57 protein-coding genes (1 of these 57 running past the window's edge) are annotated in these 57671 nt (G+C 42.0%); 11 read left to right on the top strand and 46 right to left on the bottom strand.

Annotated elements, in window-relative coordinates:
• The 20 genes from ftsA to E7T07_RS08910 all read right to left on the bottom strand — a co-directional run.
• A protein-coding gene (ftsA, locus tag E7T07_RS09000; RefSeq protein ID WP_135710819.1) for a cell division protein FtsA crosses the window boundary here: on the bottom strand, positions 1-1005 show its 5' portion. It extends 288 nt beyond the left edge of the window; only the first 1005 of its 1293 coding nucleotides appear in the window; the start codon lies at positions 1003-1005; the stop codon falls past the left edge of the window.
• A gap of 31 nt (positions 1006-1036) precedes the next feature.
• A complete protein-coding gene (locus E7T07_RS08995) occupies positions 1037-1804 on the bottom strand; it encodes a cell division protein FtsQ/DivIB (protein ID WP_135710818.1) in 768 nt (255 codons plus the stop codon).
• Positions 1804-2727 carry a D-alanine--D-alanine ligase gene (locus tag E7T07_RS08990; RefSeq protein ID WP_135710817.1) on the bottom strand — a complete coding sequence of 308 codons (924 nt, stop codon included), beginning with the start codon at positions 2725-2727 and terminating at the stop codon, positions 1804-1806. Before E7T07_RS08990 ends, E7T07_RS08995 begins: the two co-directional genes overlap by 1 nt.
• A gap of 27 nt (positions 2728-2754) precedes the next feature.
• The gene (gene murC / locus E7T07_RS08985; RefSeq protein ID WP_135710816.1) at positions 2755-4185 is read right to left on the bottom strand and encodes a UDP-N-acetylmuramate--L-alanine ligase; all 1431 of its coding nucleotides are present in this window, start codon (positions 4183-4185) and stop codon (positions 2755-2757) included.
• 48 nt (positions 4186-4233) lie between these two features.
• Positions 4234-5298 (bottom strand): undecaprenyldiphospho-muramoylpentapeptide beta-N-acetylglucosaminyltransferase, encoded by a 1065-nt coding sequence (gene murG / locus E7T07_RS08980; RefSeq protein WP_135710815.1) that lies wholly within the window; start codon positions 5296-5298, stop codon positions 4234-4236.
• Between the two features lie 25 nt (positions 5299-5323).
• Entirely contained in the window at positions 5324-6514 is a 1191-nt protein-coding gene (ftsW, locus tag E7T07_RS08975) for a putative lipid II flippase FtsW (protein ID WP_135710814.1), read from the bottom strand.
• A 3-nt stretch (positions 6515-6517) separates the two neighbouring features.
• On the bottom strand, positions 6518-7837 hold the full coding sequence (gene murD / locus E7T07_RS08970) for a UDP-N-acetylmuramoyl-L-alanine--D-glutamate ligase (RefSeq protein ID WP_135710813.1): 1320 nt from the start codon (positions 7835-7837) through the stop codon (positions 6518-6520).
• 50 nt (positions 7838-7887) lie between these two features.
• A complete protein-coding gene (gene mraY, locus E7T07_RS08965) occupies positions 7888-8970 on the bottom strand; it encodes a phospho-N-acetylmuramoyl-pentapeptide-transferase (RefSeq protein ID WP_135710812.1) in 1083 nt (360 codons plus the stop codon).
• Between the two features lie 6 nt (positions 8971-8976).
• Positions 8977-10347, bottom strand: a complete 1371-nt coding sequence (murF, locus tag E7T07_RS08960) for a UDP-N-acetylmuramoyl-tripeptide--D-alanyl-D-alanine ligase (RefSeq protein WP_135710811.1) — start codon at positions 10345-10347, stop codon at positions 8977-8979.
• Complete coding sequence (gene murE / locus E7T07_RS08955; RefSeq protein WP_135710810.1) at positions 10344-11813, bottom strand: UDP-N-acetylmuramoyl-L-alanyl-D-glutamate--2,6-diaminopimelate ligase; 1470 nt, start codon at positions 11811-11813, stop codon at positions 10344-10346. Before murE ends, murF begins: the two co-directional genes overlap by 4 nt.
• Positions 11814-11841: 28 nt before the next feature.
• Complete coding sequence (locus E7T07_RS08950) at positions 11842-13677, bottom strand: penicillin-binding transpeptidase domain-containing protein (RefSeq protein ID WP_135710809.1); 1836 nt, start codon at positions 13675-13677, stop codon at positions 11842-11844.
• Between the two features lie 6 nt (positions 13678-13683).
• A complete protein-coding gene (gene ftsL / locus E7T07_RS08945) occupies positions 13684-14013 on the bottom strand; it encodes a cell division protein FtsL (RefSeq protein ID WP_135710808.1) in 330 nt (109 codons plus the stop codon).
• Complete coding sequence (gene rsmH / locus E7T07_RS08940; RefSeq protein WP_135710807.1) at positions 14013-14987, bottom strand: 16S rRNA (cytosine(1402)-N(4))-methyltransferase RsmH; 975 nt, start codon at positions 14985-14987, stop codon at positions 14013-14015. Before rsmH ends, ftsL begins: the two co-directional genes overlap by 1 nt.
• Before the next feature lie 138 nt (positions 14988-15125).
• Positions 15126-15584 (bottom strand): division/cell wall cluster transcriptional repressor MraZ, encoded by a 459-nt coding sequence (mraZ, locus tag E7T07_RS08935; RefSeq protein ID WP_135710806.1) that lies wholly within the window; start codon positions 15582-15584, stop codon positions 15126-15128.
• 261 nt (positions 15585-15845) lie between these two features.
• On the bottom strand, positions 15846-17366 hold the full coding sequence (locus E7T07_RS08930; protein ID WP_135710805.1) for a carbon starvation CstA family protein: 1521 nt from the start codon (positions 17364-17366) through the stop codon (positions 15846-15848).
• A 116-nt stretch (positions 17367-17482) separates the two neighbouring features.
• The gene (locus tag E7T07_RS10990) at positions 17483-17653 is read right to left on the bottom strand and encodes a DUF5363 domain-containing protein (RefSeq protein WP_167874951.1); all 171 of its coding nucleotides are present in this window, start codon (positions 17651-17653) and stop codon (positions 17483-17485) included.
• 6 nt (positions 17654-17659) lie between these two features.
• Positions 17660-19606, bottom strand: a complete 1947-nt coding sequence (locus E7T07_RS08925; RefSeq protein ID WP_512698609.1) for a tRNA(Met) cytidine acetyltransferase TmcA — start codon at positions 19604-19606, stop codon at positions 17660-17662.
• Positions 19607-19790: 184 nt separating this feature from the next.
• Positions 19791-20258 (bottom strand): rRNA maturation RNase YbeY, encoded by a 468-nt coding sequence (gene ybeY / locus E7T07_RS08920; RefSeq protein ID WP_135710804.1) that lies wholly within the window; start codon positions 20256-20258, stop codon positions 19791-19793.
• A gap of 3 nt (positions 20259-20261) precedes the next feature.
• On the bottom strand, positions 20262-20885 hold the full coding sequence (locus tag E7T07_RS08915) for a thiamine diphosphokinase (RefSeq protein WP_135710803.1): 624 nt from the start codon (positions 20883-20885) through the stop codon (positions 20262-20264).
• 58 nt (positions 20886-20943) lie between these two features.
• The gene (locus tag E7T07_RS08910; protein ID WP_135710802.1) at positions 20944-21279 is read right to left on the bottom strand and encodes a helix-turn-helix domain-containing protein; all 336 of its coding nucleotides are present in this window, start codon (positions 21277-21279) and stop codon (positions 20944-20946) included.
• 138 nt (positions 21280-21417) lie between these two features.
• Between E7T07_RS08910 and E7T07_RS08905 the strand changes: the two genes are divergently transcribed.
• Genes E7T07_RS08905 through E7T07_RS08890 form a run of 4 tightly spaced genes read left to right on the top strand, consistent with a single transcriptional unit; the run spans position 21418 to position 23077 of the window.
• Positions 21418-21999 (top strand): hypothetical protein, encoded by a 582-nt coding sequence (locus E7T07_RS08905; protein WP_135710801.1) that lies wholly within the window; start codon positions 21418-21420, stop codon positions 21997-21999.
• A 48-nt stretch (positions 22000-22047) separates the two neighbouring features.
• A complete protein-coding gene (locus E7T07_RS08900; protein ID WP_135710800.1) occupies positions 22048-22473 on the top strand; it encodes a hypothetical protein in 426 nt (141 codons plus the stop codon).
• A gap of 58 nt (positions 22474-22531) precedes the next feature.
• A complete protein-coding gene (locus E7T07_RS08895; RefSeq protein WP_135710799.1) occupies positions 22532-22765 on the top strand; it encodes a hypothetical protein in 234 nt (77 codons plus the stop codon).
• A gap of 12 nt (positions 22766-22777) precedes the next feature.
• A complete protein-coding gene (locus tag E7T07_RS08890) occupies positions 22778-23077 on the top strand; it encodes a hypothetical protein (protein ID WP_135710798.1) in 300 nt (99 codons plus the stop codon).
• Between the two features lie 82 nt (positions 23078-23159).
• On the opposite strand, the gene E7T07_RS08885 is transcribed toward E7T07_RS08890, so the two are convergent.
• The 18 genes from E7T07_RS08885 to uppS all read right to left on the bottom strand — a co-directional run bounded on the left by E7T07_RS08885 (position 23160) and on the right by uppS (position 41538).
• Positions 23160-24284, bottom strand: a complete 1125-nt coding sequence (locus tag E7T07_RS08885) for a Fic family protein (protein ID WP_135710797.1) — start codon at positions 24282-24284, stop codon at positions 23160-23162.
• 105 nt (positions 24285-24389) lie between these two features.
• The gene (locus tag E7T07_RS08880; RefSeq protein ID WP_135710796.1) at positions 24390-25478 is read right to left on the bottom strand and encodes a PhoH family protein; all 1089 of its coding nucleotides are present in this window, start codon (positions 25476-25478) and stop codon (positions 24390-24392) included.
• A 5-nt stretch (positions 25479-25483) separates the two neighbouring features.
• The gene (locus tag E7T07_RS08875) at positions 25484-25789 is read right to left on the bottom strand and encodes a nucleotidyltransferase family protein (protein WP_135710795.1); all 306 of its coding nucleotides are present in this window, start codon (positions 25787-25789) and stop codon (positions 25484-25486) included.
• 2 nt (positions 25790-25791) lie between these two features.
• Positions 25792-26196 (bottom strand): nucleotidyltransferase substrate binding protein, encoded by a 405-nt coding sequence (locus E7T07_RS08870; protein WP_135710794.1) that lies wholly within the window; start codon positions 26194-26196, stop codon positions 25792-25794.
• A 13-nt stretch (positions 26197-26209) separates the two neighbouring features.
• A complete protein-coding gene (gene gshAB / locus E7T07_RS08865; RefSeq protein ID WP_135710793.1) occupies positions 26210-28486 on the bottom strand; it encodes a bifunctional glutamate--cysteine ligase GshA/glutathione synthetase GshB in 2277 nt (758 codons plus the stop codon).
• A 252-nt stretch (positions 28487-28738) separates the two neighbouring features.
• On the bottom strand, positions 28739-29596 hold the full coding sequence (locus tag E7T07_RS08860) for a cysteine ABC transporter substrate-binding protein (RefSeq protein WP_135710792.1): 858 nt from the start codon (positions 29594-29596) through the stop codon (positions 28739-28741).
• Between the two features lie 278 nt (positions 29597-29874).
• Complete coding sequence (locus E7T07_RS08855; protein WP_135710791.1) at positions 29875-30639, bottom strand: amino acid ABC transporter ATP-binding protein; 765 nt, start codon at positions 30637-30639, stop codon at positions 29875-29877.
• Positions 30640-30642: 3 nt separating this feature from the next.
• A complete protein-coding gene (locus tag E7T07_RS08850) occupies positions 30643-31311 on the bottom strand; it encodes an amino acid ABC transporter permease (protein ID WP_135710790.1) in 669 nt (222 codons plus the stop codon).
• 1 nt (position 31312) lies between these two features.
• On the bottom strand, positions 31313-31972 hold the full coding sequence (locus E7T07_RS08845) for an amino acid ABC transporter permease (RefSeq protein ID WP_135710789.1): 660 nt from the start codon (positions 31970-31972) through the stop codon (positions 31313-31315).
• 155 nt (positions 31973-32127) lie between these two features.
• Positions 32128-32538, bottom strand: coding sequence for a hypothetical protein (locus tag E7T07_RS08840; protein ID WP_135710788.1), 411 nt, complete (start codon positions 32536-32538; stop codon positions 32128-32130).
• Positions 32538-32714, bottom strand: a complete 177-nt coding sequence (locus E7T07_RS08835) for a hypothetical protein (protein ID WP_246046210.1) — start codon at positions 32712-32714, stop codon at positions 32538-32540. Before E7T07_RS08835 ends, E7T07_RS08840 begins: the two co-directional genes overlap by 1 nt.
• 175 nt (positions 32715-32889) lie before the next feature.
• Positions 32890-34314: a tRNA (N6-isopentenyl adenosine(37)-C2)-methylthiotransferase MiaB gene (gene miaB, locus E7T07_RS08830; RefSeq protein WP_135710786.1), complete on the bottom strand. Its 1425-nt coding sequence runs from the start codon at positions 34312-34314 to the stop codon at positions 32890-32892.
• 188 nt (positions 34315-34502) lie between these two features.
• A complete protein-coding gene (gene lpxD, locus E7T07_RS08825; RefSeq protein WP_135710785.1) occupies positions 34503-35525 on the bottom strand; it encodes a UDP-3-O-(3-hydroxymyristoyl)glucosamine N-acyltransferase in 1023 nt (340 codons plus the stop codon).
• 19 nt (positions 35526-35544) lie between these two features.
• Entirely contained in the window at positions 35545-36090 is a 546-nt protein-coding gene (locus E7T07_RS08820) for an OmpH/Skp family outer membrane protein (protein ID WP_135710784.1), read from the bottom strand.
• A 98-nt stretch (positions 36091-36188) separates the two neighbouring features.
• Positions 36189-38561 carry an outer membrane protein assembly factor BamA gene (gene bamA, locus E7T07_RS08815; RefSeq protein WP_135710783.1) on the bottom strand — a complete coding sequence of 791 codons (2373 nt, stop codon included), beginning with the start codon at positions 38559-38561 and terminating at the stop codon, positions 36189-36191.
• Between the two features lie 42 nt (positions 38562-38603).
• A complete protein-coding gene (rseP, locus tag E7T07_RS08810; RefSeq protein ID WP_135710782.1) occupies positions 38604-39932 on the bottom strand; it encodes a sigma E protease regulator RseP in 1329 nt (442 codons plus the stop codon).
• A 9-nt stretch (positions 39933-39941) separates the two neighbouring features.
• The gene (locus E7T07_RS08805) at positions 39942-40808 is read right to left on the bottom strand and encodes a phosphatidate cytidylyltransferase (protein ID WP_135710781.1); all 867 of its coding nucleotides are present in this window, start codon (positions 40806-40808) and stop codon (positions 39942-39944) included.
• Between the two features lie 10 nt (positions 40809-40818).
• Positions 40819-41538 carry a polyprenyl diphosphate synthase gene (gene uppS, locus E7T07_RS08800; RefSeq protein ID WP_135710780.1) on the bottom strand — a complete coding sequence of 240 codons (720 nt, stop codon included), beginning with the start codon at positions 41536-41538 and terminating at the stop codon, positions 40819-40821.
• 172 nt (positions 41539-41710) lie between these two features.
• On the opposite strand from uppS, the gene dapF reads away from it, so the two are divergent.
• Genes dapF through E7T07_RS08780 form a run of 4 tightly spaced genes read left to right on the top strand, consistent with a single transcriptional unit; the run spans position 41711 to position 45217 of the window.
• Entirely contained in the window at positions 41711-42535 is an 825-nt protein-coding gene (gene dapF / locus E7T07_RS08795) for a diaminopimelate epimerase (RefSeq protein WP_135710779.1), read from the top strand.
• A gap of 34 nt (positions 42536-42569) precedes the next feature.
• Positions 42570-43457 (top strand): tyrosine recombinase XerC, encoded by an 888-nt coding sequence (gene xerC, locus E7T07_RS08790; protein ID WP_135710778.1) that lies wholly within the window; start codon positions 42570-42572, stop codon positions 43455-43457.
• A gap of 17 nt (positions 43458-43474) precedes the next feature.
• Positions 43475-44182 carry an HAD-IA family hydrolase gene (locus tag E7T07_RS08785; RefSeq protein ID WP_135710777.1) on the top strand — a complete coding sequence of 236 codons (708 nt, stop codon included), beginning with the start codon at positions 43475-43477 and terminating at the stop codon, positions 44180-44182.
• A gap of 45 nt (positions 44183-44227) precedes the next feature.
• Entirely contained in the window at positions 44228-45217 is a 990-nt protein-coding gene (locus E7T07_RS08780) for a bile acid:sodium symporter family protein (RefSeq protein ID WP_135710776.1), read from the top strand.
• Positions 45218-45269: 52 nt separating this feature from the next.
• Here E7T07_RS08780 and ffh read toward each other — a convergent pair whose 3' ends face one another.
• Positions 45270-46670 carry a signal recognition particle protein gene (gene ffh, locus E7T07_RS08775; protein WP_135710775.1) on the bottom strand — a complete coding sequence of 467 codons (1401 nt, stop codon included), beginning with the start codon at positions 46668-46670 and terminating at the stop codon, positions 45270-45272.
• Between the two features lie 110 nt (positions 46671-46780).
• On the opposite strand from ffh, the gene E7T07_RS08770 reads away from it, so the two are divergent.
• Positions 46781-47554: a cytochrome C assembly family protein gene (locus E7T07_RS08770; RefSeq protein WP_135710774.1), complete on the top strand. Its 774-nt coding sequence runs from the start codon at positions 46781-46783 to the stop codon at positions 47552-47554.
• Between the two features lie 68 nt (positions 47555-47622).
• Positions 47623-48882: an HlyC/CorC family transporter gene (locus E7T07_RS08765; RefSeq protein ID WP_135710773.1), complete on the top strand. Its 1260-nt coding sequence runs from the start codon at positions 47623-47625 to the stop codon at positions 48880-48882.
• 39 nt (positions 48883-48921) lie between these two features.
• Here the strand turns inward: E7T07_RS08765 and E7T07_RS08760 are convergent, their stop codons facing one another.
• The 7 genes from E7T07_RS08760 to nudC all read right to left on the bottom strand — a co-directional run bounded on the left by E7T07_RS08760 (position 48922) and on the right by nudC (position 56108).
• Positions 48922-50127: an MFS transporter gene (locus E7T07_RS08760; RefSeq protein WP_135710772.1), complete on the bottom strand. Its 1206-nt coding sequence runs from the start codon at positions 50125-50127 to the stop codon at positions 48922-48924.
• Positions 50128-50330: 203 nt separating this feature from the next.
• Complete coding sequence (gene glmS / locus E7T07_RS08755) at positions 50331-52163, bottom strand: glutamine--fructose-6-phosphate transaminase (isomerizing) (protein ID WP_135710771.1); 1833 nt, start codon at positions 52161-52163, stop codon at positions 50331-50333.
• 32 nt (positions 52164-52195) lie between these two features.
• Positions 52196-52969 carry a DeoR/GlpR family DNA-binding transcription regulator gene (locus tag E7T07_RS08750; RefSeq protein ID WP_135710770.1) on the bottom strand — a complete coding sequence of 258 codons (774 nt, stop codon included), beginning with the start codon at positions 52967-52969 and terminating at the stop codon, positions 52196-52198.
• Between the two features lie 138 nt (positions 52970-53107).
• Positions 53108-53383, bottom strand: coding sequence for a non-specific DNA-binding protein Hbs (gene hbs / locus E7T07_RS08745; RefSeq protein ID WP_135710769.1), 276 nt, complete (start codon positions 53381-53383; stop codon positions 53108-53110).
• A gap of 165 nt (positions 53384-53548) precedes the next feature.
• Complete coding sequence (locus tag E7T07_RS08740; protein ID WP_135710768.1) at positions 53549-54136, bottom strand: YjaG family protein; 588 nt, start codon at positions 54134-54136, stop codon at positions 53549-53551.
• A 54-nt stretch (positions 54137-54190) separates the two neighbouring features.
• The gene (gene hemE / locus E7T07_RS08735; protein WP_135710767.1) at positions 54191-55255 is read right to left on the bottom strand and encodes a uroporphyrinogen decarboxylase; all 1065 of its coding nucleotides are present in this window, start codon (positions 55253-55255) and stop codon (positions 54191-54193) included.
• A gap of 64 nt (positions 55256-55319) precedes the next feature.
• Entirely contained in the window at positions 55320-56108 is a 789-nt protein-coding gene (gene nudC / locus E7T07_RS08730; protein WP_135710766.1) for an NAD(+) diphosphatase, read from the bottom strand.
• A gap of 162 nt (positions 56109-56270) precedes the next feature.
• Between nudC and E7T07_RS08725 the strand changes: the two genes are divergently transcribed.
• Positions 56271-57602, top strand: coding sequence for an NAD(P)/FAD-dependent oxidoreductase (locus tag E7T07_RS08725; protein ID WP_135710765.1), 1332 nt, complete (start codon positions 56271-56273; stop codon positions 57600-57602).
• Positions 57603-57671: the final 69 nt, after the last annotated feature.

Below are 57671 nucleotides of genomic sequence, written 5' to 3'. Positions count from 1 at the left end.
CGCAATTAAATCATTCTTAATGCCTTTCGAGGCTAATTCCGTACGTAAGCCGGTTAACTCATTTTGAACCACACGTAACAAATCAGAATAACATTGGGATGTCACTTCCATAATTTGTTTTTTAGTGAATGTGCGCGGCGATGTACCACCTAATCCAGTGACTTCGACCTTTTTCTTCGCGAAATGTTCCGCTAATTCTTCACTTGGACTCACCGCACTTCCATAATTAATTTTAATGCTTTCCGCTTCATTACGTGATGTGGTTAAACTTTGTGCCACAAAATCGGTAATATCGTTCCCGCCATAAGGAATGACTTTGCTGTAACGCAAAGCACCATTGGTATAAACCATGATATCCATTGAGCCACCGCCAAAATCAATCATGCAAACACCCAATTCTTTTTCATCTTCGGTTAATACTGAATAGGTTGAAGCCAAGCCGGAGAACACCACCTGATCCACTTTTAAGCCACAGCTTTCCACCGCTTTTTGTAAATTATTTAGCCAAGACTGATGACAACCGATTAAATGCACCTGCGCTTTCAAGCGAACGCCTTGAAGCCCTAATGGGCTTTTGATATTTTGCTGCTTATCCACGGCATATTCTTGTGGAATCACGTGTTGTAAGTTTAAACCTTCCGGCAATTTCACGGATTTTGCCGTATTCATGGCATTATCAATATCATCTTGTGTGACTTCGCCACTGACAATCGGCACAAACCCACTTTCATTAATACTATGGATATGTTCCCCTGTAATAGCCAAAGTCACTGAAACAATTTGGCAATCCGCAATCGCTTCAGCGTTATCAATAGCACGTTGAATAGAGTTCACTACTGCTGCAAGGTCAGTAATATTCCCTTTATCAATTCCTTTAGACGGGCTACTTCCTACGCCCATAACATTGACCACCCCATCAGGTAAGACTTCACCTACCACAGCAACGACTTTTGATGTGCCAACTTCTAACCCAACAATCGTTTTTGATTCCACCATTTTTGCCATTTTGCTCACTTCACCGTTAATTTAATTATTGTTATTGATCAACAAAACCCACTGAAGCCCCGACCTTATAACGTAGATCTACATAAGAAATACGTTTATTTTCAGGAATTTCAATTTGAGGATAAATCGTCACAAAATGATCGATTTTGGTTTTCCATTCCCCACGCCCCAATTTCAATAGAATATCATTATCTAATGTAATTTCCCACGCACCACGTTCATCAATCGAGACTGATTTTAAAACTAACTTTCTAGATTCCAGTTCTTTGTAAATTTTATGCCATGCTTCGAGCACTTCTGCACTTTTGTAATCCGGCCCGAATAAACGCGGCATATTCGTTTCTTTCAGTTTATCGCTGGGTAATTTAAATACCACACCATCGCTTGATAAGAACTGATCACCATTCCAATAAGCAATAGGTTGATATTCTGACACCACAATACTCAAGCGATTAGGCCAGATTTTTCGTACTACCGCGCCTTTAATCCAAGGCATAGACTGAATTTGCTCGCGAATCACATTCACATCTTGACCGAAAAAGCCTTTTAGCTCACCCATTTTGACAATCATCTCTCGCACATCCCCATTAGTCGTATAGGAAGGCGACCCTAATAAGGCAAAAGAGCTAATCGGCTTATCATCGAGCTTTTCCAACCAAGTTTGCCAATTCGCATAAGTAAAATACATCAGCCCCACGCATAATAGCACGAGTATTGGCTTAACCTGTATTAAGCTTTTAATATTAAAATCAAGTACTTTTGATTTTTTCTGTGTACTTTTGCGTTTAATTACCGCCATTAAGCACTTAACTCCAGAATTTTCGCCACTAATTGCTCAAAACTAATGCCGACAGTCGCCGCGGATTTCGGGAATAAACTATGACTGGTCATACCCGGTGTGGTATTTACTTCAACCAAACGGAAATTACCTTGACTATCTGTCATCACATCAATACGGCTCCAACCACGACAGCCCACCACTTCATAAGCGGTTTTAACTAATTTTTTCAGTTCTTCCCAACGGGCTTCAGACATTGGCATCGGGCAAACATATTGCGTATTGTCAGAAATATATTTCGCATTGTAATCATAAAACTCGCCGTCCGGAATAATTTGTACCGCCGGTAAGACTTCTCCACCAAGTACCGGTACAGTCAACTCATCGCCGGCCAACCACTCTTCGATTAACACCGTATCATCATGGGTTAAAGCCACATCTACTGCCGCTTTTAATTCTTCCACTTTGTTCACTTTGGTTAATCCCACACTTGAGCCTTCACGCGATGGTTTCACCATCAACGGTAACCCAAGACGCGCAACAACCGCTTGAGGATCTAAATCAAGTGCGGTGGTTTTTGTTACAATTTCCATATCCGCAATCGGCAAACCAAAACCTTTCCACAACATTTTGGTGCGCATTTTATCCATGGTTAAGGCTGAGGTCATAACGCCACAACCGGTATAAGGCAAGCCAATTTGCTCCAACACACCTTGCACCACGCCATCTTCACCGCCACGACCATGTAAAATATTAAAAGCGCGGTCAAAACCCTGTTCTTTTAACGTAGCAACAGGGGTTTCTTTCGGATCCACCGGATGCGCATCATAGCCTTGGCTACGTAACGCCGCCAATACCGCTGCACCTGAATTTAATGACACTTCACGTTCTGCTGATGTACCGCCTAATAACACGGCAATTTTTTGTTGTTTTAATGGTTTCATATTCTATATTCGTTATTATTTATAAGATTATTCTTTAGTCCACAATTCTACAAGATTACGGGATAAACGACTCACATTCCCCGCCCCTTGCGCTAATATTAAATCGCCGTCTTGCAACACCTGATCCATAATTTCGGGTAACTGCGCATGATCTGCCACAAAAATCGGATCCACTTTACCCAAATTACGAATTGAACGGGCTAAGGAACGGCTGTCTGCGCCGGCAATAGGAGCTTCACCTGCCGCATAAACATCCAATAAAATCAAGACATCCACTTGTGAAAGCACTTGCACGAAATCATCGAATAAATCACGTGTGCGTGAATAACGATGTGGTTGGAAGACCATCACAATACGTTTATTTTCCCAACCTGAACGTGCCGCCTGAATGGTGACGCCCACTTCTGTCGGGTGATGACCATAATCATCCACCAACATCACTTTACCGTTTGGACGAATAAACTCACCTAATTGGTCAAAACGGCGACCCGCCCCTTGGAAGTCCGCAAGTGCGGTCAAAATCGGATCATTTTCAATGCCTTCTTCCTTCGCTACAGCCAAAGCTGCTGTCGCATTAAGGGCGTTGTGTTTGCCGGGCACATTCAACAATACATTGATACGTTCCCCTGTCGGCGTAATCACATCATAATGCCCTTGGAAGCCGGTTTGTTCATAGTTTTCAATACGATAATCCGCTTTTTCACTAAAGCCATAAGTAATCACTTGACGCCCTACTTGTGGCACTAATTCCATTAACACAGGATCATCGGCACACATCACCGCCAGCCCATAAAACGGCAAATTATGTAAGAAATTCACATAAGTGCGTTTCATCTCATCAAAATCACCGTGATAGGTATCCATATGATCGGGTTCAATATTAGTGACCACTGATACCATTGGCTGCAAATGTAAGAATGAGGCATCGCTTTCATCCGCTTCCGCAATAAAATAGCGGCTTGCCCCCAAATACGCATTGGTGCCTGCAGATTTTACCAAACCGCCATTCACAAAGGTCGGATCCAAATTCGCTTGTGTATAAATCATTGAAATCATGGCTGTGGTTGTGGTTTTACCATGTGTCCCGGCAATCGCAATACCGTGGCGGAAACGCATTAATTCCGCCAACATTTGCGCCCGTTGAATCACCGGAATACGTTTAGCATGGGCTTCAACCACTTCAACATTGTCTGATTTAATGGCACTCGAAACCACCACCACGCTTGCATTTTGCACATGCTCAGCAGAATGACCAATAAAAATATCTGCGCCCAAAGAACTCAAACGTGCAGTTACGGCATTCTCAGCAATATCCGAACCGGTCACTTTATAGCCTTCATTCACTAACACTTCCGCAATGCCGCCCATCCCCGCACCGCCAATGCCCACAAAATGAATTTGTTGGATACGGCGCATACTTGGCACAACCTGTCTAATTTTTTCTCGTTTTTGTTTCATTGTTCTATTCTCTTAAACTGAGCGCAAATTGCGCGCCCCAAACATCAATTATTTCACGTTTTCAATAATCACTTCCGCCACGCGTTGAGCAGAGAATGGTGTGGACATGGCTTTCGCTTTGATTGCCATTTCCAGCAATTTTTCACGATTCAAACCAGCCACTAAGTTTACCAAAATTTCAGGGGTAAGTTCAGCTTGCTCTACAATTTTTGCCGCACCGGCATTGGCAAGATAGGTGGCATTTAAATATTGCTGGCGATCCTTATGTTGGAACGGCACAAAAATCGCAGGAGTGCCAACCGCCGCTAATTCGCATACCGTCAACGCACCGGAACGACAAATCACCAAATCAGCCCACCCATAGGCTTCCGCCATATCATCAATAAATTCTGTGATTTTAACCGCACTTTCAACATCCACACCTAACTCACGGTAAAGTGCGGTGACATTTTCCACACTTCCTGCGCCCACTTGATGACGCACTTCTAATTTATCCGCCAGTTGCGCCACCATTTTCGGTACATTCTGATTTAACACGCGTGCCCCTTGGCTACCGCCAACAACAAGAATGCGGAGTTTACCGCTGCGTGTAGCAAAACGTGTTTCAGGGGTAGGCATTTGAAATAAATCCGCGCGAACAGGATTTCCCACCACTTCGGCCGTTGGAAATGCTGTTGGAAAAGCCTGTAAGGTGCGTTTCGCAATTTTAGACAGCCAAACATTGGTTAAACCCGCGACTGCATTTTGCTCATGTAAAATCACAGGCACACCGCATAATTTCGCGGCAATACCACCCGGTCCTGACACATAGCCCCCCATCCCAAGCACCGCATCAGGTTGATAATCCTGAATAATTTTACGAGCCTGCATCACCGCACGGAAAATCGAGAAAGGTGCTTTCAATAACGCACCTATTCCCTTGCCGCGCAACCCTGAAATTTGAATAAAGTTAATTTTAATGCCATGTTTAGGGACAAGTTGGGCTTCCATACGATCGGCTGTGCCTAACCATTGAATTTCCCAACCTTGCTGTTGAAGATATTGAGAGACGGCAATTGCCGGAAATACATGCCCCCCGGTTCCCCCTGCCATCACTAATAATTTTTTACTCATATTTTACTTATTCTCATTTTAACGATTAATCATCGCGCAAACGCGCATGTCCACAGCGGCTTAGGCGATTTTCATGATCGATACGCAATAATACGGCAATACTAATGGTCATCACCACCAAACTCGAACCACCGTAACTCACCAATGGAAAGGTTAAACCTTTGGTTGGTAATAAACCTAATGCCATGCCCAAGTTAACAAAGCCTTGGAAAATAATCCAAAAGCTAATACCAAAGGCAAAGAAACCTTTAAAGCGTTGTTCTAACTGCAAACTTTCACGCCCAATTTTCATGGCGCGTAAAACCAATGCACCGAGCAAGAACACCATCACCAGCACGCCAATAAAACCAAATTCTTCCCCGATCACCGCCATCACAAAGTCCGTGTGGGCTTCCGGTAAATATTCCAATTTTTGAATGGAATTGCCTAACCCTTCCCCCGTAAATTCACCGCGGCCAAACGCCATTAAAGAGTTGGATAATTGGAAACCTGTGCCATAAGGGTCTTTGAAAGGATCCATAAATCCTGTAATCCGTTTCATTCGGTATGCAGAAGACAATACCAACACCACGAATAAAAATGCCCCCACCCCTAATAAGCCTACGAATTGCATAATATGCGCGCCCGCGACAAAGAGTAAGCCAAAGGTAATCACAAATAATACGACCGTACTTCCCAAATCCGGTTGTAAGATTAGGAAAATACCGAAGAACCCCATAACCATTAAGGGCTTAAACGCGCTCAGTTTTTTCGACCGCACTTCATCATAGCGACGCGTAAAATAACTGGATAAAAAACAAATTAAGGCAAATTTTGCAAATTCTGCCGGCTGGAAATTAAATAACCCCATGGGGATCCAACGGCGTGCACCGTTAATCGTTTTCCCTACGCCCGGAATGAGCACCAATAAAAGGAAAAATAAGGCGATACCAAATACCCAAGCATAGCGTTTTTCCCAGCGCGCCATAGGAATTTTCAAGAAGAAATACAAGGTAACAAAGGATAACACCAAATAAACCGCATCCCTTGTGGCAAAATAAAAGGGGTCATCATATAGGCGTGTTCCCACCGGAATAGACGCCGATGTCACCATAATAAAACCAATAAAGAGCAAAATGACATACAACCAAAACAACCAGCGATCATACAAAAGATTGCTTGGTGTTACCGTTGTCCAACGCGCCCAACCCGCTTTAAATTCTTCCAATAATCGCATGACTTACCCTAATTTCGCCAAACGTGTAAATTCTTCACCGCGCTTTTCAAAAGACGCGAATTGATCTAGGCTGGCACAAGCAGGCGAAAGCAACACCATATCCCCGGATTTTAATGTTGGGCGTAACGCCTTAATCGCCTGTTCCATAGTGTCAAATAATTGGCTTTGCGATGATAATTTTGCCAATGCCGCACCATCTTGCCCAAAGCAATAGCAGAAATAATTCGGTTGGTTGATGAGTTTCGCTAACTCACTAAAATCCGCCCCTTTGCCGTCTCCGCCCAATAAAAGATGAAGGTTACCTTCTAGTTGCAAACCGGTTAATGCTGCAACGGTACTGCCGACATTGGTGGCTTTGCTGTCGTTAATCCAACGTACCCCCTGGGCGAAATGTGCCACTTGGAAGCGATGATCTAAACCACCAAAAGCACGAAGTGCGGTTTGAATTGCCGCTGTTTTTACCCCAACCGCCTGAACAAGGGCAATGGACGCCAACGCATTCATATAATTATGACGACCTGTAATCAACATCTCGTCCACCGGCAAAATCATTTCCTCTTTTGCCATTAAATATTGTTTGCCATTTTCTGATTTAAGCCAATAATCCGCGTTCGTTTCACCAAAGCTGACTTGAATTGGCGCGCTTTGTTGATGATCTTCTTGTGTTAATGCATCTTCAGCATTAATCACCGCGGTTTTCGCATTCACATAAATTCTCAATTTTGCTTGACGATAATCTTCCAAATCCACATAACGATTCATATGATCTTCAGTGACATTCAATACCGTTGCTGCCGCCGCTTTTAAGTTGTAAGTAGTTTCTAACTGAAAGCTCGATAATTCAAGCACATACACATCACATTCTTCATCCAATAAGGATAAGGCCGGGATGCCGATATTGCCCCCCATTCCCACGCGCAACCCATCCGCTTTTGCCATTTCCGCAGTCAAGGTCGTCACCGTGCTTTTACCGTTTGATCCCGTAATGGCAATCACAGGTTTATGTTGTTCATTGGCTTCACGCACAAACAGCTCAATATCCCCAATCACTTCAACGCCTTGCGCAAGTGCGGTCTGAATTTCAGGAGTTTTAACCGCAAGCCCCGGGCTGATGACAATGGTGTCCGCGGCATTGAGCCAATCTTGATTTAAACCGCCGGTATGAAGCGGAATATGTTTATCTAATTGCTCAGCACCGGCCGGATTGGCACGTGTATCAATCACTTTGACATTGGCATGTTTTTTCACCAGAAAATCGACTACCGATAAGCCTGTTTTCCCTAAACCAATCACAACCATATTTTTGTTTTTATAGTCTGCCATTTTTTCAACCTGTAGATATGCAAAAGGGTGGGACTTCTCCCACCTGAAAATTAACGTAGTTTTAAGGTGACTAAACCAAACAACACCAGCATTAAGGAAACAATCCAAAAGCGGATAATCACGCGTGGCTCAGGCCAACCTTTTAATTCGTAGTGATGATGAATAGGTGCCATTCGGAAAATCCGCTTTTTACGTAGTTTGTAAGAACCTACTTGTAAAATCACCGAAATGGTTTCCATCACAAACACACCGCCCATAATCACCAATAAAAATTCTTGGCGAACCAATACGGCTAAAACCCCAAGTGCCCCACCTAACGCCAGTGAACCCACATCGCCCATAAAGACTTGCGCAGGGTAAGTGTTAAACCAAAGGAAACCTAAGCCTGCCCCGACAATGGCGGTACAGAAAATCACTAACTCAGAGGTAAAGCTGATATAAGGAATGTAAAGGTATTTTGAGATTTCCACATTGCCTGTTGCCCAAGCAATAATCGCGAAAGCACCTGCCACAAATACCGTTGGCATAATCGCCAATCCGTCTAAACCATCCGTTAAGTTCACCGCATTACTGGTGCCCACAATAACGAAGTAAGCCAACACAATATAGAACAAGCCTAATTGCGGCATAATATCTTTAAAGAACGGCACCACTAAACGTGTGGCATCCGTATCTTTGCCCACTAAATACATGCCTACCACAGCAATCAGCGCAATCACCGACAACCAAAAATATTTCCAACGCGCAATTAAGCCATCTGTATTTTTGTATTTGATTTTGCGGTAATCATCCACAAAACCAACTGCACCATAGCCCAACAACACAAACAAACTGAACCAAATATAAGGATTCGTTAAATCCCCCCAAAGCAGGGTACTGATCGTAATGGTTGCCAAAATCATAATACCGCCCATGGTTGGCGTACCACGTTTTTGGAAATGGCTTTCAGGGCCGTCATTACGCACTTCTTGACCAAATTTAAAAATCTGCAAACGCTTGATCATTTTCGGCCCAATCCACAATGACAACAGCAACGCTGTCATCAAAGACAACACGGCGCGCACCGTCAAATAGGAAATGACGTGAAAGCTACTAAAATATTGTTCTAAAACAGAAGCCAACCAAACTAACATACTCAATTACCCCTTAAAGTGAACGGTTAACAGCTCAATAACTTGTTCCATTTTTTGGCTACGAGAACCTTTTGCCAACAAAACAACAGACTGATTTTCTTTTAATTTTTCTTCAATAAGTGCGGTTAAAAATGCCGCCATTTTTTCTTTATCGGTAAAGTGATTGCCCTTGCTGATCACTTCGGAAAACTGACCAAAACTCGCAATGTAATCCAAATTCGCTGCATGGGCATAATCCGCCACCTGTTGATGACAGGATACGGTATCTACCCCTAATTCAGCCATATCACCAACCGCTAAAATTCGGAACGCATCATAGTTTTTCAACACATTAATGGCTGATTTCAGGGAATCTACATTGGCATTGTAAGTATCGTCTAACAACAATAACTTTTCATTCACTTGAATCGGGAATAAACGCCCTTTTACCTGAGCGCGTTTTTCCAAGCCCGCTTTGACTTGTTCAAGAGTCGCGCCGACATTCATTGCCAACGCCGTTGCCGCTAGGGCATTGCTCACATTATGCGCACCAAGATAAGGCAAATGGATTTCAATGTCGCCGGCAGGACTATGCAACAAAAACGTTGCACCCTTCTCAGATAAACGCACATTCTCCGCCCAATAATCCGCCGGTTGCGTACTTGAAAAGGTTTGAACGTTTCGTTCATCGATTTCCGCCGCCCAAAATTCAGGGTAACAACAATCTAAATTAAGAATTGCCACACCATCTTTCGTTAAGCCACGATAAATCTCACCTTTCGCTTGTGCTACGCCTTCAACAGAACCAAATCCTTCTAAGTGAGCAGGTGCTACGTTGTTCACCAATGCCACATTCGGGCGCACTAAATGGGTGGTATACGCAATTTCATTTTGATGATTAGCGCCGAGTTCAATGACGGCAAATTGATGCGTTGGTTCAAGACGTAATAAAGTCAACGGCACACCAATATCATTATTAAAATTCCCTTGGGTAAATAACACGCTTTCAGGATTTTTTGCGGTTTGTTGCAAAATGGAAGCCGTCATTTCTTTCACGGTAGTTTTACCGGAAGATCCTGTCATCGCAACGGTTAAGGGATTAATTTCCGCTTTCACCCAAGCACCAAGTTGCCCCAAAGCAATACGCGTATCCGCCACCACAATTTGCGGCACAGGAATATCACAAGGGTGATCCACGACTAGCGCGATACAACCTTGTTCTACCGCTGCATTTAAATAATGATGGGCGTCAAATTTCTCGCCCTTCAAGGCAAAAAATAATCCATTTTGCGTTTGCCGGCGTGTATCGGTACTTACGTTCTCTACGGTGATATTTTCATCACCCAATAATTGCCCATCTAAGATTTCGGCAAGTTTTTTTGTTGTTATTGTTATCATGACAAATATTTCTTCGCTGTTTCTTGATCAGAAAAATGGTGCTTTTCTGTGCCAATAATTTGATAATCTTCGTGCCCTTTGCCCGCCACTAAAATTACGTCATTTTTATCCGCACTTTGAATGGCAGTTTTAATCGCGTCTTCACGGTTGTGAATAAATTGTACATGTTCAGGATGAGCAAAACCGGCTTTGATGTCCGCCATAATTTGAGCGGGATCTTCCGTGCGTGGATTATCATCGGTGGCAATCACTTTGTCGGCGATTTTCTCCGCTATTTCTGCCATAAGCGGACGCTTACCACGATCGCGATCGCCCCCACAACCAAACAAACACCAAAGTTTGCCATGGCAATGAATACGCGCGGCATTTAAGGCTTTTTCCAAGGCGTCCGGGGTGTGTGCATAATCCACAATCACGGTGGGTTGATTTTCTGCCGTCATCATTTCCATTCGACCGCAAACCCCTGTGAGCTGTGAAACCGTGGAAGTGAGTTGCTCAAGCGAATAACCTAAGGCTAACAATGTGGCAGTAACCGCCAATAAATTACTCACATTAAAGGCGCCGATTAAGCGGCTTTCCAACTGCCCATTCCCCCAACTTGAAGCGAACGCAATATTCGTCCCTTTGTTGGTAAAGGAAAGTGCGGTTAATTTTAACCAAGTTTTATGAGTCGGCTGATAATTTGGCTGACAACTCACCGCAATCGCATTAGGTAACTCGCTCAACCATTGCGCCCCGATTTCGTCATCGGCATTCAAAATTTGATATTGGCCGGATAATTCGGTAAATAACCGTTTCTTCGCTTTGGCGTATTCTTCCATGGTGCCGTGATAATCAAGATGATCACGACTTAAGTTAGTGAATACTGTCGCAGCAAAATGTAAGGCTTCAACACGTTTTTGCACCAAACCATGAGAAGACACTTCAATTGCTGCAAAATCCGCGCCTTGCTCCACAAAATCAGCTAATGACGCCTGTATTTCAATGGCAGAACCTGTGGTATTTGCCGCAGGTTTTACTTGCCCAAACAAACCATTACCGATGGTTCCCATCACTGCCGGCGTTTTACCTAAAATCTGCGTCCATTGCGCTAAAAGCTGGGCAATGGTGGTTTTGCCATTGGTACCTGTCACGCCCACTAAGGTTAAGCGCTGAGAAGGATTATCATAAAAACGACCTGCAATGTCAGACAAATGTGCAGACAAAGCAAAGTAGGAAATCACCGGGATATTTTGCTGAAATTCAATCTGTAAATGTTGCGCGGGTTCATCACATTCCGCCAATACCGCTACCGCACCTTGTGCAATGGCATTTGAAATAAATTTTCGACCATCTACTGAATGGCCTTTGACCGCAACGAAAAGACAGCCAGGCGTGATTTCGCGGCTGTCTAAACTCATTTTGCTCAACTCAATTTGCTCAAGTTGGGGCTGAGCAAGCCCCAAAAGTGCGGTTAGTTTTTTCATTGTTTTTCCTATATTCTATTTTACCGCATTAGTTCAGTTGATTCGGGTTAGGCTGTTCATTGCGCCGAACAATACGCTTCGTGGTTTTCGTATTCTCCACCGGCACACCATCCGGCGTGATATTATAAGCACGCAATGCCGCGCCCATAATGGCAGAAAACACCGGTGCAGAAACCGCACCACCATAATATTGACCCGCTTTAGGTTCATCGATCAAAATCACCAACGCAAAGCGCGGATCCGTCACCGGCGCAATACCGGCGGTATAGGCCATATATTTATCTACATAACGACCTTTTTCGATTTTTTTCGCGGTACCCGTTTTAATCGCAACACGATAACCTTCAACCAACGCACGTTTATTCTTAATCGCGACTTTTTCCATGATATTCACCACATCTCGGGTGATTTTCTCGGAAAATACACGATTACCGATTACAGGCGGATCCACTTTGGTAATAGAAAGTGGGCGGTAAATCCCAAAGCTGCCTAAGGTCAAATAAGCACGTGCAATTTGAACCGGGGTCGCATTGATCCCATAACCATAAGAAACGTTCGCACGCTCAATATCAGACCAACGTTTACGGTTCGCGTTTAAATAACCAATTTGTTCACCGCCTAACCCTAAATCCGTTGGTTTACCTAAACCTGCCGCTTGATAGGTATCCATTAACGCGGAAGGCGGCATACGCAAGGCTAAACGGCTCATCCCACGGTTTGAGGAATTAATTAAAATCTCATCTAAGGTTTGACGATCGCGAGGTGCCACGTCTCTAATTTCCTTGCCGGTTAGAACAAGGGGGCCTGTATTAATCACTTCATCACGGCGCACCACTTTATTTTGAAGTGCGGTCAAAACCACAAAAGGTTTTACCGTTGAACCCGGTTCAAAAGTATCGGTTACGGCTTTATTCCGCATTAAATCTTCAGAAACCCCAGTGCGCTTATTCGGGTTATAAGAAGGCGCATTCACCATAGCTAAAATCTCACCCGTACGCACATCCACTAACACCGCCGTCCCCGAGCTGGCATTATTTTCTGCTACCGCTTTTTTAATTTCGAGATAAACCATCGCTTGCAAATCTTTATCAATACTCAGGGTCACATTGTGTGCATCGTATTTCTTAATATTCGCAATATCTTCCACAATGTTGCCATATTTATCTTTACGATAAGTACGAGAACCTGATTTACCTACAAGCAACGAGTTAAAACTTTTTTCAATGCCCTCAATTCCATTGTTATCCACATCCGTAAACCCGAGCAAATGTGCAGTTTCTTCAGCACGCGGATAAAAACGGCGATAATCGCTCGAAATGATCATGGTTGGCAATTTTAAATCTTGGGCATAATTTTTAATTTGCTCTGAAATTTGACGCGCCAAGACAATTTCGCGTAATTTAGGCTTGCTTTCGATTTTAGAGACTAAATCTTTATAAGACATGCCCAAAACTTCAGCTAAGGCTTTCCATTTTTCTTTATTTTTAGCAATGCCGTCATTTTCCAAAATCACTTTAGGATCGACTTTCAACTGGAACATCGGCACGCTAATCGAAAGCATTTGACCGTTGCGATCCAAAATAGAACCACGCGCGGATTTAATTTCTTGCACGCGCAATGAGCGCTTATCCGCTTCATTGGTCAGTTCTTCTACATTCACAATTTGCACATAAGCCGCACGCGCAATTAAAGCAAATAAGCTCAGAAAAACAAAACCTAATGCCCAACGATAGCGTCCCTTTAAAAAGCTCGTTTCAAAGGTGATTTTAGGCTTATTCAGTTTCACCCCGCTATTTGGCGCAGAAGTCATTGGCTTACGGGGTTTCTTAGGCGCCGGATTGCGCTCGGAATTTAATTTCACCATAATCCCTTACTCCACAATCACCACTTCTTGTTCAGGTGTCACTGACACCATACCCAAGTTAACTCTGGCAATACCTTCAATCCGTGTATTATCACTTAATGTGGTTTCTTCTAATTTTAAATTCACGTATTCATTTTCCAGAGCTTGTTTTTCAAACACCAATTCGCCTTTTTCCGCCACCAGCATACGTGTTTGGTAGGTCACCCAAACGGTACTTACTGCCGTTACCGCAATAAGAAAAATTAAAACCGCTACCGTTTTATTCATTTCAAATAAGTCTTGAATAACCACATATTGCAGCGGATAACGTTCACTATTTGATAAAGATTCAGCCATTATAATTTCTCCGCAATTCGTAATACCGCACTACGTGAACGTGGATTTGCCGCCACTTCTTCATCACTCGCCTGAATGGCTTTGCCAATGGTTTTTAAGGTGCAATGACGTTTAATTTGATCTTCACGCAATGGCAATCCTTTTGGCACATCTTCCCCTTTACTTTGCTTGCGCATAAAATGTTTGACCATACGATCTTCAAGAGAATGGAAGCTGATAATAGACAAGCGTCCTTGTGGTGCCAAAACAGAAATGGCGGAATTTAAAATACTTTCCAGCTCATCCAATTCAGCGTTAATAAAAATACGGATCGCTTGGAATGAACGGGTTGCCGGATGCTTATGCTTATCTTTAAACGGCACTGCATTTGCAATGATTTCAGCTAGTTGTAAAGTGCGGTTAATCGGTTCTTCGTTTTTTTCCACCGCACTTTTGTTGTAATTCACAATCGCAGTAGCAATGCGTTTTGCAAAACGTTCTTCCCCAAAGGTTTTCAATACCCAAGCTAAATCATCAATAGAAACCTGCGCCAGCCATTCCGCAGCGGATTGCCCTTTGGTCGTATCCATGCGCATATCCAACGGGCCGTCTTTCATAAAACTAAAACCACGTTCTGCATCATCCAATTGCGGTGATGAAACACCCAGATCAAGTAAAATACCATCCACTTTGCCAATCAAACCTAATTTTTCACAAATTTCAGGAAGACGAGAAAAGCTGTTATGTTCAATATGAAAACGCGGATCTTGAATAGTTTGTGCTTCAGCAATAGCTCTTGGATCACGATCAATGGCAATTAAACGACCGTTTTCGCTGAGTTTAGAAAGGATTAAACGAGAATGCCCACCACGGCCAAAGGTACCATCAATATAAATACCATTTTCACGACCCTCAACCAAAGCTAACCCTTCAACAGTTTCGTGTAATAAAACCGTAATATGCTCAGGATGTGAAAATGTATTTTGGGCGTTCATATTAATAAACCGAAATAGACAAAATAAAATGTTAAAAGAAATAAGATAATTTTAAGATAAGGCGGTGAACTTCACCGCTTATCATTTTTATAATCTAGCGTTATGCTAGTTTTGCTAGTGCCGCTGTTCTTATAATAGCTATAATGACAGCGTTTTTAATGCTTCAGATAAGGCAAATTCACCATTTACACCGCGGGCAATATCTTGCTCAATTTGTGTATTCCACTGTGCTTCAGACCAAATCTCAAACTTATTGAGTTGCCCCACCAACATAATAGATTTTTCTAATTTTGCGTGTTGGCGTAATGGCTGACTTAACAGAATACGACCGGCGTTATCTAATTCGCATTCTGTCGCAAATCCCATCATCACGCGTTTTAAGGCATTTTGAACAGGATCTAAACTTGAAAGTCCCAATAATTTTTGTTCAATTTCTTCCCATTCTTTTAAGGGATAAAGCAATAAACAAGGCTGGCGCGCATCGACCGTGCAAATCATCATCCCTTGATTTTGTTCTAGAATTTCAGGGCGATAACGCGTTGGGATCGCAAGACGACCTTTCGCATCTAAATTTACCGCTGAAGCCCCTCGAAACATGCCACTCTTCCAAAATGAGAATTGAACCCTGAAAAGTGCGGTCAATATGATAAGAATTTCTAAAATTTCCCACAATTTACCACTTTTCACCACTTGGATGAGAATTTTATAGCCTGAACGCTTAATATGCAAGCAGATTAAACGTTTGCTTACAAATCTTTACATTTCTCATGCGAAAGGTAACTCACCCTACTTCAATTACCCCCAAATAAAAACGCACCTTGAATACTCAAAGTGCGTTTACACGGAGAAAAATCCCGCTTAGTCTTTTGCTTGTTCTTCCGGTGTTAATGGTTTTAAGAACACAAAGAATGCAATCACCGCAACCACAGTTGTCACCACACCGGCCCAAAGGGAAGCATCATAAGATAGATTAAAACCGATTGGTGCATTAGCGATATAGCTTGTACAAACCATTGTCATAAAGATCGCCGGGATAGTCGTAATCCAATGGAATTTTTGATGACGGAATAAGTAAGCTGAGGCTGTCCATAACATCACCATAGCCGTGGTTTGGTTTGCCCAACCGAAGTAACGCCATAAAACTTGGAAGTCAACGGTTGAAACCCAGTAACCAATTGCAAATAATGGGATAGCAATACTTAAACGTTTGGCAATATTGCGTTGGTCGATTTTTAAGTAATCGGCAATTAACAAACGTGCTGCACGGAATGCCGTATCGCCTGAAGTAATAGGCAATACCACCACACCTAATACGGCTAAGATACCACCAAATAAACCAAGCATCCCGATAGCAGAGTCATAAACGACTTTAGATGGCGTACCTTCCAAGGCTTCCATAAATGAGGCTTGATCATCGTAGAAACTTAACCCCACCATACACCAAATTAAGGCAATCACCCCTTCGCCAATCATCGCACCGTAGAAAATAAAACGGCCTTCTTTTTCATTTTCCGTGCAACGTGCCATTAATGGTGATTGTGTTGCATGGAAGCCGGAAATTGCACCACAAGCAATTGTCACGAATAAGAGTGGCCAAATTGGCGTCCCTTCTTTTGGATGTAAGTTGGCGAAGAAATCCGCTAATTCCACTTCATGGCCTAATTTAGCCGTTACGGTTTGGAATAATGGAATCCCTTCAAAGAATAAACCAAATAACATGCCTAATGTCATAAACATTAACAATGCACCAAACAATGGATAGATTCGACCGATAATTTTATCTACCGGCACTAAGGTTGCGATAATGTAGTAAACAAAAATAACCGCGGTCCAAATAGCTAAAATGGTTCCTTTGGCTGCACCCGCTTCATCATTCACCGCTGCCGCACCAACAGAGCCTGAATTCATTAAATCGCTAGTAATATTAGTCAATAATGATGCCGGACTTGCCACAAACACCACACCAACTAACAATAGCAATAAAATAGCGAAGATATTCATCACATGTTTTGCAGGACGACCTAAGTATTTACCCGACATATAAGGAATACTCGCCCCACCGTTACGAATACTCAACATACCGCTGAAATAATCATGCACGGCACCTGCAAATACGCAACCGAACACAATCCAAAGCATGGCCACCGGCCCATATAACGCCCCTAAGATCGGACCGAAAATCGGACCTGTACCGGCGATATTTAAAAGTTGGATTAACCAAATTTTCTTCTTCGACATGGGCACATAATCCACGCCATCATTTAAGGCATAAGCCGGCGTTTCACGTTTTGGATTGATAACAAAGATTTTTTCCACAACTTTACTATACAAAAAGTAACCAAGCAGTAAAATTGCGACACAAATTAAAAACCACAACATGGGATTTTCCTTGATTAATGTTAATAAAATAAAACCGCGGATATTTTAAAGAGCTGTTAATAAGTTGTAAATCCCCAGTGTCCTAGTTTCTCTTCAAAAATGTGACGAAGATCACATTACTTTTTTTCTTTCGGAACGTCCTTAATTAAGTTGCCGTCTTCATCTGCTTTCACAATAGGTGTACAGCTACGGCAAGCACCATTATCCACGCCCAAATCCTTACAAAATTCACTGTATTTATTGAGTAGTTTTTTGAAAAATCCCTCTGATTTTTTTGTTTCCGTCATTTTCCATCACTCCCTATCTTCTAACAAAGTTTTAACTTCTTGGCGACAATGTGCTAACCATTCTTTCTTACCGCCAATTTCCGATTTATCCACCTGCGCATTGGCACAATAGGCCGCCAAAGTCGGACAATCAGCTTGGTTAGATTGTGCCACTAATCGCCGAATCGGTGCAAGAGTAGAAAATAAAGTGCGGTGAAAATGCGCAAAGTTTTGCAACAAACGACTGTCTTGCGCATTTAAGTCCCAATCAATTTGCTCATGATCGAATTTTAATGCCAACGGATGTCTTGTTAAGGCAAAATCCCGCTCAAAATATGCTCGAACTTGCTGAACAAAATGCTGCCCTGCCGCTGAAATGCCACGCACAGCAATGGCGGAATAACAACCGCTACTGGCTTCTTGGCGTTCACTGGTTTGCACCAAAACAAAACCGCACTTTTGCCAAAATTGCATTAATTCATCCGTATAACCAAAGCTCACCGAAAGAAAATCTACGCCCGAATGATGCGCAATTTGCGCCATCAATGCCTGCCCCACTCCGTGATGTTGCCACTTCGGTTGTACCGCAATGCGCGAAATGCGTAAAGACGTCAATTCACAGGCTAAGGGAAAATGGTAATAAAACGCTAAAGATTGCGCCACCAAATTGCCTTTCGGACGGCGTTGCCCACGGCAAATTTGTTCAATTAACGCGTTATCCTGCATTCCCCCTTCTTCCATTAACCATACGCCACCGATTAAATGCGACTCACTTTCCGCTACATAAAATTGCTGTTTTGGCGCATCAAATAAACGGCGCAAGTCCAGCGGTGAAGTACGATAGTGGGCAAGGGTTAACAAGCCATAAAAATCCTGAATGCGTAACACAATATCTGATTGTGAAACCTGACGAAAACTCACCGCACTTCGCGGATCAAATTCAGGTTGAACCAGACGCTCTTCCGCTTCTAACAGCAATAATTCATCGATAAATGCTTCTAATTTATCGTTCTCTGCCCAACGTAATGGCTGGCTCAGTTCAAAATGCTGAAAAGTGCGGTGAAGATTGGCTAAGAATTTCAACAAAAAGCCACGCCCGGTACCTTCGTAGCTGTGGATCGTGGTGGTGAGAACAATATGTTTAAAGGTAGAAATCAGCTGAAACAAGACAGGCAAGGGCAACATAGCGGCTTCATCAATAAACAGCCAATCTTCGGCGAATTGATCGGCATTTTGCCGGATTTTAGCAACCAGTTCATCAGGCGCAATAAAATCCGGCTCCCTTTGTGCAAAAAACTGTAAGGTTTTAACCGCACTTTTATTAGGAGCCGTCACATAGCAACGCGATGTTAACCGTTTGATCAGCATACCCGCTAACGCGGATTTTCCACGTCCGCGTTTGGCGGTAATAATATAAAGATCCGATTGTTGTTTTAGGATTTCAGTGATGATTTGTGATTGTTCTGTTGTCGCCTGTAGGAACACAGTGCCTATGTCCGTTGATGTATTTGCCACAAATTTATCGGACACACGCAGTGTGTCCCTACAATATTTTTCAATCAAATTCTCGAAATACGCGTTAAAATTCGGGGTTTCAATTCCTTGCTCAACGCCTGACCAACGCAAGCTATCCAAATCCCTTTGCTGATTTTCATCTAACCACAACACCAATTCACCGCCGGCGCGTAGCGTACCGACGGCAATCGCCAAGGCATCCAAATTCAATGTACTTCGACCATCATACAAAATCCAATCGAATTCCTGCCCAAGCAGATTTTTGGATTTGCTAAAATTTTCAGGCGATAAAATCACCGCACTTTCCTTTAAATGTGTGGGAAAGTGCGGTGAATTTTGGTCATATTTTAGGGTTAAACGGCGTTCAGCTAACATTAGGGTCTGTTTATCTTTCAATAAAAGGCTGCGGCGGAGCTTATTTTTTGCCCAATCAAGGCAAAAAAACTGCCGTTTAGTCATTCTAAACAAAGTTTTTTTAACACAGAGTGGGCAAAAAAGAAGCCCGCCCCTGCGGGTTGTGCCTAAAAAAGCCATCGTCGTTGTTGTAAAACTTGTAAATAGTCCTGCTATTAACTGCGTTTTACGCCTAGCCGATGGCTTTTTTAGGCGACAACGCAGCTTTTTATTGAAAGATAAACAGACCCTATTCTTCATCGTAGGAATAAGGATCTTCAAAGCCCAACCCCGTCATAATTTCCGTTTCAAGGCTTTCCATTTCTTCCGCTTCATCATCTTCAATATGATCATAACCTAACAAATGCAAACTGCCGTGCACCACCATATGCGCCCAATGTGCTAACAAGGGTTTGCCTTGCTCTTCCGCTTCACGCTCCACCACTTGACGGCAAATAATCAAATCCCCTAACAAAGGCAAATCCACTTCTTCCGGACATTCAAAAGGAAAAGATAACACATTCGTTGGGCGAGCTTTGCCACGATAAGTTAAATTCAATTCGTGGCTTTCCGCTTCATCTACAATACGAATGGTGATCTCAGGTTCGATACTCTCCGCGCGTACTGCTTGTGTTGCCCAATGGGTAAATTGTTCAAGTGTTGGCAAATGCGTTTGATCTTCGCTCGCAATTTGTAAATCAATAATGACGTTTTGCATTTATTATTCTCTATCTCGACTTTGAATAATCACAACATAGCCCGAATTCAGGCTAACTTCAATGGGTTTTCCAATAAATTCATTGCTCGAATAAATTTTCTTACTAAAAAAATTCTGTGCATTTAATTCATATTTTGCCCCAGTAATCGTCAATTTGTCATCAGACATAAAAGAGACATAGTTCATTCCCTGAACAGGAAAAATTTGGTGCTTACCTACTGGCGCATAGCTAATATGATTTTGTGTATTAACAAGGGAAATTTGCTGCATAAATGGCGCCAAGGCAGGTTCAGAAGGTAAGAAAACATTGGAAAATAAATGATCTAACCGTCCGCCAAATGCACCATAAACCGTGACCAATGCTCTAGGAAATCGTGCAAACACGACTTTCAACGCCAATTCAGTATCTGTATCATTTTTCACGGTTGGCGCACTCACTATTTCTTTCGCATTTGCTCGGATTTTCATCAATTCACTTTCTGTCACGCTGTCAAAATCACCCACAGCAAAATCCAGTGGCAAACCATTATCTAACAGCGCCAAACAACCGCGATCAATCCCAACATAATAATCGTAACCCTGCTCAATCGGCGAGAAATCCCCACCTGCAACTAACGCAATGTTCATGTTACTCACTCTTTTCTATCTCAAGTGCGGTTGATATTACCACAGTTTTTCACTCTGACTAGTTTTTCTGAAGTTCCTTTAAAAATGCTACAAAATGGCTTTTCTGCGATGGGGTTAAACTTGCCCAAACTTGATCAACTTCATCACCATTCCATTCAAAGTCATCCATACAATCCGCAAAAAAATAACTAATCGGCGTTTTCAGAAAAGTGGCAATCGCCACTAAATGTGCCACATTGATTTTGTTTGTACCGCGTTCGTAGCGGGATAATTGAGGTTGAGTTAAATTCACATATTCTGATAGCCTTTCTGCAGTAAAACCTAATTCTCTGCGTCTCTTTTGAATTCGCTGTCCTACAAGACGATCAATTTCACTTGCCAATGGTTGCGCCATATTTTGCCTTTAAATTACTTATCATTAAAGGCATATTCTTTTTGATCTTATGCGTTGACTGAATAACTTACTAGGCATATAATTTAAATTACATTACTTTAGTCGCATATTTTAACCATTACATCTAAGGAATACTTTATGAAAAAAATGCTTTCTTTATTTGTTATAAGCTTATTTTTGACAGCTTGCTCAAATCAACCACATTGGCAACCCATTTATGATAAATATCGTCAAGCTCTAGAAGAACAAGACCGAATGTATGATGGGAAGATAAGTGAAACACTATTAAAAGCAAGCGAAGAACTATATACAACTAACACTTATGCTACTGCAGAAGAGAAAAAATTAATTAATCTTGGTCAGTTATTGATGCGAGATGCCATCATTGAAGCTAAACAAGATATTAGAAATTATCCTTTTGAAAATAGTTTTATGAAGGCTTACAAACGTTTTGAATTAGTTAAACGAGGAAATATTACCTTCGCCCAAGCCGTACAACTTGCTAAACGTGATGAAATGGAAACTCGCCAAGCACAGGAAGCAGCCGCTCGACAACAAGCAGCGTTTGAACAGGCACGTTGGAATACAATGACAAGACATATCGGACAAGGATTAGGTAAAACACCAGCTCAAATTCAGATGCAACAGCAAGGACCGATATTCAGACAAACAAACTGCAATCCTAATTACAGCGGTGGTTTCAGTTGTACTTCTTATTAAATATGTAAATTAAGAAAAATAAACAAGTAAATCTTAGGAGAAAATCAAATGCCTAAAAAATTATTAACGTCATGGTCTCCGATTATTCGTTGGTTACTGCTTCCTATTGCCTGTATTCTATGCCCATTGCTCTCATTTATCTTATCAATAATATACCAACAATATTTTACGATGTCTGCGGATCGATTTGGTTATGAAGCAACCAGTTTTAGTGACTATTTGTTTAACTGTATACAGGCTTTTATCTTTGGTGCAAGTTTTGTACTTCCAATTATTTACTTAGCTCCAAGTCATACAAAAATAGTACTTAATATTGCAAAAACTATCTTGTTGTTTCTTTTGAGTGGTTTATTAATCTGGATTTTCAATCAAGATATAAGTTTTGGTTTTTGGGATATACTAAAATTTATAGGGATATATATATGCATTTGTGCGGGGCTTTTTATCGATAAATTCGAGAATATCGAAGACTAGAATTTCAAACTATGCTGGTGGTTAGTTGTACTACATATTAGATAACTAGGAGAACATTATGTGTAAATTAGGAAAATTAATATTCCTAGCGGTTGGATTGGGAACGTCTGGTCTAGTTTCGGCTGATTGGGAATATGCTTCCAATACAGGACAATCAGAAACTGGAGATTTCCGCTATACACGTTGCTACTATAAAACTATGATGGGATTTGAGTTTGCTATTGTAATACAAGGATTTTGTCCAATATCAATTGAATTTGATCCCGAAACCCAACAATGGAGACAAAACTAAAAAGGAAAATTTATGACATATTTTAATAAACCTAGAAAAGTAAACTGGGATTTAAGCTCAATCAGACAAGGCTATAAAGCTAAGATATACCATTCAAATAACAATGTATGGCAATTTTCTGACAGCTCTACAGTTGAAATATTAGAAGTCGATAAAGAAAAACAGCTTGTAACATTTGATTTTTCAAAAAGATATGATCAACATCATATCAAAGATGACAATATAACGCCAAATTCAGGACTGTCGGCTAACACTGAAATATCAAATATCATCCATCTTCCTTTTGATTATTTAGCAGATGTTGTTGAGTAATTTAGCATTGCAAGTAAACTGATGACTATAACGAGCCGAATAATTCAATTATTCGGCTCATTCACTATTCACTATGGGCAAATCAACTCAAACACACCACATATCTCGTACTTCGTCCACCTGCCGCTGTTTTTTGTAGTAAGCCTTTTTCCACTAATTCAGTTAAATGTCTTGTTGCGGTGGCTTTACTGACCTTAGCGACTTTTTGATATTGGCTGGCGTTAATGCCATTTTCAAAGCCCATTTCGCCGCCGTCTAGCAGTCGATTTAGCACTTTCTTTTGTGCGTCCAATAATTCATCTTGTGCATGAATTTGCCAAAAACGACTTTTGGCTAAAGTGCGGTGAATTTTGGTGAGGTTTTGTTGCAAAGCTTGTTGTAGCACATCTAAAAACCAATCTAACCAAGCCGTGATATCTGATATGCCTTTTTGGGTTTGCTCCAAAACCTCATAATAGGCATTGCGTTTTTGCAAAATCACCGTAGAAATGGCGTATAAGCGCACCGTTTGTTGATCCGCTTGCGCCAAAGCCAGATCCGTTAATGCCCTTGTAATTCGCCCATTGCCGTCATCAAAAGGATGTAAGGTCAATAGCCACAAATGGCAAATACCGGCACGTAGCAAAGGATCCAGGTGAGTTTGATAACGACTTTGGTTAAACCAAGTTAAAAAATGGGTGAGTTCTTGTTCCAAATCAGAACGTGGCGGTGCTTCAAAATGCACTCTAGGACGATCTAAACGACCTGACACCACTTGCATAGGTTCATCACCACGCAACTGCCCAACCGAAATTCGCCCTAAAACCGATTTTTCGGGAAATAGCCACTGATGCCATTGCAACAAACGCGCTAAGGTCAATTCCTGTTGCCAATTTTCTAAGGCATCTAACATGATATCGCTAACGCCTTCGCTGCGATCTGTGGTGGGATAAGGATTTTCAAGGGTCACACCTAAACGTTTGGCAAGAGAAGAACGTAGGGAAAAAGCATTTAAACTTTCCCCTTCAATGGCAGATGAACTCAAGATATTTTCTAATAATACATTTAAACTGGATTGGGGATCAAGCAGCTGCCCACACGTTGAGCCGAATAACTCTCCGAGTAATTTCCAACATTGACGTAATTTCGGAGAAATTTGTTGTTCATTCCAACGAAAATCTGTCCAATTTTCTTGTTGCCAAATCCATAAACCATGCTCAAATTGCATATTCACTCACCTTTGTTCCCCTATAATGAGCCGATTATAAAAAATATTCAGCTCAAATTCAAAACAAAAATGAGCCGAATAATTCAGTTATTCGGCTCATTATCGTTACTCAGGTGCGTTTAAGGCTTTTTCTTCTTTTTCTAACCGCTTCTGTTCTGCTAATTTTTGTTTGCGTATTTCGTCTTCCGCTTCCCATTTTTCATAGGCTTGGACGACTTTGGCGACCACAGGATGACGCACAATATCTTGGCTGTCGAAGTAATTAAAACTCAATTCTTTGACATCCGATAACACTTCCATAGCGTGTTTTAAGCCTGATTTTTGGCTACGCGGCAAATCCACTTGGGTGACATCCCCTGTAATCACCGCTTTGGAATTAAAGCCAATTCGGGTTAGGAACATTTTCATTTGTTCCACCGTGGTATTTTGGCTTTCGTCTAAAATAATAAAACTGTCATTGAGCGTTCGACCGCGCATATAAGCTAGTGGCGCAATTTCAATCACATTACGTTCCATCAGTTTTTCTACGCGCTCAAAGCCTAACATTTCGTACAAGGCATCGTATAAAGGGCGTAAATAAGGTTCGATTTTAGAACCAAGATCCCCGGGCAGAAACCCGAGTTTTTCCCCTGCTTCTACGGCAGGGCGCGTCAACAAAATACGGCGGATTTCTTGCCGTTCAAGGGCTTCCACCGCCGCAGCCACCGCTAAAAAGGTTTTCCCTGTTCCCGCCGGGCCAATGCCAAAACTAATATCGTGGGTCAAAATATTATGTAAGTATTCAATTTGATTTTTCCCACGTGGCTTAATCAAACCGCGTTTGGTTTTTATGGTTGTGGTGTAAACTTTGCTTTCAGCAGGTTCGTCTGCTTCTACTTGCGCCAACATGCGGCTTTCTTGAATAGCAAGATGCACATCTTCTAAATCTAACTCTTTGATTTTCCCCTTAATCGGTGCCGTTTCCACATACAAATCTTGAATTAATTTCACCGCACTTTTAATTAATTTTTCGTGGTGCGGTTTTGGTTTCTCATCATTCGTTCCCACTGTAAAATCAAAATTACGGCGAGAAATCAATAAGTTAAACTCTTTTTCAATCAGTTTTAAATGATCATCAAACGCACCACAAAGGGATTGTAAACGCTGATTATCACCAGGTTCTAAGGTAAAATGTTGAGAAAAATCGTTGTTCATAAATATCAGTTTGCCTGAATAACTAAGTATTTTTGTAAAATAATTTGGCGGAAATTGTCGCTGGTTGTTGCCCAATCCACGATATCCACTTTCCAAGGTAAGTCTGATTCAGAAAAGGCATCAACTAAATCAGCGTGAGTTTGTAAATCAAGTGGCTCAGCTGTGATTACTGCCAAATCTAAATCGGAATAAGGTTTAACATTGCCATTCACACGTGAACCAAATGCCCAAACTTCGTAAGTAGGGACATATTTCTGTAAAATCTCTCGCACAATGGCTAATTCATTATCTGTAACTAAAAGTGCGGTCATTTTTAAATAAGTTTTTGCAAAGATTGAACAAGATATTTGGCTTCTTCTAAAAATTGAGGAATACCAGAAACCACTTGAATGGCGGTTTCTTCATCATAAGTATGGCTTGTTCGGCTACGCATTTCTCGATAACGTCTCCAATCCGTCCAGTTTCCAAGCAGAAGCCCTTTTTCATTTCCTGTACGAATTAAATCCTGAAATGGCATACCATCAAACTCCGCTGGATTTGGTGATGTCTGTTCCAAATAGCGTTTCAGCATTTTATGACTTAATTCATAAGTGAATTCAAAACGTTGAATTAAACCATCGCGGATTTGCAAATCTGAAATATCCAATTCATAGCGAACAAGCCCTTCATCTAAGCGCACAACGGCATTTTTTAATGGTGTAATATCAAGTTTTTCCATTTTTTAATTCCAATCAAGCTGGCAACTCAGGAAACAACATCTTAACCACATCCAACGTTAATCTACGAGATTTTCCTGCATAAGGGAAAATATGCATCATCATCATTGGGTTGAAGTTGGCTTCGATAACGCCCCAAGAGATCAGGCTGTTTTCCGCTGGCTTTTTCAAATCGGGGATAATTAAATCCACGCCACAAACTGCCGCCCCCATGGCTTTGGTGATGCCAACGGCGAGTTGTTTGTAACTGTCGTGCATTTCGTCTGTCATATCAATACTGTCGCCGCCTGTGCTGATATTTGAGTTGGCACGTAATTGCACGAGTTGTCCTGCCGCAGGCACGCTATCTACGGTTAAGCCTTGTTCTTTCAGTTGTAGCTGTTCGATTTCGCCTAAAGCAATTTTTTTCAATGGCGTGCGGCTACCGTCACCCCGTAATGGATGGGCATTTTTCGCCGCCACCAATTCCGCCACCGTTGATTTTCCGTCACCGGTAACATTAGCTGGCACGCGCAATAACACCGCTAACGTTTGATCGCCTAACACAAAGAAACGGTATTCCGTGCCTACAAGATAATCTTCCACCATAATTTCTTTATCTTCGCGGAAAGCGATTTCAACGGCTTTAGCAAAATCTTCGCGGTTAGTGACGCCTTGTTGAAAAATGGTAATGCCTAAACCAAAGTTAGTGGATTTCGGTTTAATCACCACAGCTTTGCCTTTAAATAAAGCGTAATTCGCTACCGCGTGCTCAAGGCTAGTAAATTCGCGGCTTTGCGGCACATTAAATCCGGCTTCCGCCAACACTTTTTTAGTCACGACTTTATTTTCCATAATCAACGGCGAAATATAGCTGTCGTGGCTCGTCATATTACCGTTTTTCACATATTCAATATGGTCGCCGAATTGCAAACGTAGAAATTGATCGTTTTCATCTAAAATCTCCATTTTCAACCCTTTTTGAATCACATCAAACATTAAGGCTTGAGTAGATAATTCCATATTATTAAACGCCGTCAACATATAGAAGGTATCAAGGACATTTTGTTTGTAAGCTCGTGCTAAATTTGCGCCAAACGCTTGGTATCCGCCTGCTTTTTCAATTTCGTCCACCACACGCGCGCCAAGGGTCAATTGCGGTTCAGCAAACATGGCTAATTTATCTTCTGCAATTTCTACCGCACTTTCGCCCGCACCAATCGCTTCAAGCATGTCAATCATTGCAGAAAGCAACATTTCCCCTTCAACCGCATATTGCGTTTCTTGACGCGGGTCTTCCCAAGCTACTTCCGCTAAACGTGCTTTGCCATCTTCAACAGCATTTTGATCTGCAGTTTCATCAATCCAAATCATTAACATAATGAAATAATGGATAAATTTTGCGTCATCCAAAGCAATACCGTTCGGTTCAAAAGGATTAAGATCGAATAAACGGAATTCCAAATATTGAATGCCTGTATTCAAAAACTCGCGCGCTTTTTTCGCACCACGTAAACGCACGTTGGAATAAAATTCTTTTTCCGCGATTAATTTGCCTGAATTTACCCAATGTTCAAGGGTTTCCACATATTGCGGAATGCTATCAAAAGACACTTTGATTTCAGGCGCATTGACATAACCATATTGGCTCGAACGCAGACTGCGCACATATTGATTCGGTTTTAACGGCGAACCGTCTTTAAAATAATTAGCATCTACCGTTGGCGTTGCCGCAAGCAAATACAACAGCACCCATTGATAACGCAGGAAATTTTTCGCTAATTTCAAATATAAAACATTCTGAAATTCCACCGCACTTTGATATTCATTTTGCGCTTTAAATAAGGCTTGGATAAATTCAGGATCAAACTGGAAATTGTAATGAATACCGCTCACCATCTGCTTATAAGCGCCATAAGATTCCACCAAATGCTCGCGGTAAGCCACGTCTTCAGGGTTATCTAATTGCGCCACTTTAATGGCTTTTTCCGGCGGCAAGCCTGCCGGCATACTCATGGGGAAAATATATTCATCTTCAGGCAAGCTGCGCAGCACCACTTCATGAATGGTTTGCAACCAACGCAGAGTCTCTTCAAGCGTTTTATTCGGTGGGGTAATTAATTCCAGTTGGCTTTCTGCAAAATCCGTTTGGATATAAGGATGAAAAGAACGGTTGCCAAATGCCTTTGGATGTGCCGTGGTGACCACAGAGCCATCTTGGTGCACGCGCTGGCTTTCTTTTTCAATGCCAAATGTGCCTTGTTGGAACAATAAACCAAGGCGGTTATTTTTAATAATATGTTGTAATTTCATGCTTAATTTCCTTATCAAACGCTGCTGTTTGAAAATAGCCTTACTTTATCATTGTTTGATAGTAAACGGCAATAATGTGATAGGAGTAGCCATAACCTAACCGTAGTCCAATTGTAGGGGCGAAATATTTTTCGCCCTGATAACAATAGTGAGAATAAGGGGCGAAAGATGTTTCGCCCCTACAGTGACAATTGATGTGTAACAACAAAAAAGTGCGGTCAAAACTAACCGCACTTTGCTATTGAAAAGCCATTATTTATATTCAACCACAATGTCTTCTGCTTTGATTGTGTCGCCATAAATTGGTTTTAAGGTTTTTTCGTAAGCGGCATTTAATACGCCGTCTTTGCTTAATTTTTCAATTTCCGCGTTTAACCATTCCAATAAATCTTTATCTTCTTTGCGCACTGCGCCTGCGATAAAGTCAATGTCGCCTAATTCTTTCACGCCCACCACAAAGCCCGGGTTTTCTTTTGCCCATGCGAATAATAAGGCGTTATCGTGTGCCAAGGCGTCACCGCGTCCGTCACGTAAAGCTTCAAATGTTTCGGTGTTTTGTTCAAATTTTAATTTGTTGATGTTTGGGAAGTTTTTGGTGAAATACGCGTCTGCTGTGGTGCCTTTGTTCACTAACAAGGTTTTGCCTTCTAATTGTTTCACATCCGTAATCACGCCGTCTTTAGACACAACGCCTAACGCCACTTTCATATAAGGTTTGGCAAAATCCACCACTTCTTGACGTGCCGGGGTTACGGTAAAGTTGGCTAAGGTAATATCCACTTTATTGGAAAGTAAATATTCCGCGCGGTTTGCCGCTTCTACAAGAACAAATTCCACTTTGTTTTCATCGCCCAATAAATCTTTGGTCAAGGCTTTCGCGATTTCTACGTCAAAACCTTGGTTTTTGCCGTCTTTGTCCACATAGCCAAATGGCGGTTTATCGCTGAACACACCGATACGGATTTTATCCGCTTGTTTAATGCGTTCAATGGCGCTCGCTTTCGGTGCGCCATTATTTGCCGCGCTGTTGTCTTTATCGTTACAAGCCGTAACGCCTAAAGCTAAAAGCAAGGTTGCCGCTAATGTGGTGATTTTTTTTAATGCTTTCATAAGATTTCCTTTTATCAGTAAATTATGTTGTTGAATGTGGATGCATTATAAAAAGAAGAAATCGAAAAAGAGAAAGAACCATTTGCTATTTGATATGCGATTTTTGAATTAGGGCTAAAATCATAGAGAGTGAGAATTTGTAGGGACATGCTACGCATGTCCGTAAATGTGAATGTAGACTGGGATTAATGGGGTTATCACGAATTGTACACTGTCATTATAATGGACACACGCAGTGTGTCCCTACATAGCAGAATGATGGTAAGGGATTTATGGGATTAAATATTTTCCAAAAAATCCGCACCGCGTGTTTCGTAATTTAAGATATTTAAGAACGCTTTGGCTCGGTCTGTGGTTGGGTTAACGAAGAAATCTTCGGGTTTGGCTTGTTCGATGATTTCGCCTTTGTCCATAAAGACAATGCGGTCGGCAACTTGGCGTGCGAAGCCCATTTCATGGGTCACGATCACCATAGTCATGCCGTCTTTGGCTAAGCCTAACACAACGTCTAACACTTCGCGCACCATTTCAGGATCGAGCGCGGCGGTGACTTCATCAAATAGCATAATTTCAGGGTTCATACAAAGGGAACGCACAATGGCGATACGTTGTTTTTGTCCGCCCGAAAGCTCTCTTGGGAAGGCATTTTTACGTTCATATAAGCCTACACGTTTGAGCAATTCGTCCGCTTGTTTTTCCACGTCTTCCCGTTTGCGTTTTTGCACTTTAAGCGGCCCAAGTAAAATATTGTCAATAACCGACATGTGCGAAAATAACTCATAGCTTTGGAACACCATGCCGATATGTTGGCGTGCATTGACCCAAGAAATATCCTGACCTAATTGTCCTTTCCCTTCTAAAATCAATTCACCGCTTTTGATCTCTTCTAATCCGTTAATGCAACGTAATAAGGTACTTTTGCCACAGCCTGAGGGCCCGAGGATAACCACTACTTCGCCTTTTTTGACCGATAAATCAATGCCGTGAAGTGCGGTGACATTGCCGTAATTTTTGACTAATTTTTTAATTTCTAATAATGCCATAATTTAGTTTTCCCAACGATTTTCTAAATATTTTGAGAATAAAGACAGCGGATAACAGATCGCGAAATAAAGTGCGAAAATCACGCCATAAATCCAAAGTGCCGCAGATGGGTCAGTAAATAAGGCGGTTTCGATAATTTGTTGCCCGACTTTAATGACTTCCAATACACCAATTAACATCGCTAAGGAGCTGGTTTTGACCATGCGGGTAAATAGGTTAATTGCCCCCGGGGTCACGCGTTTTAAACTTTGCGGTAATAAGATATAAATAAAGGTTTGTGTTTTGGTTAAACCCAACGCATAAGCGGCTTCCACTTGATGTTTTTCGATGGATGTTAGCGCGCCGCGGACTAAATCGCCCATTTCAGCGGTGCCCCAAAAGATAAACACCATAATGCAGACCCATACGCCGTCAAGATGGGCACCGAACCATTTGGCGAAGCCGAAATACACTAAAAATAAAATCACCAATAAGGGGATGATACGCACCACTTCCAAATAAAGCTGGCATAAAAAATGTACCACTTTATTTTTGCCGGTCATCACTACGCCCATAATAACGCCTAAAATACAAGCAAAGAAAACCGACACAAAGGCGATTTGCGCCGTTACCGCTAAGCCACCGAGTAATCGCTCTAAATTTGAGCCTTGAAAAAGTATTGTTAATCCCATTTTAAGCTCCATATTTTGCTTGGCGTAAGCGGCGTTCCAGTACGCGAATATAAATCGAGACCGGCAGTAAAATAATGAGATAAAACACCACTAATAAGAATAAGGCTTCGTTCGTTTTGTAATCCATTCCGATAATGTCTTTGGCTAAGAACATCAGTTCTGCCACGGCCACTGCGCTGATAATCGAAGTTTCTTTCATTAAGAATAAGCAGTTTGCACCAATGGCCGGGGTTGAAATCGCAAAGGCTTGCGGGAAGATAACGTAGCGGAAGGCTTGAATGGGAGTTAAGCCAATGCTTAAGGCACTTTCAATTTGCCCTTTTGAAACCGCTTCTAACCCGGCACGTACCGCTTCTGCCATATAACTGCCACCGAGAAAGGCTAAGCCGATAATACCGCAGGTAAAACCATCTAATTTGATCCCCACTTTTGATAAGCCGAAATACAAGAAGAACACTTGGATAAGCAAGGGTGTGTTACGCGAAAGTTCAATGTAAGCTTTTACTATCCATTGCAATCCACGCACTTTATAGACTAAGACCACCGCGCAAAGTACGCCAATGATGATAGATAAAATAATACTCCAAAGGGATAAATGCAGCGTAAGCCGTGTTGCATCGATAAATCGGGGAATCGCATCCCACATATATTGCCAATTCATAGTGATTTTGATGAGAAATAAAGAAATGCCTTATTATAGACAACGGTAGGATTAAAATTTAAAGATCTTATGGTTATGTTTAATAACAAAATTCTATAAAAATCACCGCACTTTGTGAGATAGTAAAAATCCCAACGAATGCTGGGATTTCTATATTATTCATTATTTTGTTGTTTTGTTATTTGTTCAAGAATTTGTGCTTTTCCGCGATTAATACCGGCAAAGAAACCTAACAAAACAGCGCCTGTAATTTCTACAATTCTAATGGCAATATCTGTTTTATCCAAATACATAGCCATACAAATTACTACGGCAAGAATTAAAGCAGAGCATCCCCATAACCAAAATTTACCTTTCTGATTACTCAAGAAAACATCACCACGTTTTAACTCCACCTTTTCTTGAGAAGCAATGGACGCTAGCGCAACTTCTTGATTAAGTTTGTTTTCTTCTTGGCGCAACGTTAATTCATCGCGTTTAATCGCAATTTCTTGTTGTTGAATAGCGAAAAACTCTTTAATAAATTCTTCTTTATTTTCAATTTCTTGCGGTAAATTATTGCTCATTATCGTCCCACCAATACGGGCATTTTATAGGTTACTTGAAACTGTCCAAATCCACCTTTACCAATTTGGGGCGGAATAAATTGCACACGCTCAACATTATTATTGAAGCTATTTTTTTTCACTTCAGATAAATATTGTTGCGGTGACAATCTTCTTGCTTTCACTGGGGTTAGCATAATCATTCTCCATTTAGACGAAAACAGCCTACTTTTTGGTAAGCTGTTCTAGTTGTAAAAGAACTATCTTGAGAAAATATTAATCTCTCACCATAATTTAGTCAATGATAAAGACACATATAATTGATCTGAATGGCAACGCTACTCAATTATGCCTAACCAATTATCATTTTTTTTATAACGTAAATTTCCCCACACCCAATTCATCTTCTTTGCGCGTGCGTTGAATCACCGCTTGTGGTGATTGTACAACACGTAAGCCCATTTCATCTTCTGTGCGAACGACATCGCCGCGAAGTGAGTTGGTGTAAACATCGGTAATTTTAATATCGACAAATTTACCGATCATATCAGGCGTACCTTTGAAATTCACAATACGGTTATTTTCCGTACGACCTGTTAATTCCATAATGTCTTTTTTAGACGGACCTTCAACCAAAACGCGTTGTTCTGTGCCAAGCATCGCGCGGCTGAATTGTAGGGCTTGATTGTTAATACGCTGTTGCAATAAGGCTAAACGTTGTTTTTTCTCTTCTTCCGTCACATCATCAGGCATATCTGCTGCCGGTGTGCCTGGGCGGGCAGAATAAACAAAGCTGTAGCTCATATCAAAATTCACGTCCGCAATGAGATTCATGGTTTCTTCAAACTCCGCATTGGTTTCGCCCGGGAAACCTACGATAAAGTCTGAGCTGATTTGAATATTTGGACGAACTTTGCGTAATTTACGAATGATGGATTTATATTCTAAAGCGGTATGTCCGCGTTTCATCATGGTTAAAATACGGTCTGAACCGGCTTGTACAGGTAAGTGTAAGAAGCTGACTAACTCAGGTGTGTCCGCATAAACCTCAATAATGTCATCGGTAAATTCGATTGGGTGGCTTGTAGTAAAACGTAAGCGGTCAATACCATCAATGGCCGCCACTAAACGCAATAATTCTGCAAAGTTGCAGATTCCACCATCATGGGTTGCGCCACGATAAGCATTTACGTTTTGTCCCAATAAGTTAATTTCGCGTACGCCTTGCTCTGCTAATTGGGCAATTTCAAATAAGACGTCATCCAGCGGACGGCTCACTTCTTCGCCACGAGTATAAGGCACCACGCAGTAAGTACAATATTTGTTGCAGCCTTCCATAATAGAAACGAATGCCGTTGGGCCTTCTGCTTTCGGTTCAGGCAAGCAGTCAAATTTTTCAATTTCAGGGAAGCTAATATCCACAACATTGCTTTTACCGCCACGAATTTGGTTGATCATTTCAGGCAAGCGGTGCAAGGTTTGTGGGCCGAAAATAATGTCCACAAAAGGCGCGCGTTCACGAATGTGTTCGCCTTCTTGAGAAGCCACACAACCGCCTACACCAATGATTAAATGGGGTTTCTCTTTTTTCCAAGTTTTCCAACGCCCCAATTGTGAAAACACTTTTTCCTGCGCTTTTTCACGAATTGAGCAGGTGTTAAGTAATAAAACGTCTGCGTCTTCGGGTTTGTCGGTTAATTCTAAGCCGTGAGTGGATAATAAAAGGTCTGCCATTTTTGATGAATCATATTCATTCATTTGGCAGCCCCAAGTGGTGATATGTAATTTTTGAGTCATAATCTTCGTTGTTTCAATAAAAATTCTTTAAAAATTTGGTCGGGTATTTTACAAGTTTAGGCGGGTGGTGGCTAGTTTTAATTTTAATCAGTTCGGGGGAATTTGTGAAAATACGGCAAAATAAAACCGCACTTTGGTTGATTTTCAAATTAAGAATTAACCAAAGTGCGGTTTAAATTTTAGTGATTTTACGCGAGCTTTTTCTCAAGGGCTTTAAGACGTTTGTTCATCTTATCAATGCCCATAGTGAGTGCCGCCGTTTTGCGCCATTCTTTATTTGGCTGAGCCGGGATTCCTGAAGAATAAATGCCTTTTTCCGTAATCGGTTGCATAATCATGCTCATCCCCGTAATAATGGCTTGGTCGCAGATTTCCATATGGCCATTAATAACGCTTGCACCACCAATTTGACAGTAACGTCCCACTTTGAGACTGCCCGCCATAATCACACCACCCGCAACCGCTGTGCCTGTGCCGATATGAACGTTATGGGCAATTTGGCATAGATTGTCGATGATCACGTTATCTTCAATCACCGTATCATCTAACGCGCCACGGTCAATACAGGTGCAAGCACCGATTTCAACACGGTTACCAATAACAACACGGCCTGTTTGTGGGATTTTAATCCACTTACCGCGCTCATTGGCATAGCCAAAACCATCGCTCCCAATCACTGCGCCAGACTGAATCAAGCAATCATCCCCGATTTGGACTTCGTGATAAATGCTGACATTCGCCCAAAGCTGGGCATTGCGACCGATTTTCGCGTTTTTACCGATAAAACAGCCTGCACCAATGACCGCGTTATCGCCAATCACTGCGCCATCTTCAATCACCGCATTGGCACCAATGGAAACGTTTTCACCTAAAGAAGCGGTTTCAGAAATCACCGCACTTGGGGCGATATCAGCAGCTGCTTTTGGCGTGGTGTCCATATATTGCGCCAAAATGGCGTAAGCTACATAAGGGTTTTGTACAATCAATAAATTGGCATTTTCCGCACAAAATTCCACGTCTGCTTCGGAGACCACTAAAACGCCGGCTTGAGCTTGTGATAAGTATGGACGGTATTTGACGTTAGAAATAAAGGTGAGTTGGTTTGTGCTAGCGCGATCTAATGGGGCGATGCTGCTAACTACAACATCGGCGTTGCCACGAATGGCACCGCCGACTTGCTCTGCTAATTCTTTTAAAGTATAAGAACGCATAAGTTTGATTTACCTTAGATTATTGCGCTTTTTTCTCTTCAGCTTTAGGCGCTTCCGGTAATTTACCACCCACTGCTTTTAACACATCTTCAGTGATATCTTTGCCATCAACAGCATAAATCACAGAATTTGCATCAATCACATAAGTGTAGCCTTTTTCTTTCGCTAATTTGTTTGTTGCATCTTGGATTGCGCCTAACAATTTAGCAGTTTCTTCACGTTCTGCTTTTGCCGTTTCTTGTTGGAATTGACGTGCTTTTTCATCGTGTGCGCGCATTAATTTATTAATTTCATCTTCGCGTTTTTTGATGTCTGCACTACGTAAATTTTTTGCGTCTTTTTGTAATGCCGCAATTTTGCCGTCAATAGATTTTTTGCTTGCTGCAAGTTTATCCGCTTCCGCTTTAAATTGTTTTTCCAAGTTTTGACCAATTGCTTCACGCTCCGGGTGGTTTTGGAATACAACGCCTGCGTTAATGAAAGCGATGTTCTCTTGTGCCATTGCTGAAGCTGATGCGAAGGCTAATGCTAAAGAAAGCGCGGTTGCTTTTGCGATATTTTTCATTGTTTAAATTTCCTTACGATTTGTTGATTGTTCCGCGTTGCACATCAATGTGCAACGCGGATGACACTTTTGACTACTAAGTCTGAAATAAGTTCAAATTAGAATGAACCACCAATGCTAAATTGGAATTGTTCAATATCATCTTCTTCATATTTTTTGAGCGGTTTGGCATATGAGAAGACCAAAGGTCCAATCGGTGATTGCCATTGGAACGCCACACCGGCTGAAGAACGGACACGGCTTGGATCGCTATAATCAGGCAATCCCGGGAAATCTGCTTTATCCCATTTTGTATTCCACAAGCTTGCGGCATCAACGAATAAAGATGTACGTACGCTGTTTTGATCTTTGTCAGATACAAATGGCGTTGGAATAATAAATTCCGCACTGGCAGTCGCCATAGCGTTACCACCGATAACATCGCGGCTTAAACGAGTATAATCACGCGCATCATTGTAATTACCTCTTTCAGCTAAATAAATGGCATTCGGGCCAAAACCGCCGTATGAGAAACCGCGAATCGATCCAATCCCCCCTAAGTTATAAAGTTGATAGAATGGTACGCGTTTGCCATTTAAGCCATCGGTATAAGCGGCAGCCACTTTCGCAGAAAGCACCCATTTGTGTTCACGATCTAATGGGTAATAACCTTGAATATCGGCACTTAATTTATAATAGCGGTTATCAGAACCCGGTGCTGTCACAACACCGCCTAAATTCGCTTTCACCCCTTTGGTTGGGAAATAACCACGGTTTAAGTTGTTATAAATCCAACCGGCAGAAACCGTATAATCATGGGTTTTAAAGGTCCAATCTTCAAACTCCATGGATTCACGATAAAGGTTACGTGTATATTCCGGGCTAATATCTTTTAATTTGTTATAGGTATAACCTGTACCAATATAATATGAGTTGTTTTCATTAACCGGGAAACCTAGGGTTAAGTTCAAACCATAAGTAGTACGTTTATAAGACGCCACGTTATCGTCAGTATTCGTATTATCATAAGTTTGATAGAAAACATTACCGCCTAGGCTGACACCATCTTTAGTAAAGTACGGTTCGTTGTAACCTAAATCAACACTGGTACCATAGTCATTACGCGTACCAGAGATACTAATTGATGACCCCATACCTAAGAAGTTATCTTGTTTTACGCTTGTTTGATAGCTAAAACCACTTTCTGTACCGTAACCGATACCAAAGTTAATGCTCCCTGTATTACGCTCTTTTACCTTGTAAATCACATCAACTTCGTCATCTGTACCTTTGACAGGTTCATTACGATATTCTACACTTTCAAAGAAACCGGTACGATCTAAACGTGTTTTACCCAAAGCAACTAACTGCGATGATAACCACGCCCCTTCTTGTTGACGCATTTCTTGACGCAATGTGCTATCCGCGCTAACGGTATTGCCTTCAAAACGAATTTGACGAACAGAATAACGGCGACCTGCATCCACCACATAAGTAATACCTACGGTTTTATTGGCATCATCAAACTCAGGCACCACGTTTACTTGCGCCGTTGCATAACCTTGCTCAGCCAATTTCGCTTTAATCGCACTTTCTACTTCCACAATTTCAGCACGGCGGAAGGTATCATTCAAATGAATACTGTCTAAAAGCGGTTGTAACTCATTTTGCATACCACCTACGTTACCCACGATACGTGCGCGATTTACCGTATATAAATCACCTTCACTCACCGTAATTTTAACGCGAGCTTCGGTTTTATCATCATTAAGCTGAATATCTGTTGCGGTAATTTGCGCTTTAGGATAACCACGATCTTGATAATAATTGGTGATGGTTTCTAAATCTTTGCCAAATTGTTCTTGTGCAAATTTAGCACCAAATAATTTCCACCACGAATCTTCTGAAAGTTCCATTTGATCCGCTAAACGAGAACTTGAAAACGCTTCATTGCCCTCAAAAGTGAGTTCTTTTAACTTCGCCGTGTCATTTTCTTTAATATTTAATTTCACTTCAGCACGGTTATTCGGCAATAAATTGACAACAGGTTCAACTTTCGCGTTATAACGACCTGTTGTGGCATAATGTTCTTTCAAGCTTTCTGCAAAAGCGGATAATTTTGCGCGATCTAAAACCGATCCCACTTTAAACCCATTACCATCTAAGTTTTCTTTTAACGCTTCCGTTGGAATAGAGTCATTACCTGAAATAACCACGTCTGCGATAACAGGTAACTGTGTAACCGAAATAATTAACACATTGCCATCACGCGCTGCTTGAACATTTTGATAGCCACGTTGATAAAGGGTACGAACGACATTAGAAATATCTGCATCTGTTGCGCGTTTTCCTATTTGAACAGGTAACCCTGCAAGAACTTTACCTTCAGCCCCGGATTCTACGCCATCCACCTGAATATCTTGAACAACGAATGGTGCCGCATAAGCGCCGGCTGAACCAAACAATAAACTAGCAATTAAGAGTTTTTTCATTTTTAAATCACCTATAAAAGTGCGGTTAGTTTTCGCTGCGTTTTATAAACGCAAAAAATCATTAAATAAAGCAAAGGCTGTTAGCACTAATAACAACGCTGCGCCAAGACGATAACATAATTCTTGTACTCGCTCGGAAACCGGTTTGCCTTTTATCCCTTCCGCTGCCAAAAAGACCAAATGACCACCATCTAGCACGGGCAACGGAAATAAATTCATAATACCTAAATTGACGCTAATTAATGCCATAAAGCTTAAAAATGCAATCAAACCAAAGCTGGATGAAGCGCCGGCACCTTTGGCAATGGAAATCGGCCCACTCAAATTACTGAGCGATAAATCTCCTGTAAATAACTTGCCGATGACTTTGACCGTCAACGCAGAAAGTTGCCACGTTTTCTCTACCCCTTTCCACAAGGCGTCAAGAATATCATATTTTAATTCAGTTCGATAGATTTCATTTATAGGCTCAACCACAGGGGCAATGCCGGCAAAATAGCGTCCGTCTTTCATTTCAGGCGTTAACGCGACAGTCATTTCTTCCCCTTGTCGCAACACCTGTAAATCCAAGGTTCCACCTTGTTGAATACGATCAACCAACGCCTGCCAATCCACAGATTGCCCATTTAAACGCAACAGCACATCACCGACTTGCAAACCTGCACGTGCCGCCGGGGAATCTTTCACCACGGAAGCCAAGGTATTCGTCACTTTAGATGAAACCGGTTTAATCCCCAAAGAACCGAAAGCCGATTCTTTTTCAGGATTAAAAGTCCAATTGCTCAAAGATAACGTTTTTTCTTGGATACGATGTTCACCAAATGGCGCCACCGTTAAGGTCACTCGCTCATTCCCTAACTTGCTGGCGAGCAACAAATTAATGCTTTCCCAATCATCGGTTTGCGTGCCATCAACCGCCAAAATTTGACTGTTTGGTGCAAGCTCTGCCATAGCGGCAATGGAATGGGGTTTTACTTCCCCAATCACCGGTTTAACACTCGGCATCCCCACCACAAAAATCACCCAATAGGCAAAAATCGCAAAAATAAAATTCGCTAATGGGCCTGCAGCACTAATAAAAGCACGTTGCAACACGGTTTTGCTGTTAAAGGATTGGGATTTTAACTCAAGCGGCACTTCTTCCGTGCGTTCATCAAGCATTTTGACATAACCGCCCAAGGGAATCACCGATAAGGCAAATTCCGTTCCCTGTTTATCCGTGCGTTTCCATAACACTTTCCCAAAGCCAATAGAAAAACGATGCACTTTTACACCGCACTTTCGCGCCGCCCAAAAGTGTCCGAACTCATGCACAGAAACCAATACGCCAATAACAACAATAAATGAAACAAGCGACCACAAAAAGGACATTATTTTTCCTTATAACACAAAGAAATAGAAATAGCTAAAAAATGGAACTGCCGCGGTAAGGCTATCAATGCGATCTAACACACCGCCGTGCCCCGGAATTAAATTGCTGCTGTCTTTAATCCCCGCTTCGCGTTTGAACATACTTTCCGTTAAATCGCCCAACACCGAAATAGCCACCGTTGCCGCAGAAAGTGCGGTTAAACTTTGAATATTTCCGCGGGTAAATAAGCTGTCTCCCGCAAAATGAATAAATAAAAACGCCAATACCGCTGCGGTTAAAACACCACCAATCACGCCTTCCCACGTTTTCCCCGGCGATACTTTCGGCGCCAATTTGTGTTTACCTAATGCGCGGCCGGCAAAATACGCCCCACTATCTGCCGCCCAAACTAAAATAAAGACATAAAGCAAGAGTTGTACACCATGCAACGCATCTGAGACATAATTATCCAAACGCAAACTTAACACACCAATTACAAAAGGAATAAGGGTGTGAAAGGCAAAAATCGCCTGCAAGATCGGGGATTTTCCCCATAATTTCGCCGATGCCGGATAGCTCACCACCAGCAAAAATGCCACGCCCCACCAAACCACAGCACCTAATAAAATCGGCTCGGCATGAGATTGGAAGACACGCCCGGCATTTAAATAATCCGCTTCGCTGAAAATCCATAAAAATAGAAATGCCGCTGCAACAACGGTGATTACAGCGCGCCAAAAGAAGGGTTTAACACGCGCAAATTGTGTCCATTCCCAAACACCCAATGTTGCCACCGCGCCTATCGCCAAAGCGAAATAGAATGGCGAAAATAAAAATAAAGCCGCACAAACGATTGCAATTAATACAATGGCAGATAAAACTCGTTCTTTAAGCAAAAGTAACTCCTTATTCAGAACCGCCAAAACGGCGCTCACGTTGTTGGAAAGCAAAAACTGCTCGGTTAAATTCTTCTTCGTTAAAATCAGGCCATAGCACATCGGTGAAATACAGCTCGGCATAGGCAATTTGCCAAAGCAAAAAATTACTAATCCGTTGTTCACCACTGGTACGAATTAATAAATCCACTGGGGGTTGCGCTTTTGTGACCAACATCTGTTGAAAAAGTTCTTCATTAATTTGTTCCGGCGCTAACTCACCGGCTTTCACTTGCCCGGCCAATTTTTGAGTAGCCTGCACAATATCCCAACAACCACCATAGTTTGCCGCGATATTCACCGTCAGTGCGGTGTTATTTTCCGTTAATTTTTCTGCTTTGGCGATTTTCTCTTGCAGCTTATCGCTAAACTTCGATTTATCGCCTAAAATCAATAACTTAATATTATTCTTATGCAACTTCTTCACTTCACGATCTAAGGCTTGCATAAATAATGTCATTAAGGCGGAAACTTCCGCTTCAGGGCGATTCCAGTTTTCGCTACTAAAGGCATATAAGGTTAAGGATTGCACCCCAATTTGGCGGGCATAAGACACAGATCTACGCACTGCTTTCACACCATTGGTATGACCAAAAACACGCATTTTCCCTTGTTGTTTTGCCCAGCGGCCATTGCCATCCATAATAATGGCAACGTGCTTCGGAATATTATTTGGATTGAGTTCGTTCATTTTTTCTCAAAACAGTCAAAAATCAACCGCACTTATTAGCGGCCAGTAATGAGCAGAAATATAGCATAAGCCCTGATTACTGTCATTGTCTTTTACGATGATCCGCTTATTTACTCATCTTAAATAGCACACTATAATGCCCAAATACTTTTCTTTGATATAGGACGGAAAAATGCAGTTTTCCAAAATGCACGGATTAGGCAACGATTTTGTCGTGGTTGATGCAGTAACCCAAAATTTATTCTTCCCTGAAGAGGTCATCAAAAAACTCGCCGATCGCCATCGTGGTATTGGCTTCGACCAATTACTCATCGTTGAACCACCCTACGATCCTGATCTCGATTTTCACTACCGCATATTTAATGCTGATGGTAGCGAAGTTTCCCAATGTGGCAACGGCGCACGTTGTTTCGCCCGTTTCGTTACCATGAAAGGCTTAACCAATAAAAAAGACATCGCAGTGAGCACCGCTAAAGGCCGCATGATTTTAACGGTTAAAGATGACGGCATGATCCGTGTCAATATGGGCGAACCCATTTGGGAACCGAGTAAAATCCCTTTTATTGCCAATAAATTTGAAAAAAATTACATTCTTCGCACGGATATTCAAACCGTCCTTTGCGGCGCGGTTTCTATGGGCAATCCGCATTGTGTCGTACAAGTCGAAGATATTCAAACCGCTAACGTTGAAGCGCTTGGGCCATTACTGGAAAACCACGAACGTTTTCCGGAACGCGTAAACGCCGGGTTTATGCAAGTAATTAACCGCAACCACATCAAACTTCGTGTTTACGAACGCGGCGCAGGCGAAACCCAAGCCTGTGGCAGTGGCGCCTGCGCCGCCGCCGCTGTAGGCATCATGCAAGGCTTATTGGACAACAAAGTGCAAGTGGATCTCCCCGGCGGCTCGCTCACCATTGAATGGGAAGGCGAAGGTCATCCGCTGTATATGACAGGCGATGCCACGCATATTTATGATGGTGTGATAAAGTTATAGCCACTGACTCATCGATTCTAAACACAACTTCCCTATGCAAACGGCACTTGAAAAATACTACAACTATTTGCGCATTGAGCGGCAATTAAGCAAACACACGCTAGCGGCGTATCAACGCCAGCTGGCAGCGGTTGTAGAGATTTTGCACAAAAATGAGATTCATACTTGGCAAGGCATTTCACCAAGTGTGGTGCGCTTTGTGGTCGCAGAAAGTCGGAAATCAGGTTTACACGAGAAAAGCCTTGCCTTGCGCTTATCTGCGTTGCGTCAGTTTTTGAGCTATTTGGTTGTTCAAGGGGAATTAAAAGTCAACCCTGCCACAGGGATTTCCGCCCCAAAACAAGGAAAACATTTGCCTAAAAATATTGATGAAGCGCAGATCAATAAATTGCTCAATAATCAAAGTAAGGAACCTATTGATATTCGTGATCGCGCCATCATGGAATTGATGTATAGCTCGGGGCTACGTTTGTCGGAATTACAAGGGCTAAATTTGAACAGTTTGAATATGCGCGCACGCGAAGTTCGCGTATTAGGGAAAGGGAATAAAGAACGCGTCTTGCCCTTTGGGCATCACGCTTTGCACGCCATTCAAGCTTGGCTAAAAGTGCGGTTGCTTTTTAACCCAAAAGATGACGCACTTTTTGTCAGTTCTTTGGGCAATCGTTTAACCCATCGTTCCATTCAAAAACGCTTGGAAGTTTGGGGCATAAAACAAGGATTGAACGCCCATTTAAATCCCCATAAATTACGTCATAGTTTTGCTACTCATATGTTGGAAGCCAGTTCGGATTTACGTGCTGTGCAAGAATTATTAGGCCATAGCAATCTTGCCACCACACAGATTTACACCCATTTAAATTTCCAACATTTAGCGGATGTCTATGATAAAGCACACCCGAGAGCAAAACGCAAAAGCTGATATTCAAGGAAAACAAGATGAAATTTTACCGCACTTTTATGCCATTTAAGGCGATCAGTTTCGATCTTGACGATACGCTTTACGATAATCGCCAAGTTATTCAAAATGCTGAAAATCAGTTTGTGGCTAAACTGTCGGAATTGTTAGGACAAGAGGTTTCAATAGACGAATGGAAGCAATGGAAATTTAAGATTTTGGCAGAAGATCCTGTGTTGTGTGAAGATGTGACCCAATGGCGATTTGAAGCGGTTCGTGCTTTTTTGTTAAACCGAGGGAAAAGTGCGGTAGAAATTGAGACCATTTGGCAAACCGCTATCGAACATTTTTTTGTTTGGCGGCATAAAATTGAAATTCCGGCGCAAAGTTTTTCAGTGCTTAAACAACTCAAACAACATTACCCTTTAATTGCCATTACCAACGGCAATGTTTCGCCGGAACGCATTGGCTTTGATTTTGATCTGACTTTAAAGGCCGGTGTTCACGGCAGAGCCAAACCACATCAAGCATTATTCCACCAAGCTGCCGCGGCATTTCATCTTCATCCGCAAGACATTTTGCACGTAGGCGATAATCTTGTAACAGATGTTCAAGGCGCGATACAAGCGGGTTGTCAATCGGTGTGGATTAATTTATCCGATTTAGGTATAGGAAAATTTGCAGAAGCTCGACTGCTACCGACTGTGGAAATCGCAGATTTAACCGAACTCTTGTCACTCACAAAATAAGCTTATAGAATTCATTTATTTATACTCTTAACACAAGGAACCACTATGCGCGGATTAAAACATCTCAGCTATTTTCTCACTAAATTCACGGCTCTCGTGATTATTCTTACAGCAATGGTCACATTCTACGTACCGAGTGCATTTACCTGGGTAAAAGGCGATGCACAGATCATCGTATTAGGCATCATCATGCTCGGCATGGGTGTGACACTGGGCAAGCAAGATTACAAAATCTTAGCCCAACGCCCTTTAGATATTTTTATCGGCGCCGTAGCGCAATACACTATTATGCCCTTTATTGCCATTACCATCGCCAATCTCTTTGATCTTTCCCCGGGTTTAACACTAGGTCTTGTATTAGTCGGTTGCTGCCCCGGTGGTGTATCTTCCAATATTATGAGTTTCTTATGTAAAGGGGATGTGGCGTTTTCTGTGGGGATGACAACGGTTTCAACCATAGTTGCACCGGTTATGACACCCTTATTAATCAATTACTTAGTCGGCGAAACCATTGATATGGATGGTTGGGCAATGTTTAAATTTATGCTCTTAGTCACCATTTTGCCTGTGGCTATTGGCTCAGCATTTAACATTTTCTGCCATAAACAAAAATGGTTCCACGATGTAAGAAGCGTCATGCCCGGTGTGGCGGTCATTGGATTTGCATGTATTGTCGGTGGCGTAGTAGCGGTTCACGGTCCAAAATTTCTCGAATCCGGTTTGGTTATCTTCGTTTGTATCGCATTCCATAACATTATTGGTTATGTTTTAGGCTATCTTGCGGGTCAATGTTGCGGTATGAGTACGGCGAAAAAACGCACCTTATCTATCGAAGTAGGCGTACAAAATGCCGGATTAGCCACAGGATTAAGCTCAAAATTCTTCCCAACCAGTGCAGAATCCGCGATCGCCGCCGCTGTATCTTGTGTATGGCACTCTATTTCAGGCACAATCTTAGCGAACCTTTTCCTTTGGTGGGATAAAAAACGCGCTCAACCTACAGAAGCATCACAAACGGAAGTTGTGGATGCCTAAGTAACAAAAAAGTGCGGTGAAACAACCGCACTTTCTTTTTTTATGGTACAAATTAACGGCGTCCAAACATTCCGCCTAAGCCGCCTAATCCACCGAGACCACCCATGCCGCCGCCCATTAATCCTTTCATGCTGCGCATCATTTTTGCCATACCGCCATTGCGCATTTTTTTCATCATACGTTGCATTTCGTCAAATTGTTTGAGCAATTTGTTCACATCTTGCACTTGCGTACCGGAACCTAAGGCAATACGGCGGCGGCGCGAACCTTTAATAATTTCAGGGTTTGCACGTTCTTTTAGCGTCATGGAATTAATGATCGCTTCCATTTTAATAAACATTTTGTCATCCACTTGATTTTTCACGTGATCAGGCAAATTTTTAGCACCGGGTAATTTCTCAAGCATTGACATCATTCCGCCCATTTTTTTCATTTCAACGAGCTGTTCACGGAAATCATCAAGGGTAAATTGGTCGCCTTTTTTGAATTTTTGCGCCATTTTTTCCGCTTTTTCATGGTCAACGTTGCGTTGTAAATCCTCAATCAACGACAACACATCGCCCATACCCAAAATACGCGATGCTACGCGATCGGGATGAAACGGTTCTAATGCATCGGTTTTCTCGCCAACACCCAAAAACTTAATCGGTTTTCCTGTAATTTGACGAATCGATAACGCCGCACCACCGCGGGCATCACCGTCCACTTTGGTTAAAATCACCCCGGTTAACGGCAAGGCTTCATTAAAAGCTTTTGCGGTATTAGCAGCGTCTTGACCAGTCATGGCATCAACGGTAAAGAGCGTTTCAATTGGCGAAAGTGCGGCGTGAATTTGCTTAATTTCGTCCATCATTTCGCCGTCAACATGTAAACGACCTGCGGTATCCACAATCAACACATCGTAGAATTTCAATTTGGCATCCGCAAGCGCAGCTTTGACGATTTCAACAGGATTTTGTTGTACGTTTGATGGGAAGAAATCCGCGCCAACCGCTTGCGCCAAGGTTTCCAATTGTTTAATCGCCGCAGGGCGGTAAACGTCCGCGGACACCACAAGCACTTTTTTCTTATGACGTTCTTTTAAGAATTTCGCGAGTTTACCTACAGAAGTGGTTTTACCCGCCCCTTGCAAACCTGCCATTAAAATTACCGCCGGCGGCTGGGTAGCCAAATTGAGTTCTTCATTCGCATCGCCCATGGCCATTTCAAGCTCGCGCTGAACGATTTTCAAAAACTCTTGCCCTGGGGTTAGGCTTTTGTTCACTTCTTCGCCAAGGGCACTTTCTTTGACTTTGTTGATAAAATCGCGAACAACAGGCAACGCCACATCCGCTTCAAGCAATGCCATACGCACTTCGCGCAAGGTATCTTTAATATTATCTTCAGTTAAACGGCCTTTCCCCGTGATATTGCGTAGGGTTTTCGATAGGCGATCGGATAAATTCTCAAACATAACATTCTCATTTCTAAATGGAAAAATTGCGCTGATTATACCTGAATTCTTCCCCTATTTGAATTTTTAACTTAGAATAGCTCTCAATAAGATAAATAAAGGATCTATAAATGTCATACGCCATTTTTTCTATGCTTTGCTATTGTGTCAGTATTTTACTGATTGCGCCTTCTTTGGCACAGGGTCAAACGGTACAAATTAATAAAATTTGGGTTTTATTGACCGCACTTGCCGGGATTGCGTTGCACTATTTGAGCCTGCATTATTGGGAAGATAGCACGCCCAATGGTACAAGTATGACCTTACTGGAAATCAGCTCCTTGCTCAGTCTATTTATCGCCATTTTAGCCAGCTTTCCCCTTTGCTTAAAAGTGCGCACCATTTCCTTTTTGCTACCGATTGCTTATGGGTTTGCGGTGATCAATTTAATTATGGCAGAATTTATTCCAAGCCAAATGGTGCAATTACATCATCAAGTTTTTGCCCATATTGTCTTATCTATGGTGGCCTATTCTGTTTGCTTTATTGCGATGCTTTACAGTATTCAAATTGCGTGGTTGGACAATAATTTGAAGCAGAAAAAAATCATGCCATCCCCTGCGGTTCCGCCGTTAATGTTAGTAGAACGCCATTTTTTCCGCGTGTTATTAAGTGGGGAAATCTTGCTAACCATTACCCTTATTTCAGGAATGTTCTACTTGCTAGATGCCCTTGAACCCACCAATATACATAAAGCCCTCTTCTCATTTTTTGCTTGGGTGGTGTTTGGTGTGTTGCTATTTGGGCACTGGAAATGGCATTGGCGCGGAAAAAGAATGATCATTTTCACAATTTCAGGTATGATTTTGCTCACCATTGCTTATTTTGGTAGCAAAATTCTTTAATATTTAGCGAGTTGGCTCAGGGAAAGCCCTAGCCCAACTTTTTTATCAACAAACAAAAGGATCCGATTTTGGACAGTATCCCCCTTAGTACGTTAGTCATTTCTCTTATCATCTGTTTAGTGCTTTCAGCCTATTTTTCAGGCTCAGAAACCGGGTTGCTTTCAGCAAACCGCTATCGTATGCGCCACCTTGCCGAAAAAGGGCACAGCGGTGCACGCAAAGCTGAAAATCTCTTAAAAAAAACCGATAAATTACTCAGTTTAATCCTGATTTGTAACAACCTGGTCAATATCACCGCTTCCGCCATTGCTACTATTATTGGTATGCGTTTATATGGGGATGCCGGCGTTGCCATTGCGACAGGGGGGTTGACCTTTGTCATGTTAGTCTTTTCTGAAATTTATCCTAAAACCGTTGCCGCGCTTTATCCTGAAAAAGTCGCATTTTTGTCAAGCCATTTACTTTCATTATTGATGAAAATCTGTTCACCATTAGTTTTCTTAATGAACGTCATCATCAAATTAATGATCAAAATAACGGGCTTAAAAACAGAAACCAAAGCCAACCATTTAAGCCCCGAAGAACTGCGCTCTATCGTGAATGAAAGCGGCAAATTTATCCCGTCTGCTCACCAAGAAATGCTGTTATCCATTTTGGATTTAGAAGAAGTGACCGTGGATGATATTATGGTGCCGCGTAATGATATTTCAGGCATTGACATTGAAGACGATTGGAAAGCCATTATGCGCCAGCTGAACCACGCGCCGCACGGTCGGGTCTTGCTGTACAAAAATAGCATTGATAACAATGTGTTAGGTTTTTTACGCGTACGCGAAGCCTATCGTTTAATGCTAGACAAAAATGAATTCACCAAAGAAACCTTAATTCGCGCGGTAGATGAAATTTACTTTATTCCTGAAGGTACGCCACTCAACGCCCAATTGGTCAATTTCCGCAATAACAAAGAACGTATCGGATTGGTCGTGGACGAATACGGCGATATTAAAGGCTTGGTCACCCTTGAAGATATTTTGGAAGAAATTGTGGGGGAATTCACCACCTCAACCACGCCATCCATTGATGAAGAAATCGTGCCACAATCAGACGGCTCAGTGATTATTGATGGATTAACCAATATTCGCGATATCAATAAGTTATACGACTGGAATTTAGATACAGAAGAAGCACGCACGTTCAACGGGCTGATTTTGGAAACCTTAGAAGATATTCCTGACGAAGGCACAGAGTTTGAACTCAACGGACTTAAAATCACCATCCTAGAAGTGGCGGATAATATGGTTAAACAGGCAAAAGTGGAAAAATGTTAGAAAAAATGACCGCGCTTTAAAGTGCGGTCATTTATTTTCCTATTCTAACGCTTTCCCTTTCAATTCAGGGATTAAGAAAATCGTTGCAAGCATATCAAGCACATAGATTGTGGCCAAGAATGCAATGGCGATTTGGAATGAATAGGCAGAAACAATTGCCCCGACAACCACAGGTCCAAAACCACCTACAGCTCGACCTAAGTTGAATAAGACATTTTGCGCTGTCGCACGAGCTTCCGTTGGATAGGCTTCTGACATTAAAGCCCCATAACCGCCCATCATCCCGTTTACAAATGCCCCTAATGCCGCCCCTGCAAATAACATGGCGGTTGGGTCAGTCAATTGTGAATAGGCAATGATGCTGATGACTGCTCCGGCTTGGAAGATTAAGAAACTCGGTTTGCGCCCAATTTTATCCGCTAAACGCCCAAAAATCCAAATACCCGCCATCATTCCGCAAATGGTAACTGCCGTCCATAAACCTGATTTGGTTAAGCTAAAACCTAATTGTTTGGATAAGAAATTAGGTAACCAAATCATAATGCCGTAATAGCCGAAGTTTTGTACTGACGTTAAGACAACAATCCCTGCGCTCACTTTGGCGGTTTTGCTGTCCTTAATCAATAATTTGAAAGGCGATTGTTTCGATTTTTCCCTTTCTAATTTGCGGGTAAAGACTTCCGGCTCATGTAAACGCGCGCGTAAAAACCACGCCACAAAAGCGGGGAAAATCCCCACCACAAACATTCCACGCCAGCCAATCACAGGAAGCAATAATGGCGTTAATAAGGCAGCGGCTAATACCCCCACTTGCCACCCCAACGCCACATAAGATGACGCTTTAGCACGATGACGTGCCGGCCAAGCTTCGGCGGCTAACGCCATCCCGATACCAAATTCACCACCTAAACCGATACCTGCAATCGTGCGATAAATCAGTAAATCCCAATAACCTTGTGCGATAGCACATAAGCCCGTAAAGACGGCAAAGAGAACGATCGTCCAAGTTAATACGCGGACGCGCCCATATTTATCGCTTAATGCGCCGAAAATAATCCCACCCGCCACAGCACCAATTAAGGTCCAAGTCACTAATGAGCCACCTTGCGCAGGGGTTAAACCAAGATCAGCGGAAATAGCAGTTAACATAAAACCAAGGATAAGTAAGTCAAACCCATCCATTGCGTAACCTACGGCCGAGCCTAATAAGGCTTTCCAGCCATAATTATCAACTTTGTGTGTCATTTTGATGTCCTTTTGTTGCTCACAGGCAACCTTTTAAAGATAAAGAAGGGAACCATTTTTGTTAAACAAAAACTTGCGGCGTAGTTTAGTGACTTCCCAAAAAATGGCAAGTATTTTCACCAAAAGTGCGGTTAAAAATAAAAGATTTCTCATAAAAAAGGACAGGCATAAAACCTGTCCCCGAGTGAATAAACCAATCTCAATTATTCTACCGTTACCGCTTTCGCAAGATTGCGAGGTTGGTCAACATCTGTCCCTTTAATTAAAGCAATGTGATATGACAATAATTGTAACGGTACGGTGTAGAAAATTGGTGCCGTAATTTCATCCACTTTCGGTAATACGATAGTTTTAAAGCCTGTGGCTTCTTCGAAACCGGCTTCATGATCAGCAAATACATATAACTGACCACCGCGCGCGCGAACTTCTTCGATGTTAGATTTGACTTTCTCTAACAAATCATTTTCAGGCGCAACGACCACTACTGGCATTTCGCTATCAATCAACGCTAATGGACCATGTTTCAACTCACCTGCCGCATAGGCTTCTGCATGGATATATGAAATTTCTTTTAATTTCAATGCAGATTCCATCGCGATTGGGTAGTATTCACCACGACCTAAGAATAAGGTGTGATGTTTTTCTGCGAAGTCTTCCGATAATTTTTCAATTTGTTTATCGAACACTAATGCACTCTCAATTTGTGCCGGTAAGCGTTGTAACGCTTGAATAATGTGATGTTCTTGTTCATCGCTTAAATTGCCTTTTAAACGACCAATCGCAGCATTTAACAGCAACATACAGGTTAATTGCGTGGTAAAGGCTTTCGTTGATGCTACGCCAATTTCCACACCAGCTTTGGTCATAAAGGCAAAATCGGATTCGCGCACTAATGACGAGCTTGCCACGTTACAAATTGTCATGGCTGACATATAACCTGATTCTTTCGCCAAACGAAGTGCGGCTAACGTATCCGCCGTTTCACCTGATTGAGAAAGGGTGATTAACAAGCTATTTGGACGTGTCACAAATTTACGGTAACGGAATTCTGACGCAATTTCCACATCACAGCTTACACCTGCAATGGCTTCAAACCAGTAACGCGCCACCATACCTGCGTTATATGATGTACCGCAAGCCACGATTTGTACGTGTTCCACTTTGCTTAAAATTTCTGCTGCATTTGGCGCAATCGCTTCAATGTTCACGCGACCATCTTTGATACGACCATCAAGGGTATTCATAATTGCCACCGGCTGCTCAAAGATTTCTTTTTGCATATAGTGACGATATGGGCCTTTATCTGCCGCATCGTTTTCATAGTTACCTTCGTGAATTTCACGGGTCACTTTATTGCCTGCGCGATCGTAAATATCTACGGTAGTACGTGTAATTTCAGCTACATCGCCTTCTTCAAGGTAAGTAAAACGGCGAGTGACGCTTAACAACGCCAATGGATCTGAGGCTAAGAAGTTTTCGCCAATACCGTAACCAATCACTAACGGCGAACCAGAACGTGCCACGATTAAACGAGAAGGATCTTCTTCATTCATCACCACCGTACCATAAGCACCACGTAATTGAACCACGGTTTTTTGCACGGCTTCTAATAAGGTTTTCGCAGTGCGGAATTCCCATTCCACTAAGTGTGCGATCACTTCAGTGTCTGTTTGTGATTGGAATACATAACCGCGTTCTTGTAAAACCACTTTTAATTCTTCGTAGTTTTCGATAATACCATTGTGAACCACCGCAATTTTACCTGAGCGATGTGGGTGTGCATTGGTTTCAGAAGGTTCACCATGGGTTGCCCAACGAGTATGGGCAATCCCTGTTCCGCCTAATAATGGGCTCGCTTCTAACGCATCATCTAAGGCTTTCACTTTACCCACACGGCGCACAATGTGCATTTGTTTGTCTTGACCCAGTACAGCAACGCCCGCAGAGTCGTAACCACGATATTCTAAACGGTGTAAGCCGTCCACCAAAATTGCTGCTACATTACGTTCTGCTACTGCACCAACGATTCCACACATAATTTTTTCCTTTTCCAGTTAATTTAATACATTTACTTGGCAATAATCACTTCAACATTCTGTCGTTCAATCATTGCTTTATCTTGTTCCGTCAACAAATCATCGGTAATTAACACATCAATCTGCTGCCAGTTTAATTCTAAATTTGGCATTTTCCGCCCAATTTTTTGGCTTTCCACCATCACAATCACTTCGCGGCTCACGTCCGCCATGACCTGACTGAGACCAATCAATTCATTAAACGTTGTGGTGCCGCGTTCCAAATCCACGCCATCGGCACCAATAAATAATTGGTCAAAATCATAAGAACGCAAAACCTGTTCCGCCACTTTTCCTTGGAAAGATTCAGATCGGGTATCCCAAGTACCACCGGTCATTAAAAGCGTAGGTTCATTTTCCAAGGAACGTAATTCAGTCGCCACAGACAAGGAATTGGTCATCACAATCAACCCTTGCTTTCCATTAAGTTGTTTGATTAAGGCGGCGGTTGTGCTGCCACTATCAACAATAATACGATTATGATCACGAATACGTTCGGCTGCCGCCTTGGCTATGACAATCTTTCGTTCCGAAAGTTCTTCTTGCTCATCTTCAATAATGTCTTGCGGCATCAAAATGGCACCGCCATATCGGCGCAATAAAAAACCATTGGCCTCAAGTGCGGTTAAATCTTTGCGAATAGTCACTTCTGACGTATCAAAAAGTTGCACTAATTGGTCAACGCTCACTTCACCTTGTTCTTGCAAAATCTGCATAATCCGATGACGGCGTTGTTGTGTGTTGCGTTGATTTAAATTTCGTTTCATTATCAAAACCCAGCTCTAAGTTTCGTTTCGGAATTATATAAGTAAAAAAAAGAAAGGCAAGATGATTTTAAAAGAAATGATAAAAAATAAAAAACCCCGCCACATCCATGGCAGGGCTTAGATTTTGAAATATTAAAATTACGCGTTTACAGCGTCTTTTAATGCTTTACCCGCAACAAATGCAGGTGCTTTTGATGCAGCGATTTTGATTTCTGCACCGGTTTGTGGGTTACGACCGGTACGTTCTTTGCGCGCGTTTACTTTGAATGTACCGAAACCGATTAACTGCACAGCGTCCCCTTTTTTCAAGCTATCAGAGATCGCATCTAAAGTTGCTTCTAATGCCGCTTTTGCGTCTTTTTTAGTTAAACCAGCTTGTGCTGCGATTGCATCGATTAAATCCGTTTTGTTCATAATATAATTACCTATTTCTTTAAATTTAAAGGTTGTTTATTTGTATTAGGAAAAATTCCTAGCACATTGACTGTGAAACAGCACTGTAAAGGATAATCGAAGTTCAGCTTTAAGCCAATAGCTAGAAATGCAAATTTTTGTAAATTTCGTGACACCGGTCACATTTTACACAATTTCTATCCCAATATTGGATAACCGCGCTTCACGTAATTCATTTTTCAGGTCTAAGATCAGACCAGTATCACGCTCTTCACATTCATTTAATGTCCGATAAATTTGCCATTGCACATCTAATTCTTCCTGAATTTCTACCGCACTTTTTAACTCTGCTTCTGATAATTCACGCTCTTGTTCCATTTCTAACACGGTTGCGACAGTTTGCATTGAAAGCCGGCTAATTTTAATTGCTTGCTCTAAGGTTTCCCCGGCAATAATGGCATGCAACAATTCAGATAATCCTTCACAGGCATCCAACGCCGGCACAACGCCAAAGAAATCATAGTCATTAACATCAGGGATAAGGTTTTCTAACTTCTCAAGTTGATTTTCAAAATTGATTTTCGCCCCTTTTACCGTTAAATGTTCCCACACTAAATTGAGAATATTTTGGTAAAGTTTGGCATGCTCAGGTTGTTCAGTGACATCACAAAACAACTTGAAATTCGGGTACATCCTCTCACACAGGCACGCCATAAAAGTCAGGTTTTGCCAGGTTTCAAAGCGTTCAATACGTTTATGAATTGGGTTTCTCATGATATTTTCCTGTAAGGGGTTAATTAGATTAACCCCGATTCACGTTTGTTTGTGTTATTTATGATAGGGTTTGGAATATTGATGAATGGCATCAACAAACACTTTCGGACTTTCAACAGGCACATCTTGATGAATACCGTGTCCCAAATTGAAAACATGACCCGAACCTTCACCAAAATCCGCTAAAATTGACCGCACTTCTTGCTCAATACGCTCAGGAGAAGCGTATAACACCGAAGGATCCATATTGCCTTGCAACGCCACTTTATGCCCAACCTGAGCGCGCGCTTGTGCGATGTTTGTTGTCCAGTCTAAGCCAATGGCATCACAGCCGGTATTGGCAATGTGTTCCAACCACAAACCGCCGCCTTTGGTAAATAAGGTGATCGGTACTTTACGCCCATCATGTTCGCGAATTAAGCCGTCCACGATTTTATGCATATATTGCAAGGAAAAATCCAGATAATCACGGTGCGCCAATACGCCGCCCCAAGTGTCAAACACCATCACCGCCTGCGCGCCGGCTTTGATTTGTGCGTTTAAATATAAAATCACACTGTCTGCCACTTTGTCCAACAGGGCGTGCAGTAATTGTGGCTCCGCGTAGAGCATTTTTTTGATTTTAGTAAATGCTTTACTTGAACCGCCTTCTACCATATAAGTCGCCAACGTCCAAGGGCTGCCGCTAAAGCCGATAAGTGGCACATCGCCCTTTAATTCACGGCGAATCGTGCGCACGGCGTTCATCACATACTGTAATTCCACTTCAGGATCAGGAATCGGTAAATTTTCCACCGCACTTTTGTTTTCAATAGGGTGAGCAAATTTTGGGCCTTCACCTGCACCAAAACTTAAGCCCAAGCCCATAGCATCAGGCACCGTTAAAATATCAGAAAATAAAATTGCCGCATCTAAATCATAACGGCGTAAAGGTTGAAGGGTCACTTCGCAAGCCAAATCCGCATTACGGCACAGGGACATAAAATCCCCTGCTTGCGCACGCGTGGCTTTGTATTCCGGTAAATAACGCCCCGCTTGACGCATCATCCACACAGGTGTGCAATCTACAGGTTCACGCAACAGCGCGCGAAGATAACGATCATTTTTCAATTGGCTCATAAAAACTCCCAAAAAGAAACCGCACTTTGACGGTGAAAGTGCGGTCATTATAAAGGGAATTTTGTTATTTGTCTTTAGCGCGACATATTTCCAAGGTAGCGTTGATTAAGGCTAAAGCAATCGTTCCTTGTGGCGGCAAAATTGGCAGCGGTTCATCACAATGGAACCATTTGGCATCGGCAATTTCCGCTTCCTGCAAACGAATATCGCCACTGTCATATTCCGCTAAAAAGCCTACCATTTGCGAATTCGGAAATGCCCAAGGTTGGCTGCCAAAGTATTGAATATTTTTTACATGCACGCCCGTTTCTTCCAGAACTTCACGCCTCACCGTTTGCTCAAAGGTTTCCCCCACTTCCACAAAACCGGCTATTGTCGTGTACATTTTACTGTCTGCATGACGTTTATGGCAGGCAAGCAGAATCTCTTTGCCTCGGCGAACCGCAACAATAATAGAGGGGCAAATAACAGGATAAGCCCGATAGCCGCAAGCTTCATGCTGACATTGCGCCGCCCATTCATCTGTAGTATGAGCTGTTTTTGAACCACATTTGCCACAAAATCGATGGGTTTTGTAAAAATGATTCAGTTCCACCCCACGATTGAGCAAATAAAATTGTTCTTTAGGTAACCCGACTAAATCTCGTAGAAACGTCCATTCGCGCGCCTCGCCCAACACTTCAGAGACTAAAAATAACGGTTGATTTTCCCATTCACCGATTTGTACAGCTTGGCGATCAGCTAACCCTAAATGCACGGCAGAACCAAAAGGTAAATTTTGGTTGGGGAAATACACATTAGAACCCTGCGTAATCAGCCAAAAACCACTTAAATGAGACGCTATGTTTTTCATAAAAACTCCTGCAAGATCAACCGCACTTTTTCATCGTAGCAATCATTATAATCTTATTTTAATAGGATGACAGAAATACTTCGTGCGTTAAATTTAAAAAAACATTACAATTGTTAAAAATTTGTTGAATTCGTTAAATTTAAACTTTAATAGGAACTTTTTATGAAAAATATCGTTGTTGTTGGTGGTGGCGCAGGCGGTTTGGAGCTGGCAACCTTTTTAGGTAACAAACTTGGGCGTAAAAAACGCGCCAATGTCACACTCGTTGACCGTAATCAAACGCACCTTTGGAAACCGTTGTTACACGAAGTGGCAACCGGAGTTTTAGATGCTGAAACGGATGCGGTAAGTTATCGCGCGCACGCCTTTAATCATGGTTTCCATTTTGAGCAAGGTTCTATTGCGCGCATTGATCGCACCAATAAATATGTAGAACTTGAGCCAATTATGGGGCAAGAAGGCAAGCAAATCGTTGTTGCTCGCCGTATTCCTTATGATTATCTTGTGATTGCCATTGGTAGCCGCTCAAATGACTTTAATACTAAAGGCGTCAAAGATAACTGTATTTTCTTAGATTCGCCTGATCAAGCATTACGCTTCCAAAACCGCATGCTTGAGCTGTTCTTAACCTTCGCAGAAAATAACGCATTATCCGAGATCGGTGAAGATGAGAGCAAACAAAAATTAGTTGAAGATGATAAAGTCAATATCGCCATTGTGGGCGGTGGTGCCACAGGCGTGGAACTTTCTGCAGAATTATTCAATGCCGCGCAACATTTATCCTCTTATGGTTACGGCAAAATTAAAGATGGACACTTAAACGTGACGCTTATTGAAGCAGGGGATCGCTTATTACCTGCATTGCCAGAGCGAATTTCAGACTCTGTGAAAAAAGAATTGGTTGAATTAGGGGTCAACGTAAAAACGCAAACGATGATTACAGAAGCCACGCCAAATAGTTTAATCACCAAAGACGGTAGCGAAATAAAAGCTGACTTAATGGTGTGGGCGGCCGGTATCTGCGTTTCACCGATTACCCAACAATTTGATGGTTTAGAATTAAATCGCATTAACCAAATTCATATTAAAGACACCCTACAAACGACGGTAGATGACAGTATTTTTGCCATTGGTGATTGCGCGTTCTTGTTGCAAAAAGACGGGAAACCGGTGCCACCACGCGGTCAAGCCGCCAACCAAATGGCAACGGTGTGCGGACAAAATATCTTGGCGTTATTCGACAATAAACCATTGAAAAACTTTAGCTATTTAGATAAAGGGTCTTTAGTTTCATTGTCAAAATTCACCGCACTTGGCAATATTACTACAGGTAAGAAAACCTCTATGACCATTGAAGGGCGACTTGCGCGCTTAGCGTATATTTCCCTTTATCGCTTACACCAACAAAAACTGCACGGTTGTTTTAAAACGGGTTTGATTATCTTAATCGGTCGTTTAAATCGTTTTATTCGTCCATCCTTGAAGTTGTATTAAACGCTGAATTTACAATCCAAGTGCAACAAAAAAAGAAGTACTCATCAACTAGAATATAATTTTGTTTCC

It is taken from the genome of Actinobacillus porcinus, from assembly GCF_901764995.1.
Lineage (GTDB): Bacteria > Pseudomonadota > Gammaproteobacteria > Enterobacterales > Pasteurellaceae > Exercitatus > Exercitatus porcinus.
Note: the sequence above shows the minus strand (reverse complement) of the source record. Positions and strands in the feature narration are given on the sequence as shown.

Bases quoted from the DNA above. Each gene is read 5' to 3' on its own strand.
- E7T07_RS08995 (WP_135710818.1), bottom strand. From the start codon at position 1,804: ATGGCGGTAATTAAACGCAAAAGTACACAGAAAAAATCAAAAGTACTT.
- E7T07_RS08990 (WP_135710817.1), bottom strand. From the start codon at position 2,727: ATGAAACCATTAAAACAACAAAAAATTGCCGTGTTATTAGGCGGTACA.
- murC (WP_135710816.1), bottom strand. From the start codon at position 4,185: ATGAAACAAAAACGAGAAAAAATTAGACAGGTTGTGCCAAGTATGCGC.
- murG (WP_135710815.1), bottom strand. From the start codon at position 5,298: ATGAGTAAAAAATTATTAGTGATGGCAGGGGGAACCGGGGGGCATGTA.
- ftsW (WP_135710814.1), bottom strand. From the start codon at position 6,514: ATGCGATTATTGGAAGAATTTAAAGCGGGTTGGGCGCGTTGGACAACG.
- murD (WP_135710813.1), bottom strand. From the start codon at position 7,837: ATGGCAGACTATAAAAACAAAAATATGGTTGTGATTGGTTTAGGGAAA.
- mraY (WP_135710812.1), bottom strand. From the start codon at position 8,970: ATGTTAGTTTGGTTGGCTTCTGTTTTAGAACAATATTTTAGTAGCTTT.
- murF (WP_135710811.1), bottom strand. From the start codon at position 10,347: ATGATAACAATAACAACAAAAAAACTTGCCGAAATCTTAGATGGGCAA.
- murE (WP_135710810.1), bottom strand. From the start codon at position 11,813: ATGAAAAAACTAACCGCACTTTTGGGGCTTGCTCAGCCCCAACTTGAG.
- E7T07_RS08950 (WP_135710809.1), bottom strand. From the start codon at position 13,677: ATGGTGAAATTAAATTCCGAGCGCAATCCGGCGCCTAAGAAACCCCGT.
- ftsL (WP_135710808.1), bottom strand. From the start codon at position 14,013: ATGGCTGAATCTTTATCAAATAGTGAACGTTATCCGCTGCAATATGTG.
- rsmH (WP_135710807.1), bottom strand. From the start codon at position 14,987: ATGAACGCCCAAAATACATTTTCACATCCTGAGCATATTACGGTTTTA.
- mraZ (WP_135710806.1), bottom strand. From the start codon at position 15,584: ATGTTTCGAGGGGCTTCAGCGGTAAATTTAGATGCGAAAGGTCGTCTT.
- E7T07_RS08930 (WP_135710805.1), bottom strand. From the start codon at position 17,366: ATGTTGTGGTTTTTAATTTGTGTCGCAATTTTACTGCTTGGTTACTTT.
- E7T07_RS10990 (WP_167874951.1), bottom strand. From the start codon at position 17,653: ATGACGGAAACAAAAAAATCAGAGGGATTTTTCAAAAAACTACTCAAT.
- E7T07_RS08925 (WP_512698609.1), bottom strand. From the start codon at position 19,606: ATGACTAAACGGCAGTTTTTTTGCCTTGATTGGGCAAAAAATAAGCTC.
- ybeY (WP_135710804.1), bottom strand. From the start codon at position 20,258: ATGCAAAACGTCATTATTGATTTACAAATTGCGAGCGAAGATCAAACG.
- E7T07_RS08915 (WP_135710803.1), bottom strand. From the start codon at position 20,885: ATGAACATTGCGTTAGTTGCAGGTGGGGATTTCTCGCCGATTGAGCAG.
- E7T07_RS08910 (WP_135710802.1), bottom strand. From the start codon at position 21,279: ATGGCGCAACCATTGGCAAGTGAAATTGATCGTCTTGTAGGACAGCGA.
- E7T07_RS08905 (WP_135710801.1), top strand. From the start codon at position 21,418: ATGAAAAAAATGCTTTCTTTATTTGTTATAAGCTTATTTTTGACAGCT.
- E7T07_RS08900 (WP_135710800.1), top strand. From the start codon at position 22,048: ATGCCTAAAAAATTATTAACGTCATGGTCTCCGATTATTCGTTGGTTA.
- E7T07_RS08895 (WP_135710799.1), top strand. From the start codon at position 22,532: ATGTGTAAATTAGGAAAATTAATATTCCTAGCGGTTGGATTGGGAACG.
- E7T07_RS08890 (WP_135710798.1), top strand. From the start codon at position 22,778: ATGACATATTTTAATAAACCTAGAAAAGTAAACTGGGATTTAAGCTCA.
- E7T07_RS08885 (WP_135710797.1), bottom strand. From the start codon at position 24,284: ATGCAATTTGAGCATGGTTTATGGATTTGGCAACAAGAAAATTGGACA.
- E7T07_RS08880 (WP_135710796.1), bottom strand. From the start codon at position 25,478: ATGAACAACGATTTTTCTCAACATTTTACCTTAGAACCTGGTGATAAT.
- E7T07_RS08875 (WP_135710795.1), bottom strand. From the start codon at position 25,789: ATGACCGCACTTTTAGTTACAGATAATGAATTAGCCATTGTGCGAGAG.
- E7T07_RS08870 (WP_135710794.1), bottom strand. From the start codon at position 26,196: ATGGAAAAACTTGATATTACACCATTAAAAAATGCCGTTGTGCGCTTA.
- gshAB (WP_135710793.1), bottom strand. From the start codon at position 28,486: ATGAAATTACAACATATTATTAAAAATAACCGCCTTGGTTTATTGTTC.
- E7T07_RS08860 (WP_135710792.1), bottom strand. From the start codon at position 29,596: ATGAAAGCATTAAAAAAAATCACCACATTAGCGGCAACCTTGCTTTTA.
- E7T07_RS08855 (WP_135710791.1), bottom strand. From the start codon at position 30,639: ATGGCATTATTAGAAATTAAAAAATTAGTCAAAAATTACGGCAATGTC.
- E7T07_RS08850 (WP_135710790.1), bottom strand. From the start codon at position 31,311: ATGGGATTAACAATACTTTTTCAAGGCTCAAATTTAGAGCGATTACTC.
- E7T07_RS08845 (WP_135710789.1), bottom strand. From the start codon at position 31,972: ATGAATTGGCAATATATGTGGGATGCGATTCCCCGATTTATCGATGCA.
- E7T07_RS08840 (WP_135710788.1), bottom strand. From the start codon at position 32,538: ATGAGCAATAATTTACCGCAAGAAATTGAAAATAAAGAAGAATTTATT.
- E7T07_RS08835 (WP_246046210.1), bottom strand. From the start codon at position 32,714: ATGCTAACCCCAGTGAAAGCAAGAAGATTGTCACCGCAACAATATTTA.
- miaB (WP_135710786.1), bottom strand. From the start codon at position 34,314: ATGACTCAAAAATTACATATCACCACTTGGGGCTGCCAAATGAATGAA.
- lpxD (WP_135710785.1), bottom strand. From the start codon at position 35,525: ATGCGTTCTTATACTTTAAAAGAATTAGCAGAGCAAGTCGGCGGTGCC.
- E7T07_RS08820 (WP_135710784.1), bottom strand. From the start codon at position 36,090: ATGAAAAATATCGCAAAAGCAACCGCGCTTTCTTTAGCATTAGCCTTC.
- bamA (WP_135710783.1), bottom strand. From the start codon at position 38,561: ATGAAAAAACTCTTAATTGCTAGTTTATTGTTTGGTTCAGCCGGCGCT.
- rseP (WP_135710782.1), bottom strand. From the start codon at position 39,932: ATGTCCTTTTTGTGGTCGCTTGTTTCATTTATTGTTGTTATTGGCGTA.
- uppS (WP_135710780.1), bottom strand. From the start codon at position 41,538: ATGAACGAACTCAATCCAAATAATATTCCGAAGCACGTTGCCATTATT.
- dapF (WP_135710779.1), top strand. From the start codon at position 41,711: ATGCAGTTTTCCAAAATGCACGGATTAGGCAACGATTTTGTCGTGGTT.
- xerC (WP_135710778.1), top strand. From the start codon at position 42,570: ATGCAAACGGCACTTGAAAAATACTACAACTATTTGCGCATTGAGCGG.
- E7T07_RS08785 (WP_135710777.1), top strand. From the start codon at position 43,475: ATGAAATTTTACCGCACTTTTATGCCATTTAAGGCGATCAGTTTCGAT.
- E7T07_RS08780 (WP_135710776.1), top strand. From the start codon at position 44,228: ATGCGCGGATTAAAACATCTCAGCTATTTTCTCACTAAATTCACGGCT.
- ffh (WP_135710775.1), bottom strand. From the start codon at position 46,670: ATGTTTGAGAATTTATCCGATCGCCTATCGAAAACCCTACGCAATATC.
- E7T07_RS08770 (WP_135710774.1), top strand. From the start codon at position 46,781: ATGTCATACGCCATTTTTTCTATGCTTTGCTATTGTGTCAGTATTTTA.
- E7T07_RS08760 (WP_135710772.1), bottom strand. From the start codon at position 50,127: ATGACACACAAAGTTGATAATTATGGCTGGAAAGCCTTATTAGGCTCG.
- glmS (WP_135710771.1), bottom strand. From the start codon at position 52,163: ATGTGTGGAATCGTTGGTGCAGTAGCAGAACGTAATGTAGCAGCAATT.
- E7T07_RS08750 (WP_135710770.1), bottom strand. From the start codon at position 52,969: ATGAAACGAAATTTAAATCAACGCAACACACAACAACGCCGTCATCGG.
- hbs (WP_135710769.1), bottom strand. From the start codon at position 53,383: ATGAACAAAACGGATTTAATCGATGCAATCGCAGCACAAGCTGGTTTA.
- E7T07_RS08740 (WP_135710768.1), bottom strand. From the start codon at position 54,136: ATGAGAAACCCAATTCATAAACGTATTGAACGCTTTGAAACCTGGCAA.
- hemE (WP_135710767.1), bottom strand. From the start codon at position 55,255: ATGAGCCAATTGAAAAATGATCGTTATCTTCGCGCGCTGTTGCGTGAA.
- nudC (WP_135710766.1), bottom strand. From the start codon at position 56,108: ATGAAAAACATAGCGTCTCATTTAAGTGGTTTTTGGCTGATTACGCAG.
- E7T07_RS08725 (WP_135710765.1), top strand. From the start codon at position 56,271: ATGAAAAATATCGTTGTTGTTGGTGGTGGCGCAGGCGGTTTGGAGCTG.